General features: G+C 42.0%; 50 protein-coding genes, 1 tRNA gene and 1 pseudogene (1 of these 52 cut by a window edge). 19 read left to right on the top strand and 33 right to left on the bottom strand.

Features of this window, described 5'->3' with window-relative positions:
• A protein-coding gene (locus ACED29_RS04140) for a radical SAM protein (RefSeq protein WP_371697118.1) crosses the window boundary here: on the top strand, nt 1–1,397 show its 3' portion. 538 nt of this gene lie to the left of the window's left edge; the window shows 1,397 of its 1,935 coding nt (coding positions 539–1,935); its start codon lies off the left edge, out of view; the stop codon is at nt 1,395–1,397.
• A 211-nt stretch (nt 1,398–1,608) separates the two neighbouring features.
• Nucleotides 1,609–2,043, top strand: coding sequence for a dCMP deaminase family protein (locus tag ACED29_RS04135; protein WP_124015161.1), 435 nt, complete (start codon nt 1,609–1,611; stop codon nt 2,041–2,043).
• A gap of 200 nt (nt 2,044–2,243) precedes the next feature.
• Here ACED29_RS04135 and ACED29_RS04130 read toward each other — a convergent pair whose 3' ends face one another.
• The gene (locus ACED29_RS04130) at nt 2,244–3,218 is read right to left on the bottom strand and encodes a substrate-binding periplasmic protein (RefSeq protein WP_371697117.1); all 975 of its coding nucleotides are present in this window, start codon (nt 3,216–3,218) and stop codon (nt 2,244–2,246) included.
• Between the two features lie 282 nt (nt 3,219–3,500).
• The gene (locus ACED29_RS04125; RefSeq protein WP_124015163.1) at nt 3,501–4,256 is read right to left on the bottom strand and encodes an ABC transporter substrate-binding protein; all 756 of its coding nucleotides are present in this window, start codon (nt 4,254–4,256) and stop codon (nt 3,501–3,503) included.
• A gap of 463 nt (nt 4,257–4,719) precedes the next feature.
• Here ACED29_RS04125 and ACED29_RS04120 point away from each other — a divergent pair, with 463 nt between their 5' ends.
• From ACED29_RS04120 to ACED29_RS04110, 3 genes are all read left to right on the top strand, one after another.
• Entirely contained in the window at nt 4,720–5,316 is a 597-nt protein-coding gene (locus ACED29_RS04120) for a protein tyrosine phosphatase family protein (protein WP_371697116.1), read from the top strand.
• A 797-nt stretch (nt 5,317–6,113) separates the two neighbouring features.
• On the top strand, nt 6,114–7,088 hold the full coding sequence (locus tag ACED29_RS04115) for a DUF1852 domain-containing protein (protein WP_182741217.1): 975 nt from the start codon (nt 6,114–6,116) through the stop codon (nt 7,086–7,088).
• Between the two features lie 44 nt (nt 7,089–7,132).
• A complete protein-coding gene (locus tag ACED29_RS04110; protein ID WP_124015166.1) occupies nt 7,133–8,179 on the top strand; it encodes a methionine synthase in 1,047 nt (348 codons plus the stop codon).
• A gap of 68 nt (nt 8,180–8,247) precedes the next feature.
• Here the strand turns inward: ACED29_RS04110 and ACED29_RS04105 are convergent, their stop codons facing one another.
• The 7 genes from ACED29_RS04105 to ACED29_RS04075 form a co-directional block, all read right to left on the bottom strand.
• Nucleotides 8,248–9,261 carry a hypothetical protein gene (locus tag ACED29_RS04105; RefSeq protein ID WP_371697115.1) on the bottom strand — a complete coding sequence of 338 codons (1,014 nt, stop codon included), beginning with the start codon at nt 9,259–9,261 and terminating at the stop codon, nt 8,248–8,250.
• 100 nt (nt 9,262–9,361) lie between these two features.
• Nucleotides 9,362–9,895: a hypothetical protein gene (locus tag ACED29_RS04100; RefSeq protein ID WP_371697114.1), complete on the bottom strand. Its 534-nt coding sequence runs from the start codon at nt 9,893–9,895 to the stop codon at nt 9,362–9,364.
• A 663-nt stretch (nt 9,896–10,558) separates the two neighbouring features.
• A complete protein-coding gene (locus ACED29_RS04095) occupies nt 10,559–11,710 on the bottom strand; it encodes a lipase family protein (RefSeq protein ID WP_371697113.1) in 1,152 nt (383 codons plus the stop codon).
• A 15-nt stretch (nt 11,711–11,725) separates the two neighbouring features.
• On the bottom strand, nt 11,726–12,337 hold the full coding sequence (locus ACED29_RS04090) for a DUF6795 domain-containing protein (RefSeq protein WP_371697112.1): 612 nt from the start codon (nt 12,335–12,337) through the stop codon (nt 11,726–11,728).
• 139 nt (nt 12,338–12,476) lie between these two features.
• Nucleotides 12,477–12,827: a hypothetical protein gene (locus ACED29_RS04085; RefSeq protein ID WP_371697111.1), complete on the bottom strand. Its 351-nt coding sequence runs from the start codon at nt 12,825–12,827 to the stop codon at nt 12,477–12,479.
• A gap of 15 nt (nt 12,828–12,842) precedes the next feature.
• A complete protein-coding gene (locus tag ACED29_RS04080; protein ID WP_371697110.1) occupies nt 12,843–13,139 on the bottom strand; it encodes a DUF6795 domain-containing protein in 297 nt (98 codons plus the stop codon).
• Nucleotides 13,140–13,146: 7 nt separating this feature from the next.
• The gene (locus ACED29_RS04075; RefSeq protein WP_371697109.1) at nt 13,147–13,368 is read right to left on the bottom strand and encodes a DUF6795 domain-containing protein; all 222 of its coding nucleotides are present in this window, start codon (nt 13,366–13,368) and stop codon (nt 13,147–13,149) included.
• 89 nt (nt 13,369–13,457) lie between these two features.
• Between ACED29_RS04075 and ACED29_RS04070 the strand changes: the two are divergent.
• Nucleotides 13,458–13,735, top strand: a pseudogene (locus tag ACED29_RS04070) (IS30 family transposase); the annotation flags it as partial.
• On the opposite strand, the gene ACED29_RS04065 reads toward ACED29_RS04070, so the two are convergent.
• From ACED29_RS04065 to ACED29_RS04045, 5 genes are all read right to left on the bottom strand, one after another.
• The gene (locus tag ACED29_RS04065) at nt 13,695–13,928 is read right to left on the bottom strand and encodes a hypothetical protein (protein ID WP_371697108.1); all 234 of its coding nucleotides are present in this window, start codon (nt 13,926–13,928) and stop codon (nt 13,695–13,697) included. The pseudogene ACED29_RS04070 and the gene ACED29_RS04065 overlap by 41 nt on opposite strands.
• Nucleotides 13,925–14,557 (bottom strand): DUF6795 domain-containing protein, encoded by a 633-nt coding sequence (locus ACED29_RS04060; protein WP_371697107.1) that lies wholly within the window; start codon nt 14,555–14,557, stop codon nt 13,925–13,927. Before ACED29_RS04060 ends, ACED29_RS04065 begins: the two co-directional genes overlap by 4 nt.
• Before the next feature lie 419 nt (nt 14,558–14,976).
• Entirely contained in the window at nt 14,977–17,661 is a 2,685-nt protein-coding gene (locus tag ACED29_RS04055; RefSeq protein ID WP_371697106.1) for a TonB-dependent receptor domain-containing protein, read from the bottom strand.
• 86 nt (nt 17,662–17,747) lie between these two features.
• Nucleotides 17,748–20,570: a hypothetical protein gene (locus ACED29_RS04050; RefSeq protein WP_182696782.1), complete on the bottom strand. Its 2,823-nt coding sequence runs from the start codon at nt 20,568–20,570 to the stop codon at nt 17,748–17,750.
• Nucleotides 20,571–20,800: 230 nt separating this feature from the next.
• The gene (locus ACED29_RS04045) at nt 20,801–21,175 is read right to left on the bottom strand and encodes a hypothetical protein (RefSeq protein WP_371697105.1); all 375 of its coding nucleotides are present in this window, start codon (nt 21,173–21,175) and stop codon (nt 20,801–20,803) included.
• 303 nt (nt 21,176–21,478) lie between these two features.
• Here ACED29_RS04045 and ACED29_RS04040 point away from each other — a divergent pair, with 303 nt between their 5' ends.
• The gene (locus ACED29_RS04040; RefSeq protein ID WP_371697104.1) at nt 21,479–22,687 is read left to right on the top strand and encodes a potassium/proton antiporter; all 1,209 of its coding nucleotides are present in this window, start codon (nt 21,479–21,481) and stop codon (nt 22,685–22,687) included.
• 67 nt (nt 22,688–22,754) lie between these two features.
• Here the strand turns inward: ACED29_RS04040 and ACED29_RS04035 are convergent, their stop codons facing one another.
• From ACED29_RS04035 to ACED29_RS04005, 7 genes are all read right to left on the bottom strand, one after another.
• Nucleotides 22,755–23,972 (bottom strand): TonB family protein, encoded by a 1,218-nt coding sequence (locus ACED29_RS04035; protein WP_371697103.1) that lies wholly within the window; start codon nt 23,970–23,972, stop codon nt 22,755–22,757.
• The gene (locus tag ACED29_RS04030; RefSeq protein WP_371697102.1) at nt 23,972–24,346 is read right to left on the bottom strand and encodes a BlaI/MecI/CopY family transcriptional regulator; all 375 of its coding nucleotides are present in this window, start codon (nt 24,344–24,346) and stop codon (nt 23,972–23,974) included. Before ACED29_RS04030 ends, ACED29_RS04035 begins: the two co-directional genes overlap by 1 nt.
• Nucleotides 24,347–24,534: 188 nt before the next feature.
• Complete coding sequence (locus tag ACED29_RS04025) at nt 24,535–27,744, bottom strand: efflux RND transporter permease subunit (RefSeq protein WP_371697101.1); 3,210 nt, start codon at nt 27,742–27,744, stop codon at nt 24,535–24,537.
• A 16-nt stretch (nt 27,745–27,760) separates the two neighbouring features.
• Nucleotides 27,761–28,993 (bottom strand): efflux RND transporter periplasmic adaptor subunit, encoded by a 1,233-nt coding sequence (locus tag ACED29_RS04020; protein ID WP_371697100.1) that lies wholly within the window; start codon nt 28,991–28,993, stop codon nt 27,761–27,763.
• Between the two features lie 184 nt (nt 28,994–29,177).
• Nucleotides 29,178–29,588, bottom strand: coding sequence for a hypothetical protein (locus tag ACED29_RS04015; protein WP_182755630.1), 411 nt, complete (start codon nt 29,586–29,588; stop codon nt 29,178–29,180).
• Between the two features lie 44 nt (nt 29,589–29,632).
• Nucleotides 29,633–29,809 (bottom strand): DUF3012 domain-containing protein, encoded by a 177-nt coding sequence (locus tag ACED29_RS04010; RefSeq protein ID WP_371697099.1) that lies wholly within the window; start codon nt 29,807–29,809, stop codon nt 29,633–29,635.
• Nucleotides 29,810–29,972: 163 nt separating this feature from the next.
• Nucleotides 29,973–30,338, bottom strand: coding sequence for an STAS/SEC14 domain-containing protein (locus ACED29_RS04005; protein ID WP_124015177.1), 366 nt, complete (start codon nt 30,336–30,338; stop codon nt 29,973–29,975).
• A gap of 321 nt (nt 30,339–30,659) precedes the next feature.
• On the opposite strand from ACED29_RS04005, the gene arfB reads away from it, so the two are divergent.
• The 4 genes from arfB (at nt 30,660) to ACED29_RS03985 (ending at nt 33,176) form a co-directional block, all read left to right on the top strand.
• On the top strand, nt 30,660–31,076 hold the full coding sequence (arfB, locus tag ACED29_RS04000) for an alternative ribosome rescue aminoacyl-tRNA hydrolase ArfB (protein WP_124015178.1): 417 nt from the start codon (nt 30,660–30,662) through the stop codon (nt 31,074–31,076).
• A gap of 156 nt (nt 31,077–31,232) precedes the next feature.
• Nucleotides 31,233–31,679, top strand: coding sequence for a type II 3-dehydroquinate dehydratase (aroQ, locus tag ACED29_RS03995; RefSeq protein WP_182696786.1), 447 nt, complete (start codon nt 31,233–31,235; stop codon nt 31,677–31,679).
• 18 nt (nt 31,680–31,697) lie between these two features.
• Nucleotides 31,698–32,093 (top strand): DUF3859 domain-containing protein, encoded by a 396-nt coding sequence (locus ACED29_RS03990; RefSeq protein ID WP_182696787.1) that lies wholly within the window; start codon nt 31,698–31,700, stop codon nt 32,091–32,093.
• A gap of 75 nt (nt 32,094–32,168) precedes the next feature.
• Entirely contained in the window at nt 32,169–33,176 is a 1,008-nt protein-coding gene (locus ACED29_RS03985; protein WP_182696788.1) for a class I SAM-dependent rRNA methyltransferase, read from the top strand.
• Nucleotides 33,177–33,317: 141 nt separating this feature from the next.
• Here ACED29_RS03985 and ACED29_RS03980 read toward each other — a convergent pair whose 3' ends face one another.
• Nucleotides 33,318–35,078, bottom strand: coding sequence for an alkaline phosphatase (locus ACED29_RS03980; protein ID WP_182696789.1), 1,761 nt, complete (start codon nt 35,076–35,078; stop codon nt 33,318–33,320).
• Between the two features lie 373 nt (nt 35,079–35,451).
• Here ACED29_RS03980 and ACED29_RS03975 point away from each other — a divergent pair, with 373 nt between their 5' ends.
• Entirely contained in the window at nt 35,452–35,874 is a 423-nt protein-coding gene (locus ACED29_RS03975; RefSeq protein ID WP_182696790.1) for an organic hydroperoxide resistance protein, read from the top strand.
• Nucleotides 35,875–35,997: 123 nt separating this feature from the next.
• Here the strand turns inward: ACED29_RS03975 and ACED29_RS03970 are convergent, their stop codons facing one another.
• From ACED29_RS03970 to ACED29_RS03955, 4 genes are all read right to left on the bottom strand, one after another.
• The gene (locus ACED29_RS03970; protein ID WP_371697098.1) at nt 35,998–37,176 is read right to left on the bottom strand and encodes a tetratricopeptide repeat protein; all 1,179 of its coding nucleotides are present in this window, start codon (nt 37,174–37,176) and stop codon (nt 35,998–36,000) included.
• A gap of 196 nt (nt 37,177–37,372) precedes the next feature.
• Complete coding sequence (locus tag ACED29_RS03965; RefSeq protein WP_371697137.1) at nt 37,373–38,383, bottom strand: LLM class flavin-dependent oxidoreductase; 1,011 nt, start codon at nt 38,381–38,383, stop codon at nt 37,373–37,375.
• Nucleotides 38,384–38,416: 33 nt separating this feature from the next.
• Nucleotides 38,417–38,941, bottom strand: a complete 525-nt coding sequence (locus ACED29_RS03960; protein ID WP_371697097.1) for a DUF3087 domain-containing protein — start codon at nt 38,939–38,941, stop codon at nt 38,417–38,419.
• A 296-nt stretch (nt 38,942–39,237) separates the two neighbouring features.
• The gene (locus ACED29_RS03955; protein WP_182696793.1) at nt 39,238–40,005 is read right to left on the bottom strand and encodes an SDR family NAD(P)-dependent oxidoreductase; all 768 of its coding nucleotides are present in this window, start codon (nt 40,003–40,005) and stop codon (nt 39,238–39,240) included.
• Nucleotides 40,006–40,110: 105 nt separating this feature from the next.
• Between ACED29_RS03955 and ACED29_RS03950 the strand changes: the two genes are divergently transcribed.
• The gene (locus ACED29_RS03950; protein ID WP_124015188.1) at nt 40,111–40,446 is read left to right on the top strand and encodes a helix-turn-helix domain-containing protein; all 336 of its coding nucleotides are present in this window, start codon (nt 40,111–40,113) and stop codon (nt 40,444–40,446) included.
• A 45-nt stretch (nt 40,447–40,491) separates the two neighbouring features.
• Here the strand turns inward: ACED29_RS03950 and ACED29_RS03945 are convergent, their stop codons facing one another.
• Nucleotides 40,492–41,964: an MBL fold metallo-hydrolase RNA specificity domain-containing protein gene (locus ACED29_RS03945; RefSeq protein ID WP_371697096.1), complete on the bottom strand. Its 1,473-nt coding sequence runs from the start codon at nt 41,962–41,964 to the stop codon at nt 40,492–40,494.
• A gap of 370 nt (nt 41,965–42,334) precedes the next feature.
• Here ACED29_RS03945 and ACED29_RS03940 point away from each other — a divergent pair, with 370 nt between their 5' ends.
• Nucleotides 42,335–43,543, top strand: a complete 1,209-nt coding sequence (locus tag ACED29_RS03940) for a porin (RefSeq protein WP_371697095.1) — start codon at nt 42,335–42,337, stop codon at nt 43,541–43,543.
• Between the two features lie 151 nt (nt 43,544–43,694).
• On the opposite strand, the gene ACED29_RS03935 is transcribed toward ACED29_RS03940, so the two are convergent.
• Both ACED29_RS03935 and ACED29_RS03930 read right to left on the bottom strand, forming a co-directional pair.
• Nucleotides 43,695–44,204 carry a peptidylprolyl isomerase gene (locus ACED29_RS03935; RefSeq protein WP_124015191.1) on the bottom strand — a complete coding sequence of 170 codons (510 nt, stop codon included), beginning with the start codon at nt 44,202–44,204 and terminating at the stop codon, nt 43,695–43,697.
• Nucleotides 44,205–44,298: 94 nt separating this feature from the next.
• On the bottom strand, nt 44,299–45,639 hold the full coding sequence (locus ACED29_RS03930; RefSeq protein WP_371697094.1) for a M20 family metallopeptidase: 1,341 nt from the start codon (nt 45,637–45,639) through the stop codon (nt 44,299–44,301).
• A gap of 152 nt (nt 45,640–45,791) precedes the next feature.
• On the opposite strand from ACED29_RS03930, the gene ACED29_RS03925 reads away from it, so the two are divergent.
• Both ACED29_RS03925 and ACED29_RS03920 read left to right on the top strand, forming a co-directional pair.
• Nucleotides 45,792–46,310, top strand: a complete 519-nt coding sequence (locus ACED29_RS03925) for a GNAT family N-acetyltransferase (protein WP_371697093.1) — start codon at nt 45,792–45,794, stop codon at nt 46,308–46,310.
• A gap of 657 nt (nt 46,311–46,967) precedes the next feature.
• Complete coding sequence (locus ACED29_RS03920) at nt 46,968–48,869, top strand: EAL domain-containing protein (RefSeq protein WP_182741200.1); 1,902 nt, start codon at nt 46,968–46,970, stop codon at nt 48,867–48,869.
• 81 nt (nt 48,870–48,950) lie between these two features.
• Here ACED29_RS03920 and ACED29_RS03915 read toward each other — a convergent pair whose 3' ends face one another.
• From ACED29_RS03915 to ACED29_RS03905, 3 genes are all read right to left on the bottom strand, one after another.
• A complete protein-coding gene (locus tag ACED29_RS03915) occupies nt 48,951–50,162 on the bottom strand; it encodes an FAD-binding oxidoreductase (protein WP_371697092.1) in 1,212 nt (403 codons plus the stop codon).
• A gap of 113 nt (nt 50,163–50,275) precedes the next feature.
• Entirely contained in the window at nt 50,276–51,934 is a 1,659-nt protein-coding gene (gene hcp, locus ACED29_RS03910) for a hydroxylamine reductase (protein WP_124015196.1), read from the bottom strand.
• A gap of 383 nt (nt 51,935–52,317) precedes the next feature.
• A complete protein-coding gene (locus ACED29_RS03905; protein ID WP_371697091.1) occupies nt 52,318–53,304 on the bottom strand; it encodes a DUF4382 domain-containing protein in 987 nt (328 codons plus the stop codon).
• 276 nt (nt 53,305–53,580) lie between these two features.
• On the opposite strand from ACED29_RS03905, the gene ACED29_RS03900 reads away from it, so the two are divergent.
• Nucleotides 53,581–54,249, top strand: a complete 669-nt coding sequence (locus tag ACED29_RS03900) for a DUF3157 family protein (RefSeq protein ID WP_371697090.1) — start codon at nt 53,581–53,583, stop codon at nt 54,247–54,249.
• A gap of 145 nt (nt 54,250–54,394) precedes the next feature.
• Here the strand turns inward: ACED29_RS03900 and ACED29_RS03895 are convergent, their stop codons facing one another.
• Nucleotides 54,395–54,655 carry a DUF5062 family protein gene (locus ACED29_RS03895; RefSeq protein ID WP_124015199.1) on the bottom strand — a complete coding sequence of 87 codons (261 nt, stop codon included), beginning with the start codon at nt 54,653–54,655 and terminating at the stop codon, nt 54,395–54,397.
• Nucleotides 54,656–54,981: 326 nt separating this feature from the next.
• Between ACED29_RS03895 and ACED29_RS03890 the strand changes: the two genes are divergently transcribed.
• Both ACED29_RS03890 and ACED29_RS03885 read left to right on the top strand, forming a co-directional pair.
• Nucleotides 54,982–57,132, top strand: coding sequence for a M3 family metallopeptidase (locus ACED29_RS03890; protein WP_182696803.1), 2,151 nt, complete (start codon nt 54,982–54,984; stop codon nt 57,130–57,132).
• Nucleotides 57,133–57,330: 198 nt separating this feature from the next.
• Nucleotides 57,331–57,420 (top strand) — tRNA-Ser (locus tag ACED29_RS03885).
• Nucleotides 57,421–57,671 lie beyond the last annotated feature (251 nt).

The following is a 57,671-nucleotide window of genomic DNA, read 5'->3' as shown; positions in this document are numbered from 1 at the left end:
CAGCGGCCAACCCAAGCTTTGACAACCTTTACGACACCCTAATGGGCGAACCGAGTTTCAGCTCTGAAATTTTGGAGCAGTTAGTCGAGATGTATCTGGAAGACACACAACCAAGCGTAGTCGCACTAACCGTGCCGTTTCCCGGTAATATGCTCGGCGCGTTACGGATTGCGCAAACCTGTAAGGCCATTAACCCTGATATCCCTATCGTCATGGGCGGCGGGTTTGTTAATACCGAGCTGCGCGCACTCAAAGACCCTCGGGTATTTGAGTTTGTTGACTATATCTGTCTAGACGACGGCGAACGTCCCTTAATCACCCTGCTGGAGTACTTTGAAGGTAAGCGTGAGATAGACGAGTTAGTGCGAACTTACTTTCTCGCCGAAGATGAAAATGGCCAACCTTATGTCCACTTAAATCAAAATGATCAGTTGCACGATATTTCGCAAAGCGAAGTCGGCGCACCGATTTACGACGGCCTGCCACTTGGCGAATATCTGTCTTTGTGTGAAATGCTCAACCCGATGCACCGTATTTGGAGTGATGGCCGCTGGAATAAACTCACCATAGCCCATGGCTGTTACTGGCGCAAATGCAGCTTCTGCGACGTTAGCTTGGACTACATCGACCGCTACGATACCGCAGGCGCCGATGTGTTGGTTGACCGAATTGTAGAGCTTATCGAAGAAACCGGACAAACAGGTTTTCATTTTGTCGATGAAGCTTTACCGCCAAAAACCTTATTTGCGTTTGCAAAACGCCTTATAGAACGTGGGGTCGTGATCAGTTGGTGGGGCAATATCCGTTTTGAGCGCACCTTTAGCCCAGACCGCTGCCAGTTACTGGCAGATTCTGGTTGTATCGCGGTCAGCGGCGGCCTTGAAGTGGCGTCAGACAGACTACTGAAACTAATGAAAAAAGGCGTGAGTGTTGAACGAGTCGCCCACGTGACTAAAGCCTTCAGTGACGCGGGTATTCTGGTGCATGCCTATTTAATGTATGGTTTTCCCACACAAACCGAACAAGAAACCATAGATTCATTGGAAATGGTGCGTCAGTTGATGCAGCAAGGTTGTTTCCAGTCCGCCTACTGGCACCGTTTTGTCGCCACGATCCACAGCCCTATCGGCATCAACCCAGAGCAATTTGGCATCACCCTTGCTGAACGTCCTGAAATCTTATTCGCTGAAAACGATGTCGACTTCACCGACCCAACAGGTACCGATCATGACATGCTTGGCGAAGGGCTACGTAAAGCGCTTTACAACTATATGCACGGTATCGGTTTTGATCAGCCGATGAGCTTTTGGTTTAACCAGCCTCTCGCACGCACTACGATGAAAAAAGACCTGATATCAAAAGCTGTGAATAATTTTATTTTGAGCCATGAAGAGTAAGTTCGGGCTCTCTCATTGAAATAAGTCAACGCAACCTAAAGAATTGGCAGTCAAATTCAGCTTTACAGGCGCACTATGACCCTACTTATATAGCAAAGGATAAGTGGGTCCAAGATTAGAATATTGAAGGTTGAAGGTTGATTTATCACTGTTCTGCATAGAGAATAGCTGCCAATTAAAGTGATACATAAAGCATAGGAATAGCAATAAGATGATGACAAAATGGGCGATACGCTTTTTACAAATGGCCGAGCTCGTAGCATCTTGGAGTAAAGATCCCTCCACCCGAGTTGGCGCAGTAATCACCGAAAACAATCGCATCGTCTCTTTAGGCTTTAATGGTTATCCTCACGGAATATCTGATAGTGCTGAAACCGATAACCGTGAAATGAAACTGCTAAAGACGCTTCATGCAGAAGAAAATGCCATTCTCCATGCAAAACGAGATCTCAGTAGCTGTGAGATTTGGGTGACTCACTTCCCTTGTCCAAACTGCGCCGCCAAGATTATCCAAACTGGATTGCGCGCCGTACATAGTCCACAACCCAACGAAGATTACCTGTCACGCTGGGGAGATAAGATTAAAGTCAGCCAAGATATGTTTGAGCAAGCTGGCGTTCAAGTCGATTGGATGCAGCTAGATTAACTAAGCAGGAACTATGCTCATATAAGTGGGGCTGAGAAGTTTACTCTGACCCCACTTTTACCACTTTTAATTAGCAATATAGTTGAAACTTGCTTCATGTGATACGAACCTAAATATTACATAAATTTTTGTTAAAATTTGAGTTTTCGTCAGAACGAAAGAGCCAAGTGAATAAACTTAACCGTGGGTAGCTCGATGCATCAGTCGTTGAGTTCGGGTAACAACTCACGTATTGCCTGATTCAGACGAGCCATAGTCTCTGCATCTACGCTTTTGGAACACATAAGGTAACGATTCAGTCCTGGCGGCATGTCAGAATAATACAGTGGCAACAAACCCATGGCACTGATTTCACCCATTCGGTTGATATAATCATAATCTTCCCTGTCTATAAGCATATAGTCGGCCCCATGATTGAGTGACACCATCTTAGCCAAACTCTCCACGGATCGCGCCGAATCTGTTACAGAATGACTTTTACTCTCTATCACCAGATCAAGCTCAGGGCCATAGGACACGTGGGCAACCACGCCGAGCTTGAGTCGTGGATCTTCGAACAATGAACTTAAGCTCTGGTGTTGTTTTACAAGCTCGATAACCCTGGGGGCCACTAGCACCATATGCGGCCTATCTTTATGGATCACCAGAGAAAAATTTGCATATAACTCCCGGTCGGCCAGCTTATACCAGCTGGGGGAGCAGATAGCTTCACTGTCGTTCTGAATATTAGCAAAAATACGCTTAACCGGGACTTCTGAATAAGTTGCTGCAACACCGGCACGGCGGAAGATCTCCTGGGTCATATCGATAATAAAGCCGCGAGGTTGACCACTTTCGCTATAAGTGTAAGGAGGCTTATCACGATACTCAACTCTTACCCCTGGCGTAGCCCAAGCTTCCAAAGTAGAGCAAACAAGAATTAGAAGTGCGAGCTTTCGCATATATAGAAAATCGAAGGTGAGGAGAGTCGTTGAACAATAAACGACAATGCTCATTTTCGCAAATAGAAACCAAGCTAGGGTAACTCGGTATAATTTTGCAAACTCACTAAGGTTGCTGTTTACGATGAATATATAGCACAGTCCAATCCGTACTAGCCCGAATGGGCTAAGGATAAGGTTAATTCTAATCCGCATGGGGGTGACAATTGACAGGCACAGTGGTACGGATTTCATTGGGGTACCCCATTCAAAAGAATGCATGCATAGCCTGCCTCTTTGATGAACATCAGCGCAGTACAATCGCTTATAGCGGGATGAGTCGCATCAAACGTAACAACAAGGGAGAGCAGTTAAATAGATAGCTTAGGCAATAGTCTTAGATCAAGAGCCTTCGGTGAGAGACGATGGTCTTAATTCACCGAAAGCGTCTATGTTTGAGTGACGATATATTGTCTTGAGTATCTTGCTCGCACAAGGCTGATTGGATGTAGAATGACTAACTATAGTGGCACACAATTACTGCCAATCACTGATCCCATAAGATGATAATATTTTATTGAATTCGCCCGATGCCCTCAGTTTTGCCGTTCCCTCATCAATCAACTTGATGTAGCCAGCAGACGTTGCCTTTGCCGGACTGCAGGCAATATACATTTCTGTCGCCTCGCCCAAAGAACCCGCCGCAACTATGCCACTAACGCCCATATCTTTAAGTTTTGCTCCCATGACACTGGGAGATTCGGCAACAGCATTTACCCTTCCTGCCTGGAGTTTCTTAATGTTGTTTTCAAGGCCATTATTGGCACCTATGGCATCAAACACACTGGGGTTCTCTGTCACATATTTATCAAATTCATCACCGTAGGCATAACCTTTAATTATCGCAATCTTATTTCCTTGTAGTGATGACAGTCCAGTGTAAGTCCAGCTACCTCCTGCTTTAACAAAAAATACCGTACTGTCCATTCCCCAGGGTACCTGAGGATATATAAAATCTGGCGCGTCATCTTTGTAGGCACCCACCACACAGTCAAATTCGCCCTTACGTACTGAGTCAACAGCACGTTCCCAAGGCATTAATTTGTAATCCACCGTATGACCTGCCGCAGTAAAAATATTGGTTGCTAACTCAATCATGTAACCTGGTTGCTTAGCATTGGGTTGGCCATTCATGGGAAACCAATTGTCGGCTCGGATGCTAATGGTATCCGCCAATACTGCACTACTGCTAAGAACAGAAACTAAGATAAATGACTTTGTAAATGTCTGCATAACACGTCCTTTGATGAGTTTTTTGTCTTGTCTTACTTTAAAAGTAGACTGGATAGTGACACTAAGCAATTTGGAGTCGATATAGACAAGTTTTAACTCGACAATGATATTTGCCAATCGATATCTATTTCACTTTGTTTAACGATGAAAAAGACATTAAACAAGCCTTGATACTGATTAGAAAACCACCCCTGAGCGGATTGTTACTCAAGCGAAAGGACAACTTGAAATACCGAGCAATTTATACAACTATTCACACAACAATTGCTCAATAATGAGATTCAGCAGCAGTGACAACAAAAATCGCCTGTGCCCGTTAGCTGCCAATTTAAGGATTGCTATCACTGGTATTAGTTGTAGATAATTACGCATATCCGACACGCTTAACTATCATCAATGATTAACCAGCTTAGCGGAAATTCGAAATGTGTTATTTCATATTCAATCAATCTGAGGGACTCACATGAATATACTGCAACGCTATTGCGTACTGTCAGCTAGCTTATTGATCTGTTGTTTCTTTTTTAGTGCGCAAGTGTTCAGTGCGGATATGAACAAAGAAGGTAGCATGACTCATATTGACACCAGTAAACTTGGCGACATAAAAGCGGTTAAATTTAATAACCAACAAGTGATTACCGCGGGTTTGCCCACAGAGCAGCAATTTGCACAACTCGCTCAAGCAGGTATCAAAACGGTGATAAATCTCATTCCTAATGACAACCCAAATGCATTAAAAAATGAGCAGCAAATAGTGACTCAGCTAGGGATGAATTATCACAATATTAGCGTGGACTGGCAGCATCCTACAAAAGAAGATGTTGAGCAGTTCTTTAGCCTGATGAAGCAAAATGGCGACGCTCCAGTGCTAGTCCATTGCGCAGCAAATTATCGTGCGTCAGCATTTTATTATTTATACCAAACCACACAATCTAAAGCACCTTCAATGGCCGATGCGCTAACGCCTTGGGGCGACTTACAACAAAGCTTTGCTGAATATCCTCAGTGGCAAAAACTGATTGAAAACGTTAAACAGCAATATCAAGCCAAACAACAGTAATGTAAATATTGCGAGCACATTAGCTGAAACCGACAAACTTTTCGATTATCTCTTTGAGAATTCTTAGCTTCAAACCTATGAGAATACAATGGATTGAAGACTATTTATAAAAGAGAAGAATACTTGAGAATGACAAGACGTCAGGCTAGTTTTCGGTGGCAGGGTCGCTCTTTGGCACCTGACCCATATGGATATGGGGAATGTCAGTTGATGTCGAGAACATTATTGACCATGCCCCCACGACATTCGTGATTCCATTCACATCAGTTCCCCATGGAAAACGTTAGAATTTTCACTCTTTACAAATCAGATGGACCGAAGCTGACTACAAATGAAGTTAAAAGCGGGATCCATTTCGTCACCATTTTTTCGCTGCTGTTGTTTGGTTAGATAGTGAAAATGTTGCAGGTTTTAGTACAAAAATATCTCCAGTCTCTTCAATAAGCACTGGCTAACAAGGTCAGATAGCCTGTTATTCAACAGGCTCATATTATCCAAAATGGTCATCCGACACCGCAAACTATGTCTAGGTAATCACGCTTAATTATAATCATGAATCCTGCTCATGTAGCAGGTGAAATAAAACCGTTTTTCTTCATGTTCCGACCCACGTATAAATAACTCATGCTTTTAGCGCCAAACAATATTACAGCTGCTCCCTAAGTAAGCCATCAGGCACCAAGCAAACAAAGCGGTAACAGCGACTTGCTCAGAAAATCAGTACGAATAGAACATATCGATAAAGAGCAAAACATACATTCCGGCTTTTAAATCACAAAATTGGATACCAGATCATCATGAATAAAGATTTCACATTTACGATTAAGAGCATTTGTCTCGATGAAAATTATCATCCATCAAACAATACACGTATCACCACCAACTTTGCTAATTTGGCCAGAGGAAGCTATCGCCAAGCAAACTTGCGCAACGCGTTGAAGATGATTGACAATAGTTTTAATGCCTTAGCGAATTGGGATAATCCTAAAGGCGATCGTTACTCCATCGAACTTGAAATCATTTCTGTTGATATGGATATTGAAGGCAGTGGTAAAACCTTCCCATCGATTGAAATATTGAAAACGAATATTGTAGATCATCAAACTAATCAACGCATTGAAGGTATTGTAGGAAATAATTTTTCCTCTTATGTGCGGGATTATGATTTTAGCGTATTACTGCAGGCTCATAATAAAGACCAGCCCAACTTCAGTATTCCAGATAACTTTGGCGAACTGCATGGCAAGCTGTTTCAGTATTTTGTTAATTCAGATGCTTACAAACAAAATTTTAACAAAACGCCTGTTATCTGCCTTAGTGTTTCAGATAACAAAACCTATCATAGAACTGAAAATCAGCATCCTGTATTGGGTGTTGAATACCAGCCAAACGAGTCGTCTTTGACTGAGCAATATTTCAAAAAAATGGGCCTACAGGTACGTTATTTTATGCCGCCAAATAGTGTTGCGCCGTTGGCTTTCCATTTCTTTGGTGATCTACTTAATGATTACACTAATCTTGAGCTTATAAGCACCATCAGCACCATGGGAACCTTTCAAAAAATCTACCGACCAGAGATTTATAATGCGAATGCCGCTGCTGGAAAGTCCTATCAACCCAATTTAAAGAACCAGGATCATTCATTAACGCAAATTGTTTATGATCGAGAAGAACGTAGCCAGTTGGCTAATGAGCAGGGAAAGTTTGCTGAAAAACACTTCATCAAACCATATCAAACGGTGCTTGAGCAATGGTCTGCCAATTACGTTTAATCGCTGCGTTTAATAATTACACCCAATATACGGCATGATTTATTATGAAAAAACTTATTAACAAAAGAATACTACCCACTTCAACTGCAGGCAGTTTACCTAAGCCTTCTTGGCTCGCTGAACCCGAAACACTTTGGTCACCTTGGAAACTACAAGGTGAAGAATTAATTAAGGGCAAACAAGACGCGTTACGTTTGTCATTACAAGATCAACAACACGCAGGCATTGATATTGTTGGTGATGGTGAGCAAACACGCCAACATTTTGTAACTACGTTTATTGAACATCTTAACGGCGTTGATTTTAATAAACGTAAAACCGTTAAAATTCGTGATCGCTATGATGCCAGTGTACCAACGGTTGTCGGCCCGGTTAGTCGCCAAAAATCAGTTTTTGTTGAAGATGCCAAGTTTTTACGTCAGCAAACCACACAGCCCATTAAATGGGCTCTGCCAGGTCCCATGACAATGATAGATACGCTTTTTGATGACCATTATAAAAGTCGCGAAAAGCTAGCGTGGGAATTTGCTAAAATTCTTAATCAGGAAGCCAAAGAATTAGAAGCGGCAGGTGTTGATATTATTCAATTTGATGAGCCAGCATTTAATGTCTTTTTTGATGAGGTAAATGATTGGGGGATTGCTTGTTTAGAAAGAGCCATTGAAGGACTAAAGTGCGAAACAGCTGTGCATATTTGTTATGGCTATGGCATCAAAGCCAACACAGATTGGAAAAAAACACTGGGTTCAGAGTGGCGACAGTATGAAAAAGCTTTCCCGAAACTACAGCAGTCTAATATCGATATTATCTCACTAGAATGCCACAACTCTCATGTGCCCATTGAGCTGCTAGAACTCATTCGAGGTAAAAAAGTGATGGTTGGTGCCATAGATGTAGCAAGCAATACGATTGAAACACCAGAGGAAGTCGCCAATACCCTGCGAAAAGCACTTCAGTATGTCGATGCCGATAAACTATATCCATGCACCAACTGTGGCATGGCGCCCTTACCTCATCATGTTGCAAGAGGTAAGTTACATGCATTGAGTGCAGGGGCTGAAATTGTTAGAAAAGAGCTCTCGGCCAAGTGATTGTTGAACCTTGAGGGTTAACATTTATTCAATCTAGGGGATTTCATCGCAGCGCGGGCGCAAATCACCTAAAATTGAGTTCGATAAGCCTTTAAATCAACTTTATACAATGGCGCAGGTAGATTTTCAGACGTGATGTAAATACTGCTGCCATCTTGGCTAAAACCCACCGCTTCGGCTTGTCTGATATTGGGTAAATTGATCTGTTGTGGCGGTGAAGAAAACAGCGTTAACCAATCGCTGGGCTCTGTTTGAGTAAAATAGAACGCGTGAGTGTAGGTTAATACCACCGCCGATAAGCCATCAGCAGAAATGTCCATTGCCGTAGGCTTTCCGGCAAAACCTATCCAAGTATAGATACTGGTGTAATCGAGCATCGCCGATGGTAACGGCGCTATCTCGCCCAACTTTTTTGCTTGCCTGTTGAACTGTTTAGTTGAATTAGCGGCTAGATTGTTAGCTGAATGGTTTGATTCAGTTTGTCCTAAAGCAGGATCGATCAATGGCAACTCATACAAAATAGGCAATTTATCGCGTTTAGTCAGTAGCAGTATTTTTTGCTTGGCAACATCAACCGCTACAGATTCACTATCGTGAGCACCATCTCCATAGGTAAATGTCATACTCCAACTGGGTTTGACCGAGAGTAGTTTATTACCGTGTAATTGACTCAAATCAGGCTCTTTGATCAGATGTAATTGATACTGCGATCGTTGCGCCTGGTTATCACCGATATCGGCGATGAGTAAATAAGACTGATTGTGATAAGTAAACGAGGCTATATCTTCCCAATCGATACTTTTTACCCCTTCAACGTTAACCGTTGCCAGCTGCTTACCACTTGAGTCAATCGCAAACAATCGCGCCGAATCGCCGCTATCATTATGTACCCATAATACCTTGTCATTAAGTCGCGATATGGCTAAACCACTGGCCTCATCAATATCAGATGACACAATCGTACCGGCTTGAGTGAGCCCTAGAGGCATAGCACAAGCACTGGCTGATAACGTCAAAATTAAGTATAAAAACAGAGAACGACGGTTAAACATAAGATTATTGACTCGAACTGCAGCTTGCAAAAAGTAGCCGTATTCTAGCAACAATATCAGTGACTATTATTAAAAAAATAAAAAAATCGATTAACTTATGTTAATCGACTTTATAAAGATTACTAATTAATTATAACCACGCTCGTTCAAATGCATTGATCATATCAAATGGCTGATGAATACCTTCCACTAGCTGTAGTTTATTTTTGTACTCAACAGGTAAAGAATCATATTGCTTCTGAGCTCTTAACTCCGAAGTAGAAAAAATTAACAATTTGATTTTATCTATTTCTTGCGTGACAAAAGTATTCTGTTCTGTCTTATTTTCATTTTCTAAATCTAGAAGCACTTGGAGTAACTCAGTATATTCATCACCCACGCACATCCTTATAGCTTTAAGATGTAAATAGCCTAAAGCCTCACCAACTGAAACTGGTAACTGTTTTAGAGTGGCAATGCTGCTATCAGATAATTGATTCTTTTTTGACATGCTTAAACAATTATTATGTTTGACTTCAAAGGCTGTAAACTTATCACCCAGTAAATCAATACCGAAATCTAAGAACTCATCAGCTAAAACAACTGAAGGAAAAATAGTTAGAATAAAAAATAAAATCGATAATATTTTCATTTTGCTTTGCAACCATAATGAACTGATTTCCAAAAAACTCTCTCCTTTGATGAAATTTCAGATCTTAACATTTGCATACCAGCAATAGTTTCAGTTTGATTAAACACCGCTATCTTCATTATCGAATGAAATACATTCTCTATTGCCTAACGCAAGCTCATAAGTATCTTGATTTTTTATAGCGATAATAATGTCACGACGGTTATTACCTAATTCCCCACGATACTCATCTTTTTGATACTCGCTGACTTATCTGCACCTGAGATTTTGTCTCTTCGATTTAGCTTCATTTATAGCTAATTGTAAAAGCAAAAATATTGAAATAAATCCATAGCTGAGTAGTTTTAGTTTTTTACATGACCCATATGAATTGAGGGCATTGAGAAAATTCCATGAGTTTGACATGTATGCTGCGCTAGCTTTCATTGGGCCAAGGGCAGCCCATCGAAACCGTTAGGTACTGTTGTATTAGACGACAATGGCCGGAGCTGACTACAGATACGCTTTAAAGCGGGATAGCTCCCCATCGAAAATATGCGCTTTTCAGCATTTTTTCGATGGGGTGCAGAGGATTTTAAAAGGGATACAAACACTTTGCCCCTTTGATCTGGTGTAGCCTCAACACCACGACTCACGTTGGCCGTTGAGCACTCGGGCACTAATCTATTCACTGAGGATTTCATCGTCAATCTAGGTTTAAGATACCAGCTCAATAGCTTGTTTTGCGGTGGTATATAGTGTTTTTATCATCAAGCCTAAAACCCAGCGAATAAACTTCACACTCATTTCTTTAACCGTTTGTATTCTATTTCCAGCAAACACTAGCATGTGACCTAATAAACCCCTTAACTCCTCAGCTATTTCACCGGATGACTTAACAACAACGCCGTGTAAACAACGCGCCAATATGTCATAAAACTGCAAACCATGACTTACAGAAGCTTGAGCGAGGATTAATGCATACTGACCTGTTTTTTTCAAAAGAGTGATTAAAGCATCGGTAATGATTTGCTGCCAGCGTTGAGAGAATGATGCATTATGACGTTGATCATATTTTAGTACCGTATGCTTATGGTTAAGCGTTTTAAGTGCTCTATTCATCGCACTATAGCTCTTATATGATGCAACGGTATTGACATAACCAGGTGTGGCTTCAACCATTGAATGCGCACCAATCGAGAAAAAAGATCCACTGTTCATTGATGTTTGGTACTCACCGACAGTATGACTAAAGGGCCATACAGGAACTGCTGGTACAGGGTCCGCACCATGCGTAACACGATAATGCTCGATATTGGTAGAGGCTTGGTGAACACATCTCTCAGTAACAACCCTTGGCGCACCAAAGGTATATAACTTGGTATCAATACCTCTCTCGCTTGCCCAAAGCGCTGTTAATTGCGCAATAGCCCCACCCAAACTATGACCAACAACATGTAAACAATGAGGTTTATGTAGTGCTACATAATCATTAAATTCAGACTGCATACTGCTAAAAGCTTTTTCAAAGCCGGAGTGTACTTCAAGACTTTTAGGGCCAACTGTTATGGCGACATTGCCATTAGTTAACCAGTCAGCAAATGACGTAAAAACAGTGCCACGAACACTGATAATATGATGCTGTTTAAATTTTCGAGATGTCCCTTGTGCCGTTAATGCAAAGCCAGTACTGCGATTCAATAGTTGATTAATTAAGCCTCCACTAATGCCTTGTATTTGGCTGTTAGTGATATCAAAGTTATCTCGAAACTCCTCGTGAAACAGAGATTTAAAACCTTTAGTGCTTCTAATGTCATACACTCGCGCTGCAACACTTGCCGCAACATTCGGTGAAAGAGCTCTACTCATAATGGGAATATTCCTTTATTTCCGTTTTGTTAAATCATTCAAATCATAATTGTTTACACGGTATTCATTCTCACCATCGTACAACCAGATTGGCTTATAATCTGCTTCCCAACGGCATATGCTTGTCGCCATATGATCAAGATGCGGATTATTATTATTCTTAAATCCAAAATCCACCTGAGCATCTACTACATCACAAGTAATTTTAGATAATTTTTCTGAAAACTCAGGAACCTCAGTAATACCGACATGATTTGCTATCCATAATGGAAGTAACTCACCATTGGGTTCAATTGTAATATGCTGTGACACATGATTTTCTGCGAAAAGCCTATTCGGTATGGATGACTTGATTGTTTTTCTCGGGAAGTAAAAACGACCTTCACTATCAGTCGTTGCCACATCAATATGGTCTTTGCCATCAATATACATTAATGATCGCGTCACCTCTAAATTAGCCACTGGGGTACCATTTTCAGTGATAACACCATTAACTTCTGAGCTTAAAAAGACTTCCTTTTTTTTAAACCAACCAAACATATCAGCTCCATGACTTAGAATAGGGTAAGCAAGCGCTAAAAAAACCAGTAATATGACACGACGGGGCCACTGTAAACGATTGTTCATTCGCTATCCCTGCTAAATAGTAATTTCGATTTTACCTAAAAATACTCACTGTTTATTTTACCCATTCGATTGCAAATTACTATTATCCAATAGAATGGGTTTTATCAATTAGTGACTCTTTGGGGTGAATATAAGCGTATTACCGACATAAATTCGCAGTATGCTTTGCCCTTTTAGACCCTGCTGTTATAGCAATATTGCCATTAGTTAACCAATCAGCAAATGAAGTAAAAACAGTGCCACGAACACCAATAATATGATGCTGTTTAAATTTTCGAGATGTCCCTTGTGCCGTTAATGCAAAGCCAGTACTACGATTCAATAATTGATTAATTAAGCCTCCACTAACACCTTGTATTTGATTGTTAGTGATATCAAAGTTGTCGCTAAATTCAAGGTGAAATGAATCCTTGAAATTTTTAGAGTTCCTAATGTCATATACACGTGAAGCAACACTTGCTGCAATATTAGGTGAAAGTGCTTTACTCATAGTGGGAATATTCCTTTATTTCCGTTTTGTTAAATCATTCAAATCATAATTATTTACACGATATTTACTCTCTCCATCATAAAGCCAAATAGGCTTATAATCGGCCTGCCAGCGGCAGATACTTGAAGCTATATGATCAAGATGTTCGTTATTCATATTTTTAAATTGAAAACTCACACGCTTATCGGTTAATTCACAATTCATAAAAGTTAGCTTTTTAGAAAACTCTGGCACTTCCTCAATACCAATATGGTTGGCGGACCATATTAGACAGAGCTCATTATCGTGAACTACGGTAATCTGTTGCGACACTCTGTCTTCAGAGAAAAAGTCTATTAGGTATGGATGAGCGAATGCTTTTTTGAGGAAAATGGAAATGACCCTTGCTATCGGTAATAGCCACATCAATATGGTCTTTGCCATCAATATACATTAATGAGCGCGTCACCTCTAAATTAGCCACTGGATTGCCATTTTTGGTAATAACACCATTAACTTCTGAGCTTAAAAAGACTTCCTTTTTTTTAAACCAACCAAACATATCAACTCCATGACTTAGAATAGGGTAAGCAAGCGCTAAAAAAACCAGTAATATGACACGACAGGGCCACTGTAAACGATTGTTCATTCACTATCACTGCCGATAATGGCCGTGAATTCGCTCATCATGAAGTCATTGCTAAGGTGTTAGACGCAGCGTTTTATTTTGCTCATCCGTATAGCTCTTGGGAACGTGGAGCTAATGAGAATACCAATGGTCTGTTAAGGCAATATGTAAAAAAAGCAGTGATTTAAGAAAGGTAAGTGATGACATGATCTTGTTTACGCAGAACAGGATTAATTACCGGCCTAAGAAATGTTTGAAGTTTAAGCAGCCAGCTGTTGTGTTTCAACACTTAGCAGCTTAATTTGGCGAGTGTCGCACTTCGGAGTTGAATTCGGGACTAAGCCACCACTAACGCCTTGGATCTGACTATTAGTTATTTTAAAATTTTTAATAAAATCAAGATGAAAGTCACTCTTAAAACTTTTATTTTTCCTAGTATCATATACTCTTGAGGCTATACTAGCTGCAGTGCTAGGTGAAATTGTGTTACTCATAATTCGACTTCCTTGCCTGTAAAACGATCCGTTAGTTTATTAAAATCACCATCTTCAACAATATATTCCTTGTCACCATCATAAACTAATACAGGAGTATAATCCTCACCCCAGCGGCAGATGCTTGAAGCCATATGATCAAGATGTTCGTTATTGGTATTGTTAAATTGAAAACTCACACGCTTATCGGTCAATTCACAATTCATAAAAGATAGCTTTTTAGAAAACTCTGGCACTTCCTCAATACCAATATGGTTAGCAGACCATATTGCTAGCAGCTCATTATCGTAAACTACAGTAATCTGTTGTGACACTCTATCTTCAGAGAAAAGTCTATTAGGAATAGATGAACGAATGCTTTTTTGAGGAAAATGGAAATGACCCTTACTATCGGTAATAGCCACATCAAGATGATCTTTTTCATCAATATACATTAATGAACGCGTCACCTCTAAATTAGCCACTGTGTTACCATTTTTGGTAATAACGCCATTAACTTCTGAGCTTAAAAAGACTTCACTTTTTTTAAACCAATCAAACATATCAACTCCATGACTTAGAATAGGGTAAGCAAGTGCTAAAAAAACCAGTAATATGAAACGACCGGGCCACTGTAAACGTTTGCTCATTAGCTATCCCTGCTAAATAATTTTAATTTTACCTAAAAATACTACTATTTATTTTACCCATTCGATTGCAAACTACTATTATCCAATAGAATGGTTTTTATCAATTAGTGACTCTTTAGGATGTATGTAAGCGTATTGCAGACATAAATTTCGTAATATGTTTTGTTCTTAAATCTTTTTAGGCCCTAGTGTAGTGGCGACATTGCCATTAGTTAACCAATCAGCAAACGAAGTAAAAACAGTGCCACGAACACTTATAATATGATGCTGTTTAAATTGACACCTAAATAATAAGCTTAACCTAAAAAGGCCACTTTCTTTGTTCCGAAGAAAGTGGCCGTGCACATTTTTAGCGATTGAAATGATGAGTAAAAATCACTAAAAACCAGTACTCTTCTAAGTCTTAAAACTAACGCGTATTAGTATTGATAACTAAACTGCAAGGTAAATTCAGTGCCAGGATTTTTGGCATAAACTTCAATATCTTGCTGTTGGTATTCCGTGGTTTCACCTAAGATATTCTTCGCTTTTAACTTCACAGTAGTGCTGGTTGTCGGGAAGAAACTATAGGTAAAATCTAGGCTGTGAAATGGCTTTTCTAATACATCATCTAAACCACCACGTCCGCCGTAGGCAATGCGTTCGCCAAACACGTTATATACCAATGTAGCACTGTGATAACTGTCTGATGAGTCGTAACTTAATTGTAAGTTAGCCACCCATTGTGAATGCCCAGTCATACGACGCGTTTGATTGGTTGGGTCAATTTCGCCATTAGCAGCGATATTGATTTCTGAGTCGCCAAGGGTTAAGTTCCCCGCCACAAAGAAGTCTTCCCAAATACTGCCTTCGCTGCCCAAAAACGCCAATTCTTGTAAAAACTCGGTTTCAAGACCATACACATAACCCGACTCGGCGTTATAAAACTTCAGCTGACGGCCGGCTTCTGAAATACGTTGAATAGGTTCAATCGGTGCATCTACATCCTTGTAGAACGCGCCCATACTGAAATTGTTACCCGAATCTGAGTAATATTCCCAACGTAAGTCGAAGTTTAGAATGTCGGAGCTCTTAAGTTCTGGATTACCGAAGAAATCAAAGTCGGTAACCGGATCTTGGAAGCGAACTGGCGACACTTCACGTAGATCTGGACGCACTATGGTTTTACTTGCGCCTAAACGCCACTGAGTGGTGTCGGTTTGTTTCCAGGTTAATGATAACGACGGGAACCAACCATCTTCAGCGATGGCATAATCAGCCAAATCGTAACGGCCACCTTCATCTGAAATCTGTCCATTTGGGTCAATAGGCAAAGTGACACGGCGGAAGTCTTCGTAGCGAAGACCAGCATAGACTCGCCATACATCGTCAAAGTCGATGTCCATGCTCACAAACGCAGCATCGTTTTTCTCGGCGGCAATGTAGTCTTCAGTATCGGTTGACGCGTCTTTCAACTCTAGCCCTAGAGTGTTGTCGTTGATATTTTTATCAGAGAAAATATCATTAAAGTCGCCGGATAAAATACCACCGTTAACATCTGTTGGGCTTAAATCAACATCAAAACCTAAGCGGGTAGCATAGCTTTCTCGGGTGCGTTCAAAATATTCATAACCCGTTGTCAGTTTAATCACTGTGGCATCTAAATTGATTGGGTAAGTAAAGTCCCAGGCGTAGTTTTGAGTGTTATCTTCTAAGCGACTGTAGACATACTTAGGTGCATCTTGAGTGTTAAGATTGCGAGAGAGTAACTGGTTGTTTGTATCTAAAATCACGTTATAGGTATACGACACTTCATTTGGTGCATAACGCTCAGAACGTGCATCAGAAAACTTCCAATTAAATTCAGCATCATTCAAATATTCAATGAAATGATGACCTTTTATTTGATTGCTGATTAACGAACGTTCTTCGTAATCAATAGCATAAACTTGCAGTGCATTAGGCTCGCCTAAGGTATCGATAGTTTCTTCAATACCCGTTGATACGTCATCTGAGGTATCTTGAAGATAAGTGGTGAAGGTTTCGATTTTATGGTTGTAGCCAATTTCTAAACCTAAGTTCAACATGCCAGACACTTGCACTATCGAATCGGTGCCAACAATATCTTTTTGGTTTTCAACTTGCACTTGGCTGCTGTCACCATCAAGTTCAACTTCACGTTTAGTGTAATTTTCAGCTTGTTTCTTGTACGACACCGCAGACAAAGCACCAAAAATGATGTCGTCGCTAATGTCCCAACGATCACCAATGGCAATATCACCGCGCACGGCAGGATCAGTACTTTGACTTTGTAGCGTCATGTCGCGATACATATCTAACGCTAACTCACGGTTAATTTGTTGCGCCGCAGGGTAGTTAATCGCTCCATTTGAGCCACTGACGATATCAATCGGGCTGATACCACCGTATTGATCAATAGTATTATTAATGTTGCTTGGCATGCCGCGGGTGCCATCGTCTTGGCCAGTCCAATCATCGCCACCACCGTTATAGGTGTAGCTGTCATTCGAGTCATTAGTGTTATAACGACCGCCTACTGAAGCTTTAAAAAAGAAATCTGCAGGGATAGATTTAGTACGAATATCCACATGTCCGCCACCAAATGCTGCTGGCGCATTGGCTGACGCTGACTTTTGCACCGATAACGATTCAATGATCGATGCTGGGAACATATCCAGTGGCACTACGTTACGGGTTGGATCCGGTGAGGGTACAGTCGCGCCGTTAAGCGAAGTACTTGAATAACGTTCACCCAGACCACGAACATAGATAAATTTACCATCTTTTAAGGTCAAACCTGTCACACGACGAAGCGCTGCTGCTGCATCACCGTCACCGGTTCTTGAAATTTGTTCTGAGCCCATAATATCGGCTACAGCAATTTGTTCACGACGCTCTTCGGTTGCTTCTGATGCTGAGCTGCGTAAACGCCCTGTCACTGAAATAACTTCAATGGGTTCAATCGGAATCACTTCACCAGGATCACGAACAGGCGCGGGTTCTTGCGAGTATACGGGGGTTGTGGTTAATAACGTTGCCGCAGAAATCACAGAGATAATGGCAAGGCTTAACTTATTAACGGTAAAACTCGGCTTGGTTTTCATACTTATACTATCCTGTATGCGGTTCAGAGATAGCCGCCCTTGCGAGCGGCTATTAATAGGTCACAGATTTAGTTCATCAAAGGTGATTACTGTGGAAAGTAAGCCCAACCTTGACGCCAGTCATTCTGGCCATCGAATGCACCAATAAAGTTGGTTGATTCGAAGAAGCTATCATCTGTACTTAAATCTTTACCTTTACCAAGTAGTGTTGTATCGGTTGCTGCTGGCATGCCGTCAGTGATAGTCACTGCCGTTGCAGAGTTACCTTGTTGACCCAAGAACCAGGTTTCAGTATTAATCGCGGTAGTACCTGAAGTCTTGAATGGCTCATTACAATCGATAATTGAATGAGACATCACTAAGGTGTTGTTATTCACGTTATCAACCAAGCTTGATACTGAACCATCTAGCTCTAAACACTCACCAGACTCAGTGTCAGCAGTACTACCTTTGCGGCCTTGCACCAGTACGTTGTATAACTCACCAGCAGTACCCACTCGAAGTAATATACCTTCGCCGTTGTCACCGCTAGCGTTTGCAGTATCTGTACCGGGTAGAATAGTGAAGTTAGCTAACTTAGGGGCAGAAACAGGGGTCGCTGCTGCGCCAGCACTGCTGCTATCAGCTTCAATACCGCGGTTTGCATTGCCGTCTTCATGAGTGATGTAGACAAACTGTGCTTTACCCGTCCAACCATTGGTCCAGTCTAAGCTGTCATCGAAGTTGGCTGTTAAGTAGACATATTTCAAGTTTACAGCACCGCCCCAAAACTCAACGCCATCGTCGCCGTTAGCGTGAATTTGAATATGGTCTACTTGAGTTCCGCTGCCTACTGCCGCAAATGAGATACCGTTCATTTCTTGAGTATCATTGACTTTAAAGCCAGCATACTTAACTACTACGTAACTGATTTGTCCGCTGTTATCTGCGTTGTCGTTACCACCATATGGGAAGTCACCGACTTCAAAAGATGCATCACAAGCCGTTTTATCTGGGCAGGTATTTGTTAAACCGTTACCTAAGATAACTAATCCACCCCATTGTCCGCGCTCACCAGTGGCACCGGCAATAACATCTTCTTCTGACGTCATTTCGATTGGGTGAGTAGCACTACCTTGAGCCATAATTTTAGAACCACGGCTAATGGCAATATAGCTGTTAGATGTCGCGAATAATTTAACACCCGCTTGAATTGCTAATGTTGCCGATGTGGTTTTATCTGCCCCGACAAGAACAGCGCCGCCATCAATTTTGTACATCACGTTCTGACCAGCAAGTAAGGTTGTGTTACTCAGAACATTCCCTTCTAGGGTACAAATAAGCGTCACTGATGCATCTTTATATAAACCCGCTGTCGCAGCTGAAGCTGTGGTGCCAACAGGACAAGAAGTTAACACCGGCAGCTCAGTTGGTGTTGGCGTCGCATCATCATGGATTGCTGTAGTCCAACCAGTCGTCCAATCATTTGTACCGTCAAATGCACCAATATACTGGGCATTCACTAAGCGAGAATCAAGGTTGCTTAAGTCAGCTTTACCACCGGTTAAGGCTACCGATGATGAATTAGGCATATAGTCAGTTAAATCTGCTGCAGCAACTAAGTTACCGTCTTGGTCGTTAAACCATGCTTCAACATCTAATGCCAATGTACGGCCTTCTGCTGCATCTGCCTTAGCATTTTTAAACGGCTCAACACAGTCAATTAAACTGTTCTGCATGATTAATTCTGCAGTATTGGCATTGTTTACTGTGTCGTCATCGTTAACTTCTAAACATTCGCCCGAATCAACATCACCTTTAACGAGCATGTTATAAGCATTAACACCTGTGCCTTTACGGAACAAAATGCCTTCTGCATCGTCACCGCCACTGTTAGTGCCGTTAGCGACTTGGATAGTGAAGTTGGCGAGTGTTGGTTTCGACATAGGTAATGCGCTTGCGTCGCTGTTACTGTCGGCTTCAATACCACGGTTAGAACCGTTATCAGCTTGACGAATATAAACGTGTTGTGCGCTACCTTGCCAACCGTTAGTCCAATCTAACGAGTCATCAAAGTTTTCTGTTAGTACGATATTGGTAACGGAAACATTGCCGCCCCAAAATTCAAAACCATCATCGTTATTCATGTGCACTTGTACGTGATCAACTTCAGTACCCGCACCTACAGCAGCAAAACTGATGCCGTTCATTTCTTGTGTGTCGTTAATTTTGAAACCACCAAACTCAACGCGTACATACTTGATTGAGCCAGAATTATCTTCAGTATCGTTACCGCCGTAGCTATGGTTACCCACTTCAAATGACGCTGAACAATTGGTTAAATCAGGACATGTGTTTACCGGTGCATTACCAAGCAACACTAAGCCACCCCACTGACCCGCTTTACCCTCTTGCCCTAAAGCGGTTTCAACTGAAGTAAATACGATTGGCGCAGTTGCTGTACCGTCGGCAATGATTTTTGAACCACGGCTGATCACTAAATAAGAATCGCTACCACCGAGTATTTTAGTGCCGGGCAAAATAGATAACTCAACCGAATTGGCGTTATCGCCACCGGCGATGACAGCACCATCTAGCTGCCAAACAACATCATTACCTAGTACAATTTTGTCGCCATCTTGGCCACCAGTAGTCACGGTTGATGCGGCGGTTGAAGGCGCTAATGTTCCTTTTAATACCCAAACTTCTTTTCCATCAACAGCAGTCATTGTGGTGCTTTTAGTTGCAAAGCCACTGTATGATTTTTCTTGAGCTGTCTGAGTTGGAGTAGTTGGCGTTGTTGGTGTGGTAGGGGTAACAACATCACTACCTGTATTGATATTAATATCGCCACCACAACCAGCGAGCCCTAATGTTGCAGCAAGAGCAGTAGAAAGTGCAGTCAGTTTAAAAAGATTTTTCAGTTCCATTATCATCTCCGGAGACGGATGTAAGCATGTGAGTAAGTTGGCTGGATGACAAACTAACCTGCAAAAATGACAAAGAGACTGCTTAAATATTACGCTTACATTTCATTAACATTTCAGAAATATTCAAGTTCAATGGTACTGCGGCTTAGAAGGGATTTTACTTGCGAAAAAAATTAACAAAAAAGACAAAGAAATAACTTAACAACTGTTTGCATAACAAATAATACTGGTTAATTGATGCTGACATATACTGCCCATAAGCCAAATATCAGCGCACTAACACCAGCAGGTCTGAACCAACTAATACAATGTGTACCGGCCCATAAAGCAAACATCTTATGATATTTCTCAGTCATAAAAACTAAAAAAACCGCAATGATAAACAGTAAGTTAGCTATAACCTCAAACACTAGCGGGAATGAAGTATTACTCGCATCGAGTAACAATGCTGCGCCAATCATTAACCGAGAAATGATCTCGACAGCATGAAAATATCTTTGGCGACTAAATAGAACAATAGCATCAGCAAAACCTTGTGGCTTAAGTAACATAAACAGCCCAACACAACTGATAATAACGCCCCAAACACTAATTAATATCGCCATGATGTCTCCACAATGCACTTCTATATGCAGATATTAGCACCAAATAATGTAATGAAAATGTGGCAAACCAATATTGTTGAGCAGGAAAAAAGATCTATCAATTATGATGAAAGCTAAAGTAGAGTGGCTCATAGCCGCTATTTATAAACTCTGATACCTGAACGCATGCTAGTTGGTGCAAATCACTGATGAGTTATAAATTAATATTAATAACTATTAATAAATACTCATAAAGCAAGTTTGGGCTAATTTAATGTTAAAATAGCCATTTAGTAACGTTTAAATTAGCCAAGGAGTGCCTATATGCCATCTGATATCATTATTTTAGGGATCTCTATTCTTATTGCTATTGGCATTTTGCTCCATCACCCTTCTAAGACATTAGGCCTACCCTCACTCTTAATTTTCATGGGTGTAGGACTTGCCTTTGGTAATGGGGAATTTGGTTTTGTATACGATGATCTGCAACTGACCTCGTTGATTGGCACTCTCGCATTAAACACCATAGTATTTGTGGGCGGGCTGAATACACCAATGAAAAATATTCAATTTTCTTGGAAAGAAGGCGGCATGCTGTCCACTGCCGGCGTCATCTTCACGACGATCATTTTTGGCTTTATCCTGAATGCCTTACTCGACTTTAACCTCATTACTTGCATGTTATTTGCGGCGGTAGTGTCATCGACTGATGCTGCAGCCGTATTTTCTATTTTAGAATCCAAAAAACTTAAATTAAAACACGGCACCGGCACTATTTTAGAATTCGAATCGGCCACTAATGACCCGGTCGCCTTGCTGATGGTTATCATGCTAACCGACTACATTATCAATAGTACTAACGGCGCTCCGACAACAATATCGATACTATTAAACCTAGGACAACAAATTGGTGTTGGGGCAATTATTGGCCTATTTATGGGTAAAATAACCGTTTGGACATTGAATCGTATCAAACTACCTGAATTTGGACTTATTCCTGTATTTATTTTGGCGACTTTTGCCATCACAGTATCTGGTACCGAAATATTAGGCGGTAACGAACTGATTGCGGTTTACATTACCGGAGTAATTATTGGTAACTATTTAAAGAAAGGTGCTGAAGTCAGTAAGCATTTTTTTAATGGGATTTCTTGGTTAGCGCAATCATTAATGTTTATTATTTTGGGCTTACAAATATTCCCGCAGCAGTTATTACCTGTGTTTATGGTGTCTTTACTGCCTGCTATCTTGCTTATTCTGGTGGCACGGCCATTAGCGGTGCAATTGTGTTATCTGCCCTTTAGGCAAGCAACTTGGCGCAAGCGTTTGTTTGTCTCTATGATAGGCCTAAAAGGCGCTACGCCAATTGTATTTGCACTGATCCCCGCTGCGGCAGGTGTTGAAGGTTCGCGAGAAATGATCCACATGGTGTTTTTTATTGTGCTGATATCGGTCATTGTTCAAGGCGCCGCCATCGAACCACTTGCCAATAAACTGGGACTCAAACTAAAGCCCAAACCGCCTCAGATTTAAAAATGATTCAATGCCCCATAACAATGAGGCATTGAATCATTTTCAGTATTGTCGATATGACGAAACCCTAATTTACTGTGATTCTCTCCACTGATTTTTCAGGCTGATGGATCACATAATCTAACTGTACTTGTACGTCTTTAAAACCATCTGCTGAAGTTTGATACTGCCACTGTTCAAGCGCCTCAACTGCCGATGCGTCGAACATTTGTTTTGGCGCTGACTTCATTACCCTAACATTACTCACTTTTCCTGCTGGGCTAATATCAAATATCATTTGCACATAGCCGTTGAGCCCTTCTTTAGCGGCATCTATTGGATAGGTAGGCTCAATTCTGATTACTGGCATTGCCATAGCATCAGTGTTGGTTTTAGCCTTAAGATTGTCACCTGCCAATGCCTGCTGATTAAACATAAAGGCACTCATACCAATAACCAAGGTCATTCCAAGCAAAGCTAGGGTGCTTTTTCCATGTTGCTTTTTCATCTGTAAGATCCTCTCTTTTAAGATAGTTTTGTCCCCATAAGGGGTGTGTAGCATGCTCAAAGGTGCATGCTGTGAATAGGCCAATAGTGTTTTGCTATAGGCAATTTTAGCTTGGGTTTTCATGTCGGCGGTCACTTGCGCATCACATGACAATTCTTGATCTTGTCTAAATCGGCGGTAGCTGAGCCACATCAAGGGATTGAACCAAAACAACACGGTTAAGCCATAAGCCAATATATTTATCCACAAATCACCACGTTGATAGTGATACATCTCGTGCTGAATAATGGCTTGCTGCTGGCTGTCATCGAGTTGCATAAAGCTATGAGGGACTAAAATACTGGGGGTGAAAAATCCCGCTAACATAGGTGATTCAATCTGAGAATGAACCAGCACCTTAAGCTTGCTAGAGCTTACCTCTAGCGGTTTTGCATCATTAATTAACCGTTGCAGATTGGCGTATTCCATTACGATATTAATCACTAATAAGGCAACCACTGCGGCGTAGAGATAAGGCAAATAGAGTTGATCAAGTAAACCTGCCGACAAGGCAACAGTATCATTCGCCAACACATAATATTGCTCGATGACTGAGACGCCATTACTGCTGCCAAACCAGCTAAAGTGCTGTGGTAATATCATTTGCAGTAAATCGGCAAAAACAAATAGCGGCACTGATATCCACATAAAATAGGTATAGTGCGCGCCAAGCTTAGACAATAAAAACCGATGTAATAGCAGTATTGCCAAACACACCATACTCAGTGAAAGGGTTTGTTCCATAAACCAATTGATCATCACTTTTGTTCCTTTTGCCAATCATCGAGTAAAGTTTGCAGGTCGGCGACATCTTCTGCCGACAGTTTGTTTTTCTGCGCAAATCCGGCAACCAATGGGGTTAACTTGCCGGCAAACATGCGATCCACAAAAGAAAGCGACTCTTTAACGGTATAGTCCTGCTGAGCGATTAACGGTGAATAATGGTAAACCCGCCCCTGTTTTTCAAAACTGACGGCTTGTTTTTTAACTAAACGATTAAGCAAGGTTTTCACCGTTTTCTCATGCATGTCATGGCTTTGTGCTAAGGCATCAACCACTTCGCTCGAGGTTAATGGCGACTGTTGCCAAAGCTGCTGCAACACCACTAATTCACTATTGCTGATCTCTTTCATGCTATACCGCTCATTTGTTGTTAAAACTTGTGAAGACAAAAAAAGGATTACAGACGTAATCTATTTGTTTAAATTACAGCTGTAATCTTAAATAAGCAAGCAGTTTTTTACATGATTTACTCATAAAAATGAAAAAGCCTAATCAGATGATTAGGCTTAAGATTGAAGTATTATTTAGCGAATAGACTTTATGACAATGATAGTTTATCGCGATACAACCACTGATAAACCGTAGGCAACACCAATAACGTCAAAGCGGTTGAGCTAAACAAACCGCCGATGATCACGACAGCTAACGGCTGTTGAATTTCACTGCCCACGCCAGACGATAACAAAATAGGGATCAGCCCTAATGCAGACGTCAGTGCCGTCATTAACACTGGACGTAAACGCCCTACTGTACCTTGATAAACACTGTCGTATAGGCTTTCAGTTGATGATTGTCTGCGCTGGTTAATTGAGTCCACCAGCACCACACCATTTAACACAGCAACACCAAACAAGGTGATAAAGCCGATGGAGCTGGGCACAGATAAATAGGTGCCAGTAGCATATAAAGCCACTACGCCGCCGATTAATGCCAATGGCACATTAGCCATAATCAAGGCCACTTGTTTGACTGAACCAAACGAGAAATACAGCAATAGGCCAATCAGTGCGATAGAAATGGGCACCACTAACATTAGCTTTTGTTGCGCTCGTTGCTGGTTTTCATATTGGCCGCCCACCACCACAGTATAGCCAGCAGGTAATGCAGCTTGCGGCACTATGGCATAAATATCATTGACCACCGAGCCCATATCACGCCCCGACACGTTGGCTTGCACCACCACGCGGCGCTGTACATCGTCACGACGAATATTCGGTGGCGCCATTTCAATCACCACATCAGCGAGATCGCCCAAACGAACAATCGCACCATTGGCGCCACTGAGGAGCAAATCTTCAATTGCATCAGGCGCATTACGATATTGCGCGGCTAATCGCAGGTTAATGTCATAACGAGCGTTACCGTCAATCACCTGACCAGCGCTGGCACCACCAATACCTTGAGTGACTAAACTCATCACCTCATCGACACTGATACCATAACGTGCAAGTACTTCACGTTTAGGCCGAACCACTAACTGAGCTTCACCGCTGACTTGTTCTAACGATACATCAACCGCCCCAGGAATGGCTGCGACTAAGTCTGTTAGTACCTGACCTTTTTCCGATAATATGCTCAAATCTGGGCCAAATATCTTAATCGCTAACTGCGCTTTAACCCCTGATAATAGCTCATCCACTCGAGTCGCAATCGGTTGTGAGAAGGTCAGCAATAACCCCGGAAATATCGCTAATCTTTGCTCCATTAAGCGCTGAAGCTCAAAGCGGTTACTTGCCGATGTCCATTGTTCTATCGGCTTAAGACCAATATAGATTTCAATATTACTCACAGGTTCGGGGTCGCCGCCAAGCTCTGGTGCGCCAATGCGACTTAAGGCATATTCCACCTCAGGAAACTCCAGCAGCATGGCTTCAATTTTAGGCGCGACGTTAATAGAAGTGGCCAAGCTTGCTGTCGGTGCCAGTGTGACGCGTAAGTTAATGGTGCCTTCTTCGAGTTCTGGCACAAATTCAGTGCCTAACTTTGGCAATAACAACATGCTTGATATAAACAACACTACAGCGGCTAACATCACCGATTTAGGGCTTGATAATACCAGTGTCAGAATACGGCGATAAACCGCATCAATGGGTGCCAGCACTTTACTTTGACGCACCACAACACCGCGTTTGAACAAGAATACCGCTAATGCGGGTACTGCAAATAATGCCACCACCAATGCCGCCATCATGGCTAAAATAATGCTAATCGCCATCGGCTGAAATAACTTACCTTCTACACCTTCAAGGGCAAATAACGGCATAAACACCACGATGATAATCGCTGTCGCAAAGAAGATAGGGCTGCACACTTCTTTGGCCGCCAGCATGACCCTAATCGCCATACTTTGGGTTTGAGCATCAGAGCCACTTTTACGAGTAGCATGATGATCACCATCAAGATGCGCAGCAGCATTTGGGTTGGCGCCAGTTTCAGCGCTAACATGCTTAAAGATGTTCTCAACCATCACCACAGAGCCATCAACGAGCATACCTATTGCGACCGCCAGACCACCCAAGGACATTAAGTTAGCCGACATACCATAATAAGACATGATCAATAACGCGATCCCGATCGACACTGGGATCGACAGCAATACCAACAAGGTGGCGCGGATGTTGACCAAAAACAACGCCAGAATAATCACGATAAACCCAAAGGCCATCAATAACGCTTCAACGACTGTGGTCACCGCTTGCTCGACCAAATCGGCTTGGTCATAAAACACCTCAAATGACACTCCTTTTGGTAAGGATTGCTCAATCAAACTAATACGTGAATTGATGTCATCAATGGTGGCTTTGGTATTGGCGCCCATGCGTTTAAGCACGACGCCAGCAACAACTTCACCTAAGGCTTGTACATCGGATGACGAGTTATTATCAGCTTGCCTGCGCGACATGGTCACTGCGCCGACTCTTATTTCACTACCAAATGCCACGTTAGCAATGTCGGCCACTCGAATAGGCGTGCCATTGATTTCGGTTAACGGAATGTCGGCAATGGCTTGTAAGCCAGCATCGCCTGCCGGCAATAAACCATAACCACGGACCACTAATTGCTCTTGGCCTTGGTCCATAAACCAACCGCCTGCGTTACGATTATTACTTTCCAATGCTTGGCTAACTTGGGTCAGCGACAAGCCATAACTGCGCAGTTTGTTAGGGTCAACTTGCACTTGGTATTGCAGCACCTCGCCGCCAAATGACAATACTTCGGTCACACCGCTTACTGGCATTAATATCAGCTTAACTAAGTAATCATTTAAGCTACGCAGCTCAGATGCGCTGATATGGGTTTCAGGTTCAGCCCGTAAAATGTATTGATAAATTTGCCCTAAACCTGAGGTGTTTGGGCCTATTTCAGGAGTGCCAACACCCGCAGGAATCGACTCTTTGGCAGCTTGTAGTTGTTCAAACACTTGCTGACGGGCAAAGTAAATATCGGTTCCCTCGGCAAATACCACTGTCACCAACGACAAACCAGTGCGCGATAATGAACGCACTTCAGTCACCGCGGGTAAGGCATACATAGCCGACTCGACCGGATAACTAATCAGTTTTTCAACTTCTTCGGCAGCCAAACCTTCAGCTTCTGTGTTAATGGTCACTTGCACATTAGTCACATCTGGAAACGCATCTAAATTTAGTTTTGGCAGCATGAATATTGAAGCCACAACCGCTGCGAGCAAGCTAAGTAAAACCAATAACCGCTTTTCAACGGCAATCTCAATTAATTTATATAACATGATGATGTCCTAGCGCTTAGTGATTGTGGATGTCAAAACCAGCTTTGGCTTGCTCAGATGCTAAGAAAAAAGCCCCAGAAATCACCACCCGAGTTTTCGGTGTTAAACCGCGAATAAAACTCAACCCGCGTTGACGCTCAACCACAGTCACCTCGACTGCACTGAACTTCCCCTCCTGCTCAATAAACACTTGCCAGTCGCCATCACCACTGCGAGTTAACGCAGCATCAGGCACAATAAAGCCAACCGATTTAACCTGCTTATCTTCCGCTAGGTACAATTCGGCAAACTCTCCTGCATGTAATTCATGGCCTGGATTTGCCATTCTCACCAACACTTGCTCGGTACGGGTTTGCGCACTAATTTCATGGGAACGACCAATAATAATGCCGTCACGAGTACGATCACCGACACGCACTAACACATTGCGGCCCATATCCACTTGATCCGCTTGTAGAGGCGTAAGCTCGGCCTGCACCCATAAATACGACTCATCGGTGAGTTGCATTAAAGGCGTACCCGCATCGAGTACCTGGCCTAACGTCGCGACATCTTGTTGAACTCGCCCATTGATAGGTGCTAATAACTGGAACTGGCCAATCGAACTCGGTGATTTAGCTAAGGCTTTAATTTGCGCGGGTGTCATCATGATGGCTTGTAAAATAGCTCGCTTTAACTCGGCATTCACTTCGATTTGCATCCGCTGACTGGCACTGATGGTGCCTGGGGTCATGCGCTTGATCCGATCCCATTCAGTGGCGGCATTAATGTAATCGGCTTGGGCAGCAGCAATGTCAGCACCACCTATGGTTAACAACGGCTGCCCCTGGGTGACCTGCTCTCCGGGCACTACATGACGCTTGAGGATCTGCATGTCTAGTTGCGGGGCTATGGTAATGGTTTTGTCTTTATCGACGATTAATTGCGCGGTCGCGACCGCCTGTAAATTAAACGCTTGTAGGCTCAATTCAGACACTTCAATTCCGGCTAACTGTCTTTGCTCAGTATTTAAGCTTAACAATAACTCTTGGTGGTCAGTTGCTGTAGATTCATTGCTTGCCTGAACAGGCAAGCTCGACAATAACAATAATGATGTCAATAACCCAGAACAGAGCAATAGCCCCCTCTGGCTATTTATCCATGCTGTTGACTGAGCAATGATAACGACACGACTCTTGAAATGAGGTACGGTAAATTCGGCATTTAATCCTGCCAATAAAGATAAAAGTGCTACTAATTTGGTTTTCATGGTCAATCCTAAAAACAATCTAGACCGTCGACAACCCCAGAGGGAATCAACGATAATCGGTTTAGCCACCAGCCTTAATAAGCGTCAGATAACGTTAAAATAAAATGCAAAAAAGTAGCACTCATTTACGCAATGTGAGCAGATCAAGGTGCAGATCTAAACAATAAAAAGCTGTTTAACAGGATTAAGCTATCGGAGGACGATAAGTCGGAAAAGATTCTGGAGCTAAGTAGTGCAGGCTAACATTGGCATAAGCATCATGAAAATGCTCATGGGTGATATTATCGCTAAGCATAGCAAGTGCCACATGACCGCCATGACACTGGCAATCTAAGCACACATCAACGCGCTCAATATCGGTACTACTGGCAGCATGCTGATGATCATCATTAACAGAATGAATACCTAAGCCGTCGAGCGCACAGGCACAGTCGACACATTCAGCAAGGGTAATCACTTCGGTGGTAAATTGCAGATGTGGGTGGTTATTTTGCTCTTCGTTACTGTTGCCCGCATGCAACTGATGCGCGCCCATGTTGGCGCCCACAAATTGAAGTAGCACAATGGCAATCAGTAATTTGGCTATACTAGCCATAAAAGGCAAAACGCGATAACTCAACCACCCACTCCTAAACAATATTATTTAAATACGCAGTGCTTGGCATAATTGGCAGCTTCATTAGCAGTCCAATCACCACTTTGTTTTTCTTTCATTTGCTTACACCATGCTTCACTACCCACTTCAGGGGCGCATGCCGTTAAACTAAGCGTTAACAATAACGCACTTGATACGGCAAAAAGCTTTGATAATGACATAAGTAATCCTGTTCTAGAGTAATCGATTAATACTAAGGCCTACTGACCTTTAAAGATGAATTTTGCAACAGTTGCTGATAATTTGCTACTAGCTAACGCTTATGATGAGTCATTTTCGCCATAAATAATCGTTAGCAATATAAAAGCTGCTACCACACGGCTTCTAGCACGCAGAACGTTTGGCAATCCAAGAGACAGCATCTTGCTTACGCTCTAATGGGAACCATGCTACTTCGCCTTGCATAAATGGCCCCATCAACCTAACCGAATTACCCACCCAATCAGGGCCACCGACAAACACTAGCGCATCAAACTCAGGTAACTGCACTTCACCACTGCCGGTTAATGAACCAAATTCCCAGCCTTCGAGTAATACATCTGCTTCAATATACAGACACACTTGATTCCAATCTTTACGGTAACTCTTAATGGCAGGTTGTAAACGGGTACGATAATCTTGTGCCGATAAACGGCCACTGACAAATAAACTAATCACACCCTTGGAAATATCGGGAATTTGACACAACATAACGGCAACTCCAGCCTTGTAATCAGGCCATAGAACAGACTTTATACGGTGATGTAATCGTGTAAAGCCACAATGGCGCTAATAATAGCAAAACTATTCTATTCATTTCATTAAATATGTAATAACTCAGAGGCCAATCAGAATTTTAGTTGCTCCGAGCCAACTGATCAGACTAGAGGTGGTCAAATGACAACACTGAAAAATTTGTCCAATTACGGTAGAATAGGCCAATACCACATAAAATAAACCCTCGTACTTTTGAAATATTAAGTATAAGAATAGGTTTATCGATAATCAATTTAAGGGGACGACCACACCCGAATGATACAAATTACTCAACGAGTCATATTGCAAGACAACGAAATTGAATGGCAATTTGTCCGCTCAAGCGGTGCGGGTGGCCAGCACATTAATAAAGTCTCTACCGCCGCTCAACTCACCTTTGATATTGCCTCATCGTCTTTACCTGAGTTTTATCAACAAAAACTGCTCGAAAAAGCCGACCATCGCATAACTAAAAGCGGTAAGATCATTATAAAGTGCCAGCAATCACGCAGCCAAGATTTTAACCGTCAAACGGCATTAGAACAGTTTATTGAGCTGGTAAAAAGCGTGGGTATTGTGCAAAAAGCTCGTATCCCTACCAGGGCAACAAAAGGCAGTCAAAAACGACGTATTGAAACAAAGAAACAACGCGGTGCCACTAAGGCAATGCGCCAAAATAAATCTGACTATTAATAAAAAGTGTCTCTTCCATCGCTCAATCGTTTAACCTTATGCGCGAGTTGAGCATTTTTTGGTTTACCTAATAACCGTCTTCGGTAAGAATGCTTGTTAACCGCTTTTGTGCTGCAGATTAAATCGACTTACTTTGCGATGTTTACAGGAACCATTATGAGCCAAACCCTAAAAATTTTATTGATCAACGGTCCTAATTTAAATCTACTTGGCCGTCGCGAACCAGGGCATTACGGTCACCAGACCCTGACAACTATTGTTGACGAGTTAAGCAAAAATGCGGCCCTAGCTGGCGTTCAACTTGAACATATTCAGTCCAATGCTGAGTACCAGCTTATTGATGCGATTCATGCAACTGATGCACAATTTATTATTATCAATCCTGCTGCTTTTACTCACACCAGTGTTGCTCTGCGCGATGCGATACTTGGCGTAGCTATTCCATTTATTGAAGTGCATTTATCCAACGTACATGCCCGTGAGCCATTTAGACACCATTCGTACTTTTCTGACAAAGCCCAGGGCGTTATTTGTGGCTTAGGCGCACAAGGTTATGAATTCGCGTTACAAGCGGCAATTAAACACTTAAATGATCAACACTAGAGTTAACAAGGGTAGCGCTTGAGTAAATTAAAAGCGGATGTCAGTATTATTTACAGTGGGATTTTTAGCCAGTGGGACAATAGTAGTGACGAGCTACCGCGCTTATTACAGGCAACGGTCCATGTGCCCGGCCTTATCGATACTGAATTTGGCTTTATCACTCGCATCAAAAAAGCCAAAAACCAGATACTAACTTACTGTATTTATCATCCTGACATTCCTGACGATGACGGTAACATTCGCCCACCGTTTGAGGGTGAAGTGTTTATCAAGGAAAATGATTGGCGCTTTTATCTGGGTGATTGCATCTGGGCGCCGGTTAACAACAAACTTGGTAACTGGCGCATGACATTAACCCTCAATGGCAAAATCATTGCCGACAAAACCTTTAAGGTATACCTGCCTGAGGAATAGTCTCTGCCGTAAGTTCACTAAATGGGAATGTTTGCTATAATCCGCGCCAATTGCCACACCATTTAACGAGCCCCCATGTCTATTCAAGCTGTTTTAGCCGATGCGCTAGCCAAACGAAGTGCTTTTTTTGAGCAAGCGTCCCACGATAAGACCGATTGTTATCGCGTTTTTCATGGCACTGTTGAAGGTGAAAATGGCTTAAACATCGACCGCTACGGCGATGCATGGTTAATCCAAACCTTTCACCAAACGCTAACGGCGCAACAACTTGAAGACATATCAAGCATCCTTAGCGCCCATGCTGATTTCCATATCGTATATAACGATCGCTCAGGCAGCCATTCTCGCATTGCTAACCATAGCGAAAATGAAGCCCAAGATTACTCACAATCACCCCAAGTTATCCATGAAAATGGTATAGCCTTTACCTCTAAATTACGTCATGAAGGTCAAGACCCACTACTGTTTTTAGACATGCGCATTGGCCGCGAATTTGTTCGCAACAATAGCCAAGATAAAACCGTATTAAATCTGTTTTCATATACGTGTGGCATTGGTATTGCTGCGGCAATGGGCGGCGCGCGACGCGTCATGAATGTCGACTTCTCATCGTTTGCATTGGCTGCTGGGCAAAAAAATGCCGAGTTAAATAATGTCACTGATGTGTGTGAGTTTGTCCAAAGTGATGCGTTTCCGGCACTGCGTCAATTAGCCGGTTTACCTATCGGCGGACGTCGTAATCAAAAACTGCCAAAATACCCAAAACTGCGCGCGACTCAATTTGATTTAGTGTTTTTAGATCCCCCGCGTTTTGCCAAGAGTGCTTTTGGTATAGTCGATCTGGTCAATGATTACCAAGGCCTATTTAAGCCAGCAGTGCTGACAACTAAAGCCGGTGGCACTATAGTTTGCTGTAATAATGTCGCTAAAGTGGATCGCCAAGCATGGTACGACAGCTTAGTGCGTTGTGTTGAAAAACAAGGCCGCACAGTCACTAGCAGCCAGTGGCTTCACTGTCACCCTGACTTCCCCGCCTTTGATGACAATCATCCATTAAAAATCGTCGCCTTGACGATAAATTAATTTTCGTTATCTGCTTTATGGATAATGCATTCAGCCACCTAAAGGTGGCTGAATGTTATCTCTCATATAAATGAGCGCTTATCGGTGAGTAAATCGGCGTAAATGGCCACGGCCTAAATTGCGACCATTATCCAAGCATTATTACACCGCAGTCACTTTAGGATTACCTGCTGTGCTGGTGGCGCTGAAGCCACGCGCTTCTAAACGAGCAAAGGTTTTATCTAAAATAGTATCTACATACTGCCAATCACTGCGCACTTCATCTTGCGTAAAGCTCAGCAATAAATAACCGCGGTCTTTTAAATTGGCATATTTAAGATCGGCAATCAAACTCACAATGGCGGCTTCTGTTGACGGCATTTCAGCATCTGACAATCCCAAATAATACTCAAGCCCAGGAGAAGATACCGAACTGGTGGCAAATTCTATTCCTACGACATCCCCGCCACTGTCAGTTAATTCACTCGCCCATGCATTGTGGGTATCACCAGCAATAACCACCAAGTTGTGATTTAACGATTTCGCGGTTGCTAAAATCACTTCACGCTCGTAAGCATAACCATCCCAAGCATCTAAATTATATGGAATAGCAGGTAATTGAAGCAGGGCCATAACCTCTGGAGTTAACCTAGCTTGGTTAGCTTGCAAATACGCTAATTCTTCTGCGGTTAATGTTGGGTCACTTGCTTGAGCGCGACCGGCTAATTGCGCGATTCCAGCTAACTCAGCAAACTGCGGAATACTCATTTGTTGGGTTGCAATAGCGGCTGGCATTAACATCTTAGCCATTAACACTTGCTGACCCAGTACTTGCCACTTAGCAGTAGACTGCAATAAGGTTTGCTGTAACCACAAAAGCTGTGTTTGGCCTAGCAAAGTACGGTTAGTATCCGTCACATCAGTTAAAAATGTGGCACTGTTAAATGCCCCTGTCGTGGCATCAATGTATTGGCTATATTCTAATTGCTTATCACGAGCCAATACCCGAGTATCGAGCATGTGCAAATCAACCAAATTACCGAAATTGAAACTTCTGTAAATTTCCTCATGGTTACCTTCACTCCATGGTCGAATAGGCAGCCATTCAAAGTACGCTTGCAGTGCGGCTTGTTTGCGCAGATCAAAATCACCTTCGCCATCGTTATGATTTTCGGCGCCGTCTTTCCAAGTATCGTTAGCGACTTCATGGTCGTCCCACACTGTGATAAATGGCACTTTAGCATGCAGTTTTTGTAAACTGGCGTCACTACGATATTGGCTGTAACGGGTGCGATAATCTTCTAGTAGAAATAACTCACCGGCCGGCAGAACTTCACGACCTAGCTCAACGGCATGCTCACTGGCATATTCACCACGAGCGTATTCATATAAATAATCACCTAAATGCACCACAGCGTCTAAATCATCTTGCTGCGCCGCCATTTCGTATACATTAAAGTAACCCGCGGGGAAGTTAGCACATGACATTACCGCTAGCTTTACCGATGCAACACTGCCCTCTGGTAAGGTGCGCGTTTGGCCAATTTCTGACACTGTATCGCCAGCTTTAAAACGATAAAAATACTGCTGTCCCGCTTCAAGTCCGACCGCGTCAACTTTAACGGTATAATCACGGTCTTTAGTCGTTGTCATTTGGCCGTTAGTGACTAACTGAGTAAACTTACTGTCGGTGGCAACCTCCCATGAAACGGTAACCTCAGCGTCAACATCAGGCGTAACACGGGTCCATAAAATCACCGCATCGGTGGCGGGATCGCCACTGGCAACACCTTGTAAAAACTGAGCCGATACTGCATCGTCATCATCACTACCGCAGCCCATTAATCCATACGACACGACTACCGCGCCTACGCCTTTGGCTGACATTGCCAGAAAATCTCGACGATTTACAAACCGTTTCATAGCCTATCCTTTTTATCGTTAGCTGTTATATGGCGATGCTTAGCATCGCCTAAGAGGTCTAATGAGATGCTATTGTGAAAGCAAATGATGACATAAAGGTGACAGAAGAATGACAAGCTAATCAAATTGATACCGCAATGAAAATACTCTTTACGCCAATCAAATCGTGATAGGCAGACATAATAGAAAATTAAATTGCACACAATGTAGTTGCAAAAGTAAAAAACTAGGCCTATAGTGAACACAATTAGATTGCACACAACCTAATGTCGTTAACCAGTTAATGATGAGCTATCTACACAATTTAGATATCAGCCAGGGCAATCAACAGAATTGATACAACAATATCTTTAACTACTTTATGAGGTCTATTATGAAAGCGTTATACACAACTTCAGCTACAGCTCTTGCAGGTCGTAATGGCCAAGTTTCTACCGACGACAAAAAAGTCGATTTACAATTAAGCTACCCAAAAGAAATGGGTGGTAGTGGTGAGTTTACTAACCCAGAACAGTTATTTGCTTCAGGTTATGCAGCGTGTTTTTCTAACGCAATTTTGCATGTCGCTGGCCAAACTAAAGTGGCTATCAAGGCAGCTCCAACCACAGCGACGGTCGGTATTGGCGCCAATGATAATGGTGGCTTTGCATTGACAGTGGCACTAGCCGTTGAACTTGATTTAGACCAAGCAGAAGCTGAACAGTTAGTTAAAACAGCGCACCAAGTTTGCCCATACTCAAACGCAGTACGTGGCAATATTGATGTAAAGTTAACCGTAAATGGCCAAGCTATTTAAGCTGTTATAAATTAGTTTCACTGATTTAAACACCAAAAAACCAAGACATCTATCTTGGTTTTTTTATGTTTATGTCAAAGGTTGTCATGCTTGTAAGCAACTGTGGTATGAAGCGTCAAAAAGCTAATCAGACACATTGTTTAACATATCTAATTTTGCTAAATAATGCTTTTTACTGTCTGGCATATCAGTCAGTTCTATCGCTTTTTTTAATATTTTCTGAGCCTTTTCTGTATTGCCTAGGCCCAATTGAGCTCTGGCTAGCGCAAAATAAGCCGGATGGAAATAAGGCGCGTTATCGATAAACTTCTCGAGGAAGGTGACTGTGGTTTGATAATCTTTGAACTCCAATGCCTCAATACCCAAACTGTAGTAGCTATATGGGTTACTCGACTCAAGCGACAACAAGTATTGGTCGATCTTTTTTGCTGCTACAACTCTGTTTTGTAATTCCAGTAATAGGCGATAATTACTTAATACTGCCAAGGAATTCGGCTTAATATCAAGGGCATGCAGGTAGAGTTTTTCAGCTGTCTGTTCGTCGCCTAAGCGCCGATGAGTAATGGCCATCATATTGATCAAAGCATCATAATCTGGCGCTAGCATTAACCCTCGCTCAAGTAATATAAAAGCAAATTCATACTGTTTTGCTAGCATGGCATCGGCCGCTAAATTACGATAAAACATCGCTAAAAATTCAGATTCTGAGACGATGGCACCAGTGCGATCAAAACGATCCGGAAAATAATCAATCACAGTAGCAGTGCCGCCACTAAAAAAATGCCCACTTGGTTTCTCATCATACAAAAATGTGCGCACATGGTCTGAGGTGACAAGAAAGTCTGAAGTAATATTGGTCAATATTGGCGCAGCATGAACCACCTGAAATATCGGATACACATTCAATTCTTTTGCAACTGAATAGGTCAATAATGCCAATGCCATACAATTACCAGATTGATTCTTCCATGACTCAGTACTGGTATAATTTTTGCCTTCATAATTAAAATTAGTCATTTTATGCTTAATGAACTCAGACACTTTTAAGCGATTGGGCAGTGCTTTAATATTATCTTTGGCGATAAATGCAGCTAATTCTTGTCGCTGTGCTTCAGACAAATACGTCAGACTAGCAATCTCAGGGACATTTTCAGTAGAAGTGGAATAGATCAGTGCTTGATTAAACTGTGGTAAATCAGAAGCGTGTTGGCTATTTTTTGAATGGACAGAGCAAGCGCTAAGTAAAACAGTACAGAATAATAAGGCAAGCTTCGGGTGGCATAAATGCTTAACGATCAACATTGGCAACATTCCGTGTAGTCATTGATTAACTTAATATGAATCAATTCAATCAACATGGCAAGGCAACCCAAATAGCCATATTAGAAATCATTCGCGCCCACTTTATTAATGAACACTGATTTGTTATGACATAAAAAAAGCGCTCACAAGCTGTGAGCGCTTTAATCCATCTTTACGGGATGTGATTCAAACTATTTTATTGTTTCACGCTCATTAAAATATCCAGGGCACGTAAACGATGCTCGCTGTCATACAAATCATTAGTAAACATCAACTCATCAATACCAAGCTGTTCAACAAACACTTCTAGACGATGTTTAATGGTTGCGGGTCCACCGCAAATAGACAAACTTAAAAAGCTATCAACATAGTTTTTTTCTTGTTCGCTCCATAAACCATCCATGCTGTCGATCGGCGGCTTCAGCCACATCTCTTGACCACGAATTAACGCTAAAATACGTTGTTTAGAGGTCGTACTAAGATGCTGAGCCTCAGCATCGGTAGGCGCGGCCACTAAAGGCAAACCCACCATCACATAAGGTTTATCTAACATGGCAGAAGGGGTAAATTCTCGTCGATAAAGCGCTATGGCATCAGACAGAAAACGTGGCGCAAAGTGGCCTGCAAACACATAAGGTAAACCACGCTGAGCGGCTAATTTAGCACTGAATAAGCTAGAGCCTAATAACCAAATCGGCACATTGGTATCCTCTCCAGGGATCGCCCGTACTGCTTTATCGTGACGGTTTTCACGCTGTTGACTTGGGCCGAGTAACGACTGCAACTCGCTCACTTCATCAGGAAAATGCTCTGCCCTTTGATTATCACGATTAAGCGCTAAACTAGTCACAGGATCACTGCCTGGTGCGCGGCCCAGGCCTAAATCAATTCGTCCCGGATACAAGCTAGCCAAAGTGCCAAACTGCTCTGCTACCACTAGTGGAGGATGATTAGGCAACATAATACCACCAGCACCAACACGAATGTGCTTGGTACCGCCGGCAATGTAACCTATTAAAATCGAAGTAGCCGAACAAATAATGCCCGGCATATTGTGGTGCTCTGCCAACCAAAAACGATTAAAACCAAGGCTTTCGGCGTGTTGGGCATAACGCAAACTACCTTGTAAAGTGTCTGATATGGTGGAATCTTCGCGCATCGGCGCAAGTTCGAGTAATGAAAAAGGAATATCTGCCAATATTGACATCATGGCTCCTTATTGTAGGTAAAATAGAGGGTACTAAAAAGCTTGCAACATCTCGGGAGTAAACTCTTCTACATCAATTGAATACCCAGCAGCATCAATACACTGTTGGAGTTTTTCCAATTCATTATTGACATTTGATATAGTTAAGGTGTTGTTATCTAAGTTATAAACTAAAGATAAACTTTGATAATAGAAACTAAGTATCACTAACGCATCGCGATTATTATCTTTAGCGGCTTGTTGTACTGATTTCAGTTTACGGAAAATTTTGTTTTGTAGCTGCTTTAACTGCCACACGTAATACACTTCATAAAATCTGGGCTTATGACGTAAATTGCGAACTAATAAAATACACGCCATTATCGCTAAAATAAAACCGGTAAAGTTCAGATGGAAATTGCCCGTCGACTCAACACCCGCGAGCTGTTTAACGCCAAAGAAATAAATCATCAGTTGCCCAAACACCAAAGATAAAATAGCCAGTGTTGCCACTAAGCCGATTTGCACTTGATTGTTAACTGAACGGTATCGGCTTTTATCTATGTTAACTAACTTCATCACGCTGCTCACATCACTTATTTGTGCATAGCTTAACGTGTCAGAGTGATTTATAGAATGAAATATTAACGCTTATTAAATGTGATTTAATCTAATCAGCCTCAAAATATGACCTCTGCTAACAAAAGGCGAACCAGATCGCCCCTTGCCAACTAACATCGGACATTAATGCCTCAACCTGCGCATTAGCGCATCGCGACAACTTAATCGTCGGATACTCAACACTCGGTTAGATATTAGGGCAATAGCCAAACAGTAACGACCATGGCTACTGTATTGGCTGTTTAGCAGTATAATTAGTTACGGCCAGCCATTACGCCGCCATCAATATCCCACACGGCTCCGGTCACCCAAGATGCTTGCTCTGATAACAAAAACACTATGCTATTAGCAACATCGGTCGGACTGCCCACTCTGCCGATAGGATGAAATGCATTAAAGCTTTCAAGCACACCGGTCATATCTTGCGGTTCAATAAATGCTTCATAAATTGGCGTGCTAACAACGGCTGGCGATACTGCATTCACTCGAATATGACTGTCTGCCAGTTCCATTGCCATGTGTTGAGTTAACGCATGTAAACCTGCTTTAGCCATAGAATAGGCACTTGATGGTGTGGCTTTGATGGCTTGTTTAGCCCACATAGACCCAATATTCACTATGCTGCCACCGCCATGTTTAACCATGTTTTTAGCAACCGCTTGGGAAATAACAAAAATCGCTTTGTTAAGTTCCATATAAATATCGTAATCACTCACTTGATGCTCTAAAAATGGCTTAGGATTAAAGTATCCAGCGGCATTCACTAAGTGTGCAATATGATGATCAGTTGCGTCGATCATCTTGAGCAAACGTGCTAAGTCTTCTGCGTCGTATAAATTAGCTTGAAATCCGCTAACATGTCCTAATGATGATAGCTGCGCCACAGCCGTATTAAGCTTATCAGCCTTGTTACCCACAATAATGGTATCGATACCTTGAGTGACTAATTGCTTAGCCGTTTCAAAACCAATACCACTCGTACCGCCAATAATTAGCGCTGTTTTTGAAGTTAAATTCGTCATGTGTTCGCACCTAATGTAATAGTAATTGTGGTAAGCTTATTGGTAAACTATCCTTTTGAATAGTAAGTACAAATCGGTTACATGGGTACTTTTAGGTACATATTAATGAATACAAACGAAAAATTATTTACCCGAAAATCGGCGCCAGAAAAAAGTGCTCGTATGGTTGAAACCATTTACGGCTGCAAATGGTCGTTAACTGTGTATCAGTTATTGGCTAATAACATCAATCGCCCTGGTGAAATGGTCAAATCGGTTGAAGGCCTGAGCACTAAAGTGTTGAATCAATGCCTAAAGAAAAACATCGAATTCGGCATTTTAAATAAAACCAACTATCCTGAAATTCCACCTAGAGTAGAATACGAGGTAACCGAGTTTGGGCAAAAGTTTATGCGTATTTTAGATGATATTGAAAAACTGCAACACGAAATTGATGCTTAACCCGCAGGCTAAGCAATCGATCACCTAATAACACATTAACTCGAGTCACGTTTCTGGTATCTCATTAGATTCACTTGCCTTATTCAGCCATACCAACTCAGGCAAAGCGTTTAAATCTAAGCAATCTCCGCGCTGGGCAATGGCACTATTTTTCGGTTTATGAGTGGCATCTTGATTCAATGCTTCAATTAATACTTGTTGCGCTTTTGACTCACCATGCACCAAAATCACCGGGGGTGCTTGATGAAAATGCTGATACCAACTCAATAATTCGGTTTGATCGGCATGAGCAGATAAGCCCCCCACAGTATGAAGACGGGCAGCCACCTTAACGCTCTGGCCATGAATAGTGAGTTCTGTTGCCCCATCCACTAATAGTCGCCCGGGTGTACCTAGTGCCTGAAAACCACAAATAATAATATCGGCTTCGGTACGCCACAAATTATGCACAAAATGATTGCGAATACGGCCGCCATTACACATACCGCTGCCCGCAATAATAATCAGCCCTTTATGAATATCATTAAGCTCTATCGACTCTTCGGTACTATTAATAAACTCAGCGCAAGACAACAAGGGATGCTTCCCGGGAGATAAGCGGGTAAAGCGCTTAAAATCATCGTCCATTAATGGGTAATTATTAACATATATCTCAGTAGCCTTTATCGCCATAGGGCTGTCTAAGCAAATACGCCAACCAGATAAATCCCACTCTTTGGCATATAAATGAAACAAATATAACAACTCTTGGGCACGCCCAACCGAAAACGCGGGAATTAAAATATTGCCACGACTCTGATGAATCGTATCTTTAAAGATGGATTTCAACTCGACCAAGGTATCTTGCCAACTGCGGTGAGTTCTATCGCCATAGGTGCTTTCCATCAACACCAAATCGGCTTGTTCAATAAAGGTTGGGTCATCCAATATAGGCATGCCTGCTCGGCCTAAGTCACCACTAAACACCAGTTTTTTTTGCTCAGGTTTATTGCCTAACCACAACTCAACCACAGCAGAACCTAGAATATGCCCGGCATCAGACAAACAAACTTCTACCGCATCGGCAACCTGCACTCGTTGACCGTAATCTACCACCTCAAATTGTGCCATCACTTGATCGACATCTTTCTCAGTAAATAACGGCTCAAGCAGCGCTAAATCATGTTTAGCTCGTTTTTTATTTTGCCTGTCGGTATCTCTTTCTTGCAGCATGGCCGCATCGCGCAACATGACATCACATAACTGCGCAGTGGCTTTTTGAGTATAAATGGGGCCAGTAAACCCCTGATTAATCAAATAAGGCAAACGGCCGGAATGATCAATGTGTGCATGGCTTAATACTACTGCATGGATTTGTGTCGCATCGAATGGAAAAGGATCGTGATTACGTAACGCGTCAGCTTTACTCCCTTGAATTAAGCCACAATCAAGCAGCACTTGCTGTCCATTGACTGTGAGTAAATGGCAAGATCCAGTGACCTCTTCCGTTGCGCCGAAAAACTGCAAAGTCATGTGCATAGTGTTGCTCCCGAAAAAATCGATAACAGTGCCTAATTAAGCGTATGACATTTGAAGAATAAAGTAGCGATCTACATCAAATTAATTACAGATAAAATACACACCACTATGACTGGGTAAAAAACCACCCAACATGCATAAGCAACCACCAATTAACATTTGCTTACAATTATTAACTGACACCTAACTCGCTATTAACACGAGCTTTAGCTAAGTCATTGAACAATGCATTTTATGATGTATATCGCCTTTTTTGAGCATATTTCACTTTGTTAGTCGACTGATGGTTTGCTACTCTCCGTCGTCTCAATGGAAAGATATATTAACGGACTAAGCTGTGCTTACTCAAATAACAAGACAAGAGATTAAAATGAATAGAACTTTAGTTGCAGCATTGATTTCAACCATTCTGGTTATCCCTTCGGCCTCAGCAATCGAAATTTATAAAGATGATGTCAATGCTGTTAAAATTGGCGGATTTATCGATGCGCGCGTCATCAATACCCAAGGCGAAACAGAAGTTGTTAACGGTGCTTCTCGAATTAATTTTGGTTTTAGTCGTCAATTACAAAATGATTGGAAAGCATACGCTTTGCTTGAATGGGGTGTAAACCCTGTAGGCAGCACAGATATTGTGTATAACAACCGCTTTGAATCAATCCAAGAAGAGTTTTTCTATAACCGTCTTGGCTATGCAGGTTTATCACACGACAAATACGGTAGCATCACAATTGGCAAGCAGTGGGGTGCTTGGTATGACGTGGTATACAGTACCAACTATGGTTTTGTGTGGGACGGTAACACTGCCGGTGTTTATACTTATAACAAAGATGACGGCGCGGTAAACGGTGTTGGTCGTGGCGACAAAACTGTTCAATATCGTAACAGTTTTGGCGATGTCAGTTTTGCAGTACAGGCGCAACTTAAAAACAGCGCTTTCTATACTTGCGATATTGAAAATATTACTCAAGATGCCTGTGAAGAATTATGGGCAGCAAGTTCACCTTCTGCGCAACAAGTTGAGTATAACTACACCTATGGTGGTGCAGTAACTTATCAAGCAACAGACAAATTAGTGTTAACTGCTGGTGTTAACCGCGGTGAGTTTGATGTGACCTTTGGTAATGGCACTTCATCTACTGCTGTTGATCTTATTTACGGCATGGGCATTACTTGGGGCAACTTTGACCAGAATGGTTTTTATGCTGCTGCCAACGTCAACAAAAATGAAAATCATGACACAGACAATATCGGCCGTTTAATTAACGATGCTGTAGGTCTTGAATCATTATTCTCATACAAGTTTGATAACAATATTCGTACGTTCTTGTCGTATAACATATTGGATGCTGGCACTAACTATGTCATCCAACCTAACTATAATGCTGACCCAAATGACATGTTCAAACGTCAGTTTTTCGTAGTAGGTTTACATTATGTATTTGATCCAGATACTGTTGTGTATATTGAAGCGCGTCGTGATTACAGCGATTTCACCAGCGCAGACAAAGCACAACAAGCAAGAATGGAAGTGTCTGAAGATGACGGCGTTGCCATTGGTATCCGTTTCACACTTTAATGTAATTTGGTGTTAATTGCCGATCAAAAAAAGGTTCGACATCACTGTCGAACCTTTTTTATATTTATGCCTTTAAGCACAGACCAAAACTGAAACGTTAAGTAAGTTAATTGATTTAAGTCACTGAATCAAAACTCTTAAATCAACAATCTCAAGCCACGGTTTTTTCGTCAATAATAGTCACTTTCTCAACAATAATAGGTTCACGCGGCACATCTTCATGGCCAGCCATGGTGGTAGTTTTCACCCGCTCCATTTGCTGAATAACATCCATCCCCGCTGTGACTTTAGCAAATACAGCATAACCCCAGCCAGCATTAGTCATGGCTGCATGGTCGAGAAAATCATTGTCGGCAACATTAATGAAGAACTGCCCAGTAGCAGAATGTGGTGCATCTGTTCGCGCCATCGCTAATGTGCCGATCACGTTTTTCAAGCCTTTATTGGCTTCATTGGCAATCGGGTCACGAGTGGGTTTTTCTTTCATTTTGGCAGTTAAGCCACCACCTTGCACCATAAAGCCTTTAATCACTCGATGAAATATCGTTCCTTCATAAAAGCCGTCTTGGCAATATTTTAAAAAGTTCTTTGATGAAACTGGCGCGCGTTCCATTTCCAGTTCTACGGTAAAATCGCCAAGATTAGTTGTAAAAACAATCATATACTGCCCACGGGGTTAAAAATGAGAATAGCCGCCATTATAGCTGCTATTCCACTTATCGCTAAAGGAAATCCTATCGCTGAACACTTGGCATTTATTGCGCTGGCTGATTAAATAAATCCATCGCGGTGCGCGTCATCGCTCTTACACCAGTGCGAATCGTTAACGGATAATCGGGTGCAAACTGACTCGAATGCAAAGACGGTAAGGTATCGCCAGACTCAAGGCTCGCTTGATACAGGCTAGGGTCGACCCCGCCAAGCCAAAATAAGGTAATAGGACGTTTCTCTGGCGTGAGTCCATATAAACCAAAATCTTCGCCAGCCATTACTGGCGGTGCTACCAGCACATTATCACGACCTAACTCGGCTTCAATACTGGCTTTAACCTTAGCGGCTAATGAGGGATCGTTATACGTTGAAGGGATAGTTTCATCATCATGCACATACACCACAGGCATAAGGTCATCAGGCAAACCTGCACTTATTGCGATACCCGAAGTAATCCGTTTAATCGCCGCTATTTGCTGCTCACGAACCTTAGGATTGTAAGAGCGTAATGTCAGTTGCAGCTTGACCTCATCGGAAATAATATTGTGCTTTGATCCACCATGGATCGAGCCAACAGTTACCACATTAGGCTCTAATGGTGACACTTCGCGGCTAACAATGGTTTGCAGTGCAAGTACGGTGCGCGCAGCAATAACAACCGGATCTATGGTTGCGTGCGGATAAGCGCCATGGCCGCCTTTCCCCTTAATGGTAATATCAACCGAATCAACATTCGCCAAGGCATAACCGCTTACGGTGCCGACTTTTCCTGCTGGAATTGCTGCACTAACATGTAAACCAATAATACTATCTGGTGTTGGGAATTGATCAAATAACCCCTGTTTAAGCATGGCTTTTGCACCACCACCGACCTCCTCTGCTGGTTGAGCCACCATCATTAACGTACCTTGCCAATCGGCTTTGTGAAGCATCAATTGTTGTGCTGTGCCAATTAAACTGGTCATGTGAATGTCATGGCCACAACCATGCATAATCCCCACGGTATTATTACTGGCATCTACTGTGGTCACGGTCGAGGCATATTCTTTGCCCGTTTGTTCAATAATAGGTAAGCCATCGATGTCAGCGCGGATCATCACCACTGGCCCATTACCATTTTTAACAATGCCAACCACACCATAACCACCAAAATTTGACGTCACTTCAAAACCGAGTTGTTTGAGCTCTTGCGCCATACGTTGACTAGTGGCTTTTTCTTGATATGACAATTCAGGGTGTTGATGCAAATGTAAATAAAGCTGCTCAAGTTTAGGCAAAGCTTTAGTGACAGATTGATCAAGTTCACTTGCAGCTGCTGTCAATGACAGTGACGCAGCTGAAATCGCTAACGCTAATAACGGGTAAACAACACGAAGGCAGGCCATATTATTCTTAATTGTCGGAAATTGAATATGTTAACCTACCACAAGCTTAGGCCACTTTGTAATGGGTTTTAATTTCCTGGCACTCGCTTAAAAGATTAACTCATTGTGGTCATACAGAGGATAAGCAGGGAAACCAATCAAAAGGAAAAATAATGAAAGTCATTACTGAAACGCCAAGGTTAATTATTCGCGAATTTACTCTTGAAGACGCTCCTGCAGTATTGCACTTTAATACCCCTGAGCAGGTTAATCGTTACACTGGCGATGCGGGAGTGTGCACAAGGTTGCAAGATGCAGAAAACATCATTCGTGATATTTGGTTAGTTGAATATCAAAAGTACGGTTTTGGTCGTTGGGCTGTGGTCCTTAAAGATAGCAATACTGTTATTGGGTTTTGCGGTTTTAAAAATGAAATCCGCATCAATGCCATTGATATTGGCTACCGCTTACATCCAGATTATTGGGGGATAGGTTTAGCCACTGAAGCTAATAAGGCTTGTATTGAATACGCAAACAAACATATGAATTTAGACATTGTTTATGCCGATGTAGCCGATGCCAACAGCAGTTCAATTAATGTTGCGACTAAACTAGGAATGACCTACCACTCCCAATACCAAGATGGCGAGTTGACCTTCAATCGTTATGTGATGTCATTTAACAACAAATAACGACCTCTGATCCCAAGTTAAGGTTAAATACTAAATTTAACAAAAGCTCTAACCGCACATTGCTTGCCTGCTTTGCCAATAAAGCAGGCTTTATGATCCAAGCTGACTATTAGCCAAGCTCATGTTTCACTATCAAGTCCAGCTTATAAAAAAAGCAAATTCGATTATAAAATAACCACTTGTAAGCAAAGAGATAAAAGTCATTTTTGAATGATTTTTTTATACACTAAATTAAACACTATCAATGCCAAGCCAATCCATATAACCAGACCAGCTGCGCTCGAACTCGCGACAAAAACATTAATAACCAACATAGTGATAGTATTTTATGTTAGCTTGTTATTGTACGTTGTAAGGGATCGATGCGAGATTCATGGATGAAAGAGTAGCTACGGCAGTTAGCCCGTTATGTAGCATCACAATGGACTCTTTAGAAATTACCCAACCAGTATTTCCCTTCATTCAAGACCTCACACTATCTCGTTGCACTTTACACAAAACTTTTAAGCATTTGATTTTAAAACAATTTGTAACGATTCACTATTTTAAATGTTAATAATCTCGAATTCGCCAATGTTACAGAGTGGCGACCTGTTGACGTATCTCGTTACGTACAAACAGTATGTTTTTTGAGTAACAATAAAATAAGAGGTCATAATGTTGTTGAAAAATAACACCATTTCAATACCGCCAGAAATGCTAACGTCTTGGCAAACGGCTGTCGACCTCATCGCCAAGGTCGCTAAAGTGCCAGCATCATTAATCATGAAACTTCATGCTAATGAAGTGGAAGTCTGTGTCGCCAACAATAACACTGACAACCCATATACACCCGGGATGAAGGGCAAGCTAGGCCATGGCTTATATTGTGAATCAGTGATTAAACAGCAAACTGAATTACACGTTGAGAATGCATTAAACGACCCCCTTTGGAGCCAAAATCCAGATCTTGCCCATGGGATGATTTCTTATTACGGCTTACCACTCAATTGGCCCAACGGCGAGACCTTTGGCACCATTTGCGTATCAGACAAAAAAGCAAAAGGCTACTCCGCCGACATAATCATGCTATTGGAGTGCTTTCGTAAAAATGTTGAAAGTAATCTAGAAATACTTGATCAAAAGGAAAAACTGGTACAAGCCAACTTACTATTAGAAACTCGTATTGCGCAGCGGACTTTTGAATTAGAGAAGCTTAACAATGAATTAATGCAGGAAATCGACTCACGAGTTGCAGCGGAAAAACTATTAGATATTCAACAACGTTTTGATATCGTTACTGGCTTGCCTAAATTCAATCAGCTCGAAACCATGTTTAACCAACTGACGACAAAAAATGAATTTACCTGTATTTCAGTAATCCATTTCAGCATCACCAACTTAAAAGTCGTTCAAGACGGTTTAGGTTATGACATCAGTGAAAAAGTGCGAAGTATAGTGGCGCAAAAGCTACAACGCTTTATGACGAATAACACCTATATTGCCATTGTCAGTGAGACGACCTTCTGTATCGTTATCACCACAAAAAAACGGCTGTTCGCGGATAAAATAGCGAATTTTTGCTGTCGATTATGTCAGCACTTTGGCCAAGAAATTTATGTCGAAGACTTGTCATTATCCGTTACCACCGCAATGGGAGTCGCATTTTATCCTAACGATGGTAGCCGATTTATGGACCTATCGAGAAAATCCAGTGCGGCTCTGTCTCATTGTGAAACAGGTAATAGTAATAGCTATAAGTTCTTTAACCAAAAAATGGAATCTGAACTGTCTAGTCGCATACAAATGGAATCATTACTAAGAGGCGCACTTAAACGCGATGAGTTGTCGTTACATTACCAACCGTTTGTATGCACACAAAGCAAAAATGTTGTCGGTGCTGAAGTGCTGATAAGATGGCATAACCCAACGTTAGGCCAAGTTTCACCAACTGAATTTATTGAAATTGCAGAACATTCAGGACAGATCATTGAACTGGGTTATTTTGTATTAAGAAGTGCGCTGAAACAATTAGCTTATTGGCGAGAACTCTATAATCAAGATTTTTATCTGGCGATCAATATGTCACCCATACAGCTAAAAGACAGCTACCTGGTCGACAAGATTGTTAACTTGCTTGAGTTATACAAAATACCTGGCCATTTACTTGAAATTGAGCTGACCGAGAATGCGTTAATCCACGATACAGTATGTGCCCAAGATGTATTGAGTAAGTTAAATCAGCACGGGATCCGTTTATCGTTAGATGATTTTGGTACTGGCTATTCGTCACTCAGTTACTTACAACATTATCCGTTTAATTCGGTTAAAATTGATCGCAGTTTTATTCGCAATCTTGATACCTCAGAACAGAGCCGACAGTTAGTCAGCACCATTATTGCCATGGCAAATAACTTACAGTTGTCATTGGTTGCAGAAGGTGTTGAAAATCAATTTCAAGCCGACTTTGTGGCGACACAAGGCGCCAACATATGGCAGGGTTATTATTTGGGTAAACCAGTAGATGCTGATGATTTTGCCCAACAATACTTAATCACCTCGATCACCTCACAAGATTAGTCGTAACCAAGAGTAGACTCGTAGCATTAAATGTTTACTGGCTAAGTGTTGAAGCTATAAATAGGGAGATATTTACCCTAATCACATTTGTAAGCGCACATTCGAGGTTATTTTAGTTGAACAGGCCAACACAAACCCCGCGGAAATTTCGTCTGGCGTTAACGCCATTTGACTAGACGATACTGTGGTGCCTGAAACAACCTGGCATTTACACGCACCGCATACGCCAGAACGACATGCGGCAATTATCGGTATCTTTGCTGACTCGATACCATCAAGTAGGCTTTGATCGCCGCTTAACGGCACCTGTTTGTCACCTATACTCAACATAAACTGCTCGGTTGATGGATTACTTTCTAATGCAGCTTTCAACCCCATGGCACTACTGGCACCAAAGCTTTCTTGATTGAATTGACTCATATCAAATTCGGCAGCTTCAAGCATTAATTTTACTGCCGCCATGTAGGGTTCAGGTCCGCACACAAATACGGTACGCTGTTGATAATCTGGCACTAACTTAACTAAGGTTGCTAAACTTAAACGACCACTTTCACAACTTGTAGAGGCATATTTATCAGTCAAATTTTGCTGATTATCATCAGACTCAAGTACATAATTAAGATTAAAATGTTGGCTACGAGATGCCATCGTCGCCATTGAATTGGCAAACATAATGTCATCGACCGTCTTGGCACTGTGTACAAAGGCAATATCGCTATCGGTGGTGGTATCGCAAAGCCAGCGCGACATAGAATGCATTGGCGTCACACCGCAACCGGCGCTTAAAAATAAGTATTTATCGGCCTCAATGTCGACCAAGTTAAATATCCCATCTGGGCCAGTCACTGTCACTTCATCACCTACGTTGAGCGACTCAGTTAAGTAATTAGACACCACGCCACCAGCGATTTTTTTAATCGTCACCACTAATGAAAATGGTCGTGAAGGTGACGATGAAATAGTGTAACTGCGATAAACCTTGTCGCCATTAATATCTAACTTAAAGGTAATAAACTGCCCCGGTTTAAAATTAAATTTAACCGGTGTAAGGCCCTGAAAGCGAAAGCTGACCACATCGTGGGTTTCATGCCATTTTTCAACACAGCAAAGCTGTACCTCGCCTCGTTGCCAGTTATCGGCAGCCAAAAGTGCTTTCGGACTAACCTGTGCTGTAGATTCAAGCGTTAGCGTGGTCTTGATAACGGGGGCCTCGTTAACAGGTGTAACGGGTTTAGCTGCTTGGGCACAAAGCGCTTGTGAAAATGAAAAACCAACTGAGGGAGTACTACTCATTTTGATACCTTTAACGCAGTAAAAAACACAGATAGCAATATGAAAATCTCATATCGTTTTAGTCGTAATCGTGCAAACAAGCCTGGCTTAGATGCACGATTGTTATGACAGGATTACGCTACCTTGATCATCGCTTTTAAGTCTGATTCAACATCGGTAGTGGTACGTAAACCAAATTGTTGCTCAAGGATATTTGCCAAGTTTTCAGTTAAGAACCCTGGTGCACTTGGGCCTGTACGAATGTTTTTCACCCCTAGAGATAGCAAGGTTAACAACACTACAATCGCTTTTTGCTCAAACCACGACAACACAATGCTTAACGGTAAGTCATTAAGGTCACATTCAAAAATGTCCTTTAACGCTAACGCTAACTGAATCGCCGAATAAGCATCATTACACTGGCCAATATCTAACAAGCGTGGCACACCATTAATGTCGCCAAATTCCAATTTATTGAATTTGTACTTACCACAACCTAAGGTCAAAATAATTGAATCATCAGGCACAGACTTAGCTAAGTCAGTAAAGTAATTGCGCTCTAATTTGTCACCATCACAACCACCAATTAAGAAGAAGTGCTTAATAGAACCATTCTTAACGTTTTCAACCACTGTTGGTGCTGCAGCCATTAATGCATTGCGAGCAAAACCGATAGTGATAATGTGAGGGATTTCATCATAGATAAAGCCTTCAAGCGCGAGTGCTTTGTTAATCACTTCGCTAAAGTCATCACCTTCAACATGGGTCACACCAGGCCAACCGACAATACTGCGGGTATAAATGCGGTCAGAGTATTCACCCACTGTAGGGTCGATAATGCAGTTTGAGGTCATCACCACTGCGCCAGGGAAAGTGGCGAATTCTTTTTGCTGATTCTGCCAAGCACCGCCGTAGTTACCGACTAAATGCGCGTATTTTTTAAAGGCTGGGTAAGCCAAAGCGGGTAACATCTCACCGTGAGTAAAGACATTAATGCCCTTGCCTTCGGTTTGTTGCAGAATAAGCTCTAAATCTTTCATGTCGTGGCCAGACACTAAAATCGCCTTGCCTTTAACAGATTTTGTATTTACTTGCGTTGGCTCTGGGTGGCCAAATGAGGTAGTTTCACCTAAATCTAACATCGCCATAATGCGATAGTTTAATTGGCCAATTTGCATTGCTGTAGCAAATAATTTGTCAGCATCAATAGAGTCTTCGCCTAAGAATGCCATGATGTTATGGAACTCAGCAGCCACATCAACGTCAGTTTGATCTAATACGCGAGCATGCTCCATATAAGCAGCCGCACCTTTTAAACCGTATAAACATAATAAACGTAAGCCAAGAATATCTTCATGCACGTCACCACGATTAGGCAGTGCCATGGGTGCTTGGGCTAACATTTCAGGCTTTGAAGCGCCGAGCAATAACTCGCCTTGGGCGCTGACCATTTCTGGCTCTACGCCCTTGCCTTTACAGGCAGCCATATAAGCCGCTTTTAATTGGTCACGATAGGTTTGAGCCTGATAGGCATAATCAATTAAACGGTCATCATCAAAGTTGACGTTAGTCAGTGTGGCAAAAAAGGCTTTAGGGACAAACACATCAATGTCGCTGTCTACAATGCCAAACTCACGGGCTTTAACTGCGTAAGCCGACACGCCTTGCAGCATATAAATTAATAAATCTTGAATATCAGACGTCGACGCTAACTTGCCGCACATACCTTGCGAGTAACTACAGCCATTGCCTTCCGGTGTTCTAATGGTTTGCTCACATTGCACACAAAACATAACTCTACTCCTTAAATATTATTCATGTATAAATTTTACATGTTAAAGATGAGTTTACGCTTTACCCTGTAAATCAACAGCCGTTTTTGGCACTAATGTCAGCTTTTATGAGCTACATCACCTTCAGCAATCGCTAATATTAGCGGTTGGTTATTGGGTCATTTCGATGGGGATAACTGGGGTTATGACGCGCAAACATTATTATCGTTCGCAACATAATGAGCATAAATATCGGAAAATAACCTAGCTAGAGTCAGTAAGACATACAAGCAATGATGTCTTACTGATTGTTAGTTGATTGACCAAATCAAATGGGTAAAAAGTCTTGTTAAAAAAAATATAACGCATTAATAAAATGATAGAAAGTTCAACTAGCCTCAGCACTAGCCACCATGCCCTTGATGATGGCCACCATTGCCGTTGCCGCACTCATGTATCGTTTGTTGTCCGCCGAGAGGGCCAGATTCAATGGTGATAGCGCCTGCATCTTCATACATAGCAAAAGGCCCTGCGCTAATGTCATCAATGATTGGATCATCTAAATGACCTAAACAACTATAACCAACGCGGTAATTGCCTACAGGCAAATAGCCCATTGCAAAATACCAATCTCCATCCGCAGTTTGTAACAATCGGCTCACCGATAACGGAGCCGTTAGCCCTGCTGGATGTGTTGTGCCCATATCGGCCATTTGAGCAACAGAGGTGACACTTTCAGGATATAAATAGGCTAAATGATAAAACTCCCCACCAACAGGAGTGATAGCAGCATAGTCAGTTTCACAATTGGCAATCCATTGCGGATCAACCTCGCCAATTAAATGTCCCATTTGACTATTATCCACTGACCACATTGCACTATGACTTAATTGGTATTGTTCCTGCTCCCTTAATAAACCCCGATATAAGTTAATTTCCAACGTCATTACACGTTGTTGGTTAGCAATAATCTCAACATCATCTATTGGTAAATAACCATTTTCAACTTGCAAACTATGACGACCTTGACCATCTTCAACATAACAACCTTGATTGCCATCACCCTGATCAATTGTCACGTGAACATTATGATATTGGCCAACAGGTAGATCGATATTATCAATGGCAAGATGCCGGTTCATGCCTTGATAATCGAGTAAATTAAACTCCCTATGTTGCAAACTATAACGGTGAATTTCACCCGCTGCGTCTGTCATAACAAGTTCATTCATCACTAATCCTAACCGAGACACTCCAGCCATAGGCGCATCAGACACCCCTAAAGAAAACTGCCCTAAAGGGATAACCTCATCGGTTGTGCTATCGCTGCCACCACAAGCGCTTAGTAATAAAACCGTAGATAACATTAATACTGAATAATAAGTTTTCATCACACGTCCTCTATGTATTCGAAACCCAACCAGTGTTGCGCACAAAGAGGTACCTAAATTTGATCAACATCAACAAACTGCGTTTAAAACAGTATATTTTTTAACCTTAAACTCACCATCTACAGTGGACTTACGCATAACCTAGCCACAGCGAGAAAACCATACTTAACATGCGCGGATATAATATGGATCTACAATCTTACTTTATTTCCAATTCGACGATAAAAGTACGTAGAATGAACCAAAGTAGTACCGACTTTCAATCAGGACGAATAGATGAAAACCAAACTTAATGCGATCGCATCAGCCCTATTTTTATTCCTTGCTCCAGCAGCAATGGCCGCCGATGTCGCGGTGATCACCTTAGAAAATGGCGCCAATGTTCGCCTAAAAGACGATTTCACTTGGGAATACATCATTACTGAAACCGTAACCCAAGCAGAGCTCGCCGCTAAAGCAGGCATCACAGAGCAAACAAGCATAGCAACCCCCGCTACAATTGCACCAGCAGCCCCTGTTGCAGTGCCAACGGTAACCATGCCCACTGCGCCAGTAGTTAATACTCAGATATCAACTACCCGTTTAACAGCAATGGCGTTAGCACAGCCAGAATTATTAGCGAGTACGGCTAAAGATGGCATTAAAATCACCCTTGCAGACACAAAATGGAAAGGCGATAAACTCGGCTTAGTGTTCGATTTTGACAGCACCAGCAACGAACATGTCACGGTTGTTGAAGTTGAAGTGAGTTTTTACAATGACATGGGTGAGTTGCTTAAAACAGAAAAGCTTGAAGCCTGGGAAGCGATATTCCGTATGCCAGAAACGTACCTGCGCAAAGGCCAGCATCGTCAAAGTGATGCAATTTGGGTAGAAGGTATTAATAAGCAGCAATGGCAAAAGCAGTTGATAAGCTTAAAAATTGTTGAAATTGAATCACGCTAGGTCAATAGCTAAACACTAAAGTATCTACGAAATATAACAGTCTGGATTAAAGCCAGTACCAGCAATATACCCTTAACATCAATAAAAAAGCCCAAATGAAATAGCATTTCATTTGGGCTTAATTTTATGATGCCTGTTAATAACGTTAGTTTAATAACTCATGCTCTTTAGGCAGCTGCTTACTAATCCACAATATCAATTTATGTTTGCGATTCGGGCCATCATCTTTATCTTCGGCCAAGGGCTGAATTAAATTGTCTTGCACTAATAATCGATAAATACACTCGATTTTATCTTTTGGTGAAATGCCTTTGCCAAAATCATCAAAACCACGCTTTTGCGCATATCCCATGCCAATCTCCATCGCGAGCTTGAGCAGTTTTGTATCGTGTTTACCTGCTTTCATCTATCACCCTCATCGTGCTACTTATTGCTATTAAGCTACGCGAATATAGCTAAATTAGCACTACAATTGCGCTCGATTTGCAGCAAAATCTAACAAATATCACTATTGGCAACTTTAGTTACAATAATTAATCTTAGTTAATCCCTTTAACCTTTGCGGCAAGGCACAGGCTTGGTATTGTATTAAGTTATACCAACTGATGAGCAACCGCTTATTTTTGAGTTTGGTACGATTTCATTACGTTTTTATTGTCACTATTCAGCCACGCAACACATTTTGAATAGGCATACAAACACCTAAAAGGGCCAAGACCCAAGGATATTACAATGCGTAAAACACTTATTACCACTGCAGTTAGTGCTGCATTGATGCTCAGCGCGTGTTCAGAGCAATCAGCAAACACCTCAGCGGCAGCCGAAACAGTAGAAGCATCAACCATGACCCAAGCACCAGCAACTGCTGAAAACGTTCTGTTAACACCAAGCCCTTTACAATACATGGCTCCTCAGTTCGACAAGATAACCACCAGCGAATACTTACCAGCATTTGAGCAAGGCATAAAAGAACATAATGCTGAACTCGCAGCAATTACTAATAACAGTGAAGCGGCCACATTCGACAATACTATTGTTGCACTTGAAAAAACCGGTGCGATTTTAGATCGCACTCAACGGGTATTTTTCAATCTGTCAGGGCTCATTTCAGATGACAACTTCACCAGTATTGAAGAACAAATCGTACCGAAACTAACGGCACATCAAGACAATATCTATCTTGATGATAAGTTATTTGCTCGCATTCAAGCGGTTTATAAAAACAAAGCAACATTAACTGGTGAAGACTTACGTTTAGTTGAAGTGTATTACGACCGTTTTGTCCGTGCCGGCGCTAAACTGTCTAATGCAGACAAAACTAAAATGCGTGAATTAAACGGTGAATTGGCTAAATTTGAAACCAGTTTCTCGCAAAACGTATTGAAATCATTTAAAGATGACGTCATCGTCGTGACAGACAAAGCCATGCTAGATGGTTTATCAGACAGTGACATCGCTTCATTGGCCGCTGCCGCAAAAGATGCTGGCAAAACTGGCTACATGATCACCTTAGTCAACACCACCACTCAGCCGCTATTGTCTAGCCTGAAAAACCGCGATTTACGTAAACAGCTATGGGAAACTTCAGCTTATCGCGCCATGGACACTAACGCGCCATTAAACATCAAAATTGCTCAACTGCGCGCACAAAAAGCTGAACTACTCGGCTACCCAACATGGGCTGCTTATTCTCTTGGCGACCAAATGGCCAAAACCCCAGAAGCCGTTTACGAAATTCTCGACGATTTAGCCCCTAAAGCACTGGTTAAAGCAAAAGTGGAAGCCGCGGATATTCAAGCTGAAATCGTTAAAGACGGTAAAGACTTCAAACTTGAGCCATGGGACTGGGCTTACTATGCTGAAAAAGTTCGTAAAGCCAAATATGACCTAGATGACGGCCAAGTTAAGCCATACTTTGAAATGAATACCGTATTAAACGACGGTTTATTCTTTGCAATGAATAAACTTTACGGCATCACGGTAAAACCTCGTACAGACTTACCTGTGTGGCAAGAAGACGTCACCGCATATGAAATCTTTAATAAAGACGGTAGCTCTATTGGTTTATTCTATTTAGACCCATACGCGCGCCAAGGCAAGCGTGGCGGTGCATGGATGGATGAGTTAGTCAGCCAGTCATTCTTAAAAGGCACTAAGCCTGTTGTCTACAACGCACTGAACATTCCAAAGCCAGCCGACGGTCAACCAACGCTAATGACATTCGACGAAGTGAGCACCATGTTCCATGAATTTGGGCATGCTATTCACGGGTTATTCTCACAAGTTAACTATCCAAGCCTTGCTGGCACGTTAACAGCTCGTGACTTTGTTGAGTTTCCATCACAAGCAAACGAAGACTGGAGTATCGACCCACAAGTGCTAGCCAACTACGCTAAGCATTATAAAACAGGCGAACCTATTCCAGCAGAGCTACTGGCTAAAGTATTAAAGTCACATACCTTTAACCAAGGTTTCGGCACAGTTGAATACTTAGCAGCAGCCTTACTGGATATGGAATGGCACTCAATTACTTCAGATACTGAAATCACTGACGTGGCAACCTTTGAAAAACAAGCACTCGCAAAACACGGTTTGGATTACACACCAGTGCCTCCTCGCTATAAAACCACCTACTTTAGCCACAGCTTCGGTGGCGGTTACTCAGCAGGTTACTACGCGTACTTGTGGACTGAAGTTTTTGCCGCTGACGCGTTCTCTTACATGATGGATAACGGTGGATTAACCTTAGAAAATGGCCAAAAATACCGTGACACTATTTTGTCAAAAGGTAACAGCCAAGATCTGATGCAAGACTACATCGACTTTACTGGTAAGAAACCATCAACGGATGCTTTATTAAAACGTCGTGGTTTAGTTAACTAGGTATTATTGTCGTTACAGCAGCCTCTCTTATTGGCAATTCGCCAGTAAGAGAGGTCAGTAGCGAAAGCGCTTTAAAGACTAAAAAGGGTAAATATTGTGCAAACGCGAGCCTTTTTGTGTCATTTTGCACATTTGTTGTGCCATCGAACACATCAAGGCTTTACATTTTCGCCAATACCCTTATTATTCACCGCGTTCGGAGGGATGGCAGAGTGGTCGAATGCACCGGTCTTGAAAACCGGCAACGGTTTATCCCGTTCTAGGGTTCAAATCCCTATCCCTCCGCCACATTCAATGAAAAAGCCTTATCAGAAATGATAGGGCTTTTTTGTGTCTGTAACATTTGAATCCAGGGTTCCTATTATAAAAGATCGCTATCCCTCCGCCACATTCAAATAAAAAGGCCCGCTATTTATAGCGGGCCTTTTTATTGGGCGAAAGATAGGACTTTGAGCCCACGGGTTCCTTTTTATTACAAGCAAGCTATCCCTCCGCCACATTCAATGAAAAAGCCTTATCAGAAATGATAGGGCTTTTTT

This window comes from Shewanella sp. 5S214 (genome assembly GCF_041439795.1).
In the GTDB taxonomy this organism is placed as follows: domain Bacteria; phylum Pseudomonadota; class Gammaproteobacteria; order Enterobacterales; family Shewanellaceae; genus Shewanella; species Shewanella vesiculosa.
The sequence above is the reverse complement of the archived record's forward strand: the minus strand, read 5'-3'. Positions and strand labels throughout refer to the sequence as shown.

Excerpts from the sequence above, each read along its gene's own strand:
- ACED29_RS04110 (WP_124015166.1), top strand. The coding sequence starts at position 7,133 with ATGAAAAAACTTATTAACAAAAGAATACTACCCACTTCAACTGCAGGC.
- ACED29_RS04055 (WP_371697106.1), bottom strand. The coding sequence starts at position 17,661 with ATGAAAACCAAGCCGAGTTTTACCGTTAATAAGTTAAGCCTTGCCATT.
- ACED29_RS03930 (WP_371697094.1), bottom strand. The coding sequence starts at position 45,639 with ATGGCCTGCCTTCGTGTTGTTTACCCGTTATTAGCGTTAGCGATTTCA.
- ACED29_RS03960 (WP_371697097.1), bottom strand. The coding sequence starts at position 38,941 with ATGAAGTTAGTTAACATAGATAAAAGCCGATACCGTTCAGTTAACAAT.
- ACED29_RS03935 (WP_124015191.1), bottom strand. The coding sequence starts at position 44,204 with ATGATTGTTTTTACAACTAATCTTGGCGATTTTACCGTAGAACTGGAA.
- ACED29_RS04060 (WP_371697107.1), bottom strand. The coding sequence starts at position 14,557 with ATGAGCAAACGTTTACAGTGGCCCGGTCGTTTCATATTACTGGTTTTT.
- hcp (WP_124015196.1), bottom strand. The coding sequence starts at position 51,934 with ATGTTTTGTGTGCAATGTGAGCAAACCATTAGAACACCGGAAGGCAAT.
- ACED29_RS04130 (WP_371697117.1), bottom strand. The coding sequence starts at position 3,218 with ATGAAATCCGTACCACTGTGCCTGTCAATTGTCACCCCCATGCGGATT.
- ACED29_RS04075 (WP_371697109.1), bottom strand. The coding sequence starts at position 13,368 with ATGTTTGGTTGGTTTAAAAAAAAGGAAGTCTTTTTAAGCTCAGAAGTT.
- ACED29_RS03925 (WP_371697093.1), top strand. The coding sequence starts at position 45,792 with ATGAAAGTCATTACTGAAACGCCAAGGTTAATTATTCGCGAATTTACT.
- ACED29_RS04015 (WP_182755630.1), bottom strand. The coding sequence starts at position 29,588 with ATGGCTAGTATAGCCAAATTACTGATTGCCATTGTGCTACTTCAATTT.
- ACED29_RS03895 (WP_124015199.1), bottom strand. The coding sequence starts at position 54,655 with ATGAAAGCAGGTAAACACGATACAAAACTGCTCAAGCTCGCGATGGAG.
- ACED29_RS03985 (WP_182696788.1), top strand. The coding sequence starts at position 32,169 with ATGTCTATTCAAGCTGTTTTAGCCGATGCGCTAGCCAAACGAAGTGCT.
- ACED29_RS04125 (WP_124015163.1), bottom strand. The coding sequence starts at position 4,256 with ATGCAGACATTTACAAAGTCATTTATCTTAGTTTCTGTTCTTAGCAGT.
- ACED29_RS03955 (WP_182696793.1), bottom strand. The coding sequence starts at position 40,005 with ATGACGAATTTAACTTCAAAAACAGCGCTAATTATTGGCGGTACGAGT.
- ACED29_RS04120 (WP_371697116.1), top strand. The coding sequence starts at position 4,720 with ATGAATATACTGCAACGCTATTGCGTACTGTCAGCTAGCTTATTGATC.
- aroQ (WP_182696786.1), top strand. The coding sequence starts at position 31,233 with ATGAGCCAAACCCTAAAAATTTTATTGATCAACGGTCCTAATTTAAAT.
- ACED29_RS04005 (WP_124015177.1), bottom strand. The coding sequence starts at position 30,338 with ATGTTGTGTCAAATTCCCGATATTTCCAAGGGTGTGATTAGTTTATTT.
- ACED29_RS04030 (WP_371697102.1), bottom strand. The coding sequence starts at position 24,346 with ATGAAAGAGATCAGCAATAGTGAATTAGTGGTGTTGCAGCAGCTTTGG.
- ACED29_RS04115 (WP_182741217.1), top strand. The coding sequence starts at position 6,114 with ATGAATAAAGATTTCACATTTACGATTAAGAGCATTTGTCTCGATGAA.
- ACED29_RS03900 (WP_371697090.1), top strand. The coding sequence starts at position 53,581 with ATGAAAACCAAACTTAATGCGATCGCATCAGCCCTATTTTTATTCCTT.
- arfB (WP_124015178.1), top strand. The coding sequence starts at position 30,660 with ATGATACAAATTACTCAACGAGTCATATTGCAAGACAACGAAATTGAA.
- ACED29_RS03940 (WP_371697095.1), top strand. The coding sequence starts at position 42,335 with ATGAATAGAACTTTAGTTGCAGCATTGATTTCAACCATTCTGGTTATC.
- ACED29_RS03945 (WP_371697096.1), bottom strand. The coding sequence starts at position 41,964 with ATGCACATGACTTTGCAGTTTTTCGGCGCAACGGAAGAGGTCACTGGA.
- ACED29_RS03915 (WP_371697092.1), bottom strand. The coding sequence starts at position 50,162 with ATGAGTAGTACTCCCTCAGTTGGTTTTTCATTTTCACAAGCGCTTTGT.
- ACED29_RS04040 (WP_371697104.1), top strand. The coding sequence starts at position 21,479 with ATGCCATCTGATATCATTATTTTAGGGATCTCTATTCTTATTGCTATT.
- ACED29_RS04065 (WP_371697108.1), bottom strand. The coding sequence starts at position 13,928 with ATGAGTAACACAATTTCACCTAGCACTGCAGCTAGTATAGCCTCAAGA.
- ACED29_RS03975 (WP_182696790.1), top strand. The coding sequence starts at position 35,452 with ATGAAAGCGTTATACACAACTTCAGCTACAGCTCTTGCAGGTCGTAAT.
- ACED29_RS04090 (WP_371697112.1), bottom strand. The coding sequence starts at position 12,337 with ATGAACAATCGTTTACAGTGGCCCCGTCGTGTCATATTACTGGTTTTT.
- ACED29_RS03950 (WP_124015188.1), top strand. The coding sequence starts at position 40,111 with ATGAATACAAACGAAAAATTATTTACCCGAAAATCGGCGCCAGAAAAA.
- ACED29_RS04020 (WP_371697100.1), bottom strand. The coding sequence starts at position 28,993 with ATGAAAACCAAATTAGTAGCACTTTTATCTTTATTGGCAGGATTAAAT.
- ACED29_RS03980 (WP_182696789.1), bottom strand. The coding sequence starts at position 35,078 with ATGAAACGGTTTGTAAATCGTCGAGATTTTCTGGCAATGTCAGCCAAA.
- ACED29_RS04135 (WP_124015161.1), top strand. The coding sequence starts at position 1,609 with ATGATGACAAAATGGGCGATACGCTTTTTACAAATGGCCGAGCTCGTA.
- ACED29_RS03890 (WP_182696803.1), top strand. The coding sequence starts at position 54,982 with ATGCGTAAAACACTTATTACCACTGCAGTTAGTGCTGCATTGATGCTC.
- ACED29_RS03905 (WP_371697091.1), bottom strand. The coding sequence starts at position 53,304 with ATGAAAACTTATTATTCAGTATTAATGTTATCTACGGTTTTATTACTA.
- ACED29_RS04095 (WP_371697113.1), bottom strand. The coding sequence starts at position 11,710 with ATGAGTAGAGCTCTTTCACCGAATGTTGCGGCAAGTGTTGCAGCGCGA.
- ACED29_RS04050 (WP_182696782.1), bottom strand. The coding sequence starts at position 20,570 with ATGGAACTGAAAAATCTTTTTAAACTGACTGCACTTTCTACTGCTCTT.
- ACED29_RS03970 (WP_371697098.1), bottom strand. The coding sequence starts at position 37,176 with ATGTTGATCGTTAAGCATTTATGCCACCCGAAGCTTGCCTTATTATTC.
- ACED29_RS04085 (WP_371697111.1), bottom strand. The coding sequence starts at position 12,827 with ATGAGTAAAGCACTTTCACCTAATATTGCAGCAAGTGTTGCTTCACGT.
- ACED29_RS03920 (WP_182741200.1), top strand. The coding sequence starts at position 46,968 with ATGTTGTTGAAAAATAACACCATTTCAATACCGCCAGAAATGCTAACG.
- ACED29_RS03965 (WP_371697137.1), bottom strand. The coding sequence starts at position 38,383 with ATGTCAATATTGGCAGATATTCCTTTTTCATTACTCGAACTTGCGCCG.
- ACED29_RS04035 (WP_371697103.1), bottom strand. The coding sequence starts at position 23,972 with ATGATCAATTGGTTTATGGAACAAACCCTTTCACTGAGTATGGTGTGT.
- ACED29_RS04045 (WP_371697105.1), bottom strand. The coding sequence starts at position 21,175 with ATGGCGATATTAATTAGTGTTTGGGGCGTTATTATCAGTTGTGTTGGG.
- ACED29_RS04025 (WP_371697101.1), bottom strand. The coding sequence starts at position 27,744 with ATGTTATATAAATTAATTGAGATTGCCGTTGAAAAGCGGTTATTGGTT.
- ACED29_RS04010 (WP_371697099.1), bottom strand. The coding sequence starts at position 29,809 with ATGTCATTATCAAAGCTTTTTGCCGTATCAAGTGCGTTATTGTTAACG.